45 protein-coding genes (2 of these 45 cut by a window edge) are annotated in these 57,671 nt (G+C 49.7%); 42 read left to right on the top strand and 3 right to left on the bottom strand.

Annotation, left to right across the window (positions count from 1 at the left end; genetic code table 11):
- The 9 genes from K331_RS0116305 to K331_RS0116265 form a co-directional block, all read left to right on the top strand.
- Positions 1-239 carry the 3' portion of a DUF2634 domain-containing protein gene (locus tag K331_RS0116305; protein ID WP_028591117.1) on the top strand. The gene continues 220 nt to the left of window position 1, outside the view, so the window shows 239 of its 459 coding nt (coding positions 221-459); its start codon lies beyond the left edge, outside the window; it ends in the stop codon at positions 237-239.
- Entirely contained in the window at positions 239-1,390 is a 1,152-nt protein-coding gene (locus tag K331_RS0116300; RefSeq protein WP_028591116.1) for a baseplate J/gp47 family protein, read from the top strand. Before K331_RS0116305 ends, K331_RS0116300 begins: the two co-directional genes overlap by 1 nt.
- 56 nt (positions 1,391-1,446) lie before the next feature.
- Positions 1,447-2,028 (top strand): YmfQ family protein, encoded by a 582-nt coding sequence (locus K331_RS0116295; protein WP_028591115.1) that lies wholly within the window; start codon positions 1,447-1,449, stop codon positions 2,026-2,028.
- A complete protein-coding gene (locus K331_RS0116290; protein ID WP_051289867.1) occupies positions 2,021-4,669 on the top strand; it encodes a hypothetical protein in 2,649 nt (882 codons plus the stop codon). The genes K331_RS0116295 and K331_RS0116290 overlap by 8 nt, the downstream gene beginning before the upstream one ends.
- Before the next feature lie 13 nt (positions 4,670-4,682).
- Entirely contained in the window at positions 4,683-5,138 is a 456-nt protein-coding gene (locus K331_RS0116285; RefSeq protein WP_028591113.1) for a hypothetical protein, read from the top strand.
- A gap of 85 nt (positions 5,139-5,223) precedes the next feature.
- Entirely contained in the window at positions 5,224-5,400 is a 177-nt protein-coding gene (locus tag K331_RS31950) for a hypothetical protein (RefSeq protein WP_155988608.1), read from the top strand.
- A 310-nt stretch (positions 5,401-5,710) separates the two neighbouring features.
- Complete coding sequence (locus K331_RS0116275) at positions 5,711-6,085, top strand: hypothetical protein (RefSeq protein WP_025679084.1); 375 nt, start codon at positions 5,711-5,713, stop codon at positions 6,083-6,085.
- A gap of 4 nt (positions 6,086-6,089) precedes the next feature.
- The gene (locus tag K331_RS0116270) at positions 6,090-6,317 is read left to right on the top strand and encodes a hypothetical protein (protein ID WP_028591112.1); all 228 of its coding nucleotides are present in this window, start codon (positions 6,090-6,092) and stop codon (positions 6,315-6,317) included.
- Positions 6,318-6,613: 296 nt separating this feature from the next.
- Positions 6,614-7,573 (top strand): glycoside hydrolase family 25 protein, encoded by a 960-nt coding sequence (locus K331_RS0116265; protein WP_028591111.1) that lies wholly within the window; start codon positions 6,614-6,616, stop codon positions 7,571-7,573.
- A 231-nt stretch (positions 7,574-7,804) separates the two neighbouring features.
- Here K331_RS0116265 and K331_RS0116260 read toward each other — a convergent pair whose 3' ends face one another.
- Positions 7,805-8,830 (bottom strand): LacI family DNA-binding transcriptional regulator, encoded by a 1,026-nt coding sequence (locus K331_RS0116260; RefSeq protein WP_028591110.1) that lies wholly within the window; start codon positions 8,828-8,830, stop codon positions 7,805-7,807.
- A gap of 671 nt (positions 8,831-9,501) precedes the next feature.
- On the opposite strand from K331_RS0116260, the gene K331_RS0116255 reads away from it, so the two are divergent.
- From K331_RS0116255 to K331_RS0116205, 11 genes are all read left to right on the top strand, one after another.
- Entirely contained in the window at positions 9,502-10,848 is a 1,347-nt protein-coding gene (locus K331_RS0116255) for an ABC transporter substrate-binding protein (protein ID WP_028591109.1), read from the top strand.
- Positions 10,849-11,079: 231 nt separating this feature from the next.
- Positions 11,080-11,973 carry a carbohydrate ABC transporter permease gene (locus tag K331_RS0116250; RefSeq protein WP_028591108.1) on the top strand — a complete coding sequence of 298 codons (894 nt, stop codon included), beginning with the start codon at positions 11,080-11,082 and terminating at the stop codon, positions 11,971-11,973.
- The gene (locus K331_RS0116245; protein WP_018885080.1) at positions 11,973-12,791 is read left to right on the top strand and encodes a carbohydrate ABC transporter permease; all 819 of its coding nucleotides are present in this window, start codon (positions 11,973-11,975) and stop codon (positions 12,789-12,791) included. The genes K331_RS0116250 and K331_RS0116245 overlap by 1 nt, the downstream gene beginning before the upstream one ends.
- 54 nt (positions 12,792-12,845) lie before the next feature.
- On the top strand, positions 12,846-14,198 hold the full coding sequence (locus tag K331_RS0116240; protein ID WP_028591107.1) for a GH1 family beta-glucosidase: 1,353 nt from the start codon (positions 12,846-12,848) through the stop codon (positions 14,196-14,198).
- A gap of 8 nt (positions 14,199-14,206) precedes the next feature.
- Positions 14,207-17,506, top strand: coding sequence for a hypothetical protein (locus K331_RS0116235; protein ID WP_028591106.1), 3,300 nt, complete (start codon positions 14,207-14,209; stop codon positions 17,504-17,506).
- Between the two features lie 884 nt (positions 17,507-18,390).
- Complete coding sequence (locus K331_RS0116230; protein WP_028591105.1) at positions 18,391-20,037, top strand: ABC transporter substrate-binding protein; 1,647 nt, start codon at positions 18,391-18,393, stop codon at positions 20,035-20,037.
- A gap of 111 nt (positions 20,038-20,148) precedes the next feature.
- A complete protein-coding gene (locus tag K331_RS0116225) occupies positions 20,149-21,153 on the top strand; it encodes an ABC transporter permease (protein WP_028591104.1) in 1,005 nt (334 codons plus the stop codon).
- Between the two features lie 19 nt (positions 21,154-21,172).
- A complete protein-coding gene (gene nikC / locus K331_RS0116220; protein ID WP_018885075.1) occupies positions 21,173-22,069 on the top strand; it encodes a nickel transporter permease in 897 nt (298 codons plus the stop codon).
- 91 nt (positions 22,070-22,160) lie between these two features.
- Positions 22,161-23,576 (top strand): deoxyguanosinetriphosphate triphosphohydrolase family protein, encoded by a 1,416-nt coding sequence (locus tag K331_RS0116215; RefSeq protein ID WP_028591103.1) that lies wholly within the window; start codon positions 22,161-22,163, stop codon positions 23,574-23,576.
- A 497-nt stretch (positions 23,577-24,073) separates the two neighbouring features.
- Positions 24,074-25,921: a methyl-accepting chemotaxis protein gene (locus K331_RS0116210; protein WP_028591102.1), complete on the top strand. Its 1,848-nt coding sequence runs from the start codon at positions 24,074-24,076 to the stop codon at positions 25,919-25,921.
- A 2-nt stretch (positions 25,922-25,923) separates the two neighbouring features.
- Entirely contained in the window at positions 25,924-26,934 is a 1,011-nt protein-coding gene (locus K331_RS0116205; RefSeq protein WP_028591101.1) for a TRM11 family SAM-dependent methyltransferase, read from the top strand.
- 266 nt (positions 26,935-27,200) lie between these two features.
- On the opposite strand, the gene K331_RS0116200 is transcribed toward K331_RS0116205, so the two are convergent.
- Positions 27,201-28,172, bottom strand: a complete 972-nt coding sequence (locus tag K331_RS0116200) for a D-2-hydroxyacid dehydrogenase (protein ID WP_028591100.1) — start codon at positions 28,170-28,172, stop codon at positions 27,201-27,203.
- Positions 28,173-28,571: 399 nt separating this feature from the next.
- Between K331_RS0116200 and thpR the strand changes: the two genes are divergently transcribed.
- The 3 genes from thpR (at position 28,572) to K331_RS0116185 (ending at position 30,915) form a co-directional block, all read left to right on the top strand.
- Positions 28,572-29,168: an RNA 2',3'-cyclic phosphodiesterase gene (thpR, locus tag K331_RS0116195; RefSeq protein ID WP_028591099.1), complete on the top strand. Its 597-nt coding sequence runs from the start codon at positions 28,572-28,574 to the stop codon at positions 29,166-29,168.
- Positions 29,169-29,266: 98 nt separating this feature from the next.
- On the top strand, positions 29,267-30,106 hold the full coding sequence (locus K331_RS0116190; RefSeq protein WP_028591098.1) for a cell wall hydrolase: 840 nt from the start codon (positions 29,267-29,269) through the stop codon (positions 30,104-30,106).
- Positions 30,107-30,231: 125 nt separating this feature from the next.
- Entirely contained in the window at positions 30,232-30,915 is a 684-nt protein-coding gene (locus tag K331_RS0116185; RefSeq protein WP_028591097.1) for a metal-dependent hydrolase, read from the top strand.
- Positions 30,916-31,141: 226 nt separating this feature from the next.
- On the opposite strand, the gene K331_RS29735 is transcribed toward K331_RS0116185, so the two are convergent.
- Positions 31,142-32,347 carry a UDP-N-acetylglucosamine--LPS N-acetylglucosamine transferase gene (locus K331_RS29735; RefSeq protein ID WP_036635088.1) on the bottom strand — a complete coding sequence of 402 codons (1,206 nt, stop codon included), beginning with the start codon at positions 32,345-32,347 and terminating at the stop codon, positions 31,142-31,144.
- 610 nt (positions 32,348-32,957) lie between these two features.
- Here K331_RS29735 and gltB point away from each other — a divergent pair.
- The 19 genes from gltB to K331_RS0116085 all read left to right on the top strand — a co-directional run.
- Complete coding sequence (gltB, locus tag K331_RS0116175; RefSeq protein WP_028591096.1) at positions 32,958-37,559, top strand: glutamate synthase large subunit; 4,602 nt, start codon at positions 32,958-32,960, stop codon at positions 37,557-37,559.
- A gap of 374 nt (positions 37,560-37,933) precedes the next feature.
- On the top strand, positions 37,934-39,544 hold the full coding sequence (locus K331_RS0116170; RefSeq protein ID WP_226383616.1) for a sensor histidine kinase: 1,611 nt from the start codon (positions 37,934-37,936) through the stop codon (positions 39,542-39,544).
- Between the two features lie 96 nt (positions 39,545-39,640).
- Positions 39,641-40,273 (top strand): response regulator, encoded by a 633-nt coding sequence (locus K331_RS0116165; RefSeq protein WP_018885063.1) that lies wholly within the window; start codon positions 39,641-39,643, stop codon positions 40,271-40,273.
- Between the two features lie 319 nt (positions 40,274-40,592).
- Positions 40,593-41,336, top strand: coding sequence for a YveK family protein (locus tag K331_RS0116160; RefSeq protein ID WP_025680246.1), 744 nt, complete (start codon positions 40,593-40,595; stop codon positions 41,334-41,336).
- Positions 41,320-41,958, top strand: a complete 639-nt coding sequence (locus K331_RS0116155; RefSeq protein WP_028591094.1) for a CpsD/CapB family tyrosine-protein kinase — start codon at positions 41,320-41,322, stop codon at positions 41,956-41,958. Before K331_RS0116160 ends, K331_RS0116155 begins: the two co-directional genes overlap by 17 nt.
- Before the next feature lie 38 nt (positions 41,959-41,996).
- Positions 41,997-42,890 carry a UTP--glucose-1-phosphate uridylyltransferase GalU gene (gene galU / locus K331_RS0116150; protein WP_018886706.1) on the top strand — a complete coding sequence of 298 codons (894 nt, stop codon included), beginning with the start codon at positions 41,997-41,999 and terminating at the stop codon, positions 42,888-42,890.
- A gap of 16 nt (positions 42,891-42,906) precedes the next feature.
- Positions 42,907-43,605 (top strand): sugar transferase, encoded by a 699-nt coding sequence (locus K331_RS0116145; protein ID WP_018886705.1) that lies wholly within the window; start codon positions 42,907-42,909, stop codon positions 43,603-43,605.
- A complete protein-coding gene (locus tag K331_RS0116140; RefSeq protein ID WP_028591093.1) occupies positions 43,605-44,552 on the top strand; it encodes a glycosyltransferase in 948 nt (315 codons plus the stop codon). Before K331_RS0116145 ends, K331_RS0116140 begins: the two co-directional genes overlap by 1 nt.
- Before the next feature lie 11 nt (positions 44,553-44,563).
- On the top strand, positions 44,564-45,901 hold the full coding sequence (locus tag K331_RS0116135) for an O-antigen ligase family protein (protein ID WP_028591092.1): 1,338 nt from the start codon (positions 44,564-44,566) through the stop codon (positions 45,899-45,901).
- A 4-nt stretch (positions 45,902-45,905) separates the two neighbouring features.
- Positions 45,906-46,679 carry a WecB/TagA/CpsF family glycosyltransferase gene (locus tag K331_RS0116130; protein ID WP_028591091.1) on the top strand — a complete coding sequence of 258 codons (774 nt, stop codon included), beginning with the start codon at positions 45,906-45,908 and terminating at the stop codon, positions 46,677-46,679.
- A 34-nt stretch (positions 46,680-46,713) separates the two neighbouring features.
- On the top strand, positions 46,714-48,165 hold the full coding sequence (locus tag K331_RS0116125; protein ID WP_028591090.1) for an O-antigen ligase family protein: 1,452 nt from the start codon (positions 46,714-46,716) through the stop codon (positions 48,163-48,165).
- A gap of 6 nt (positions 48,166-48,171) precedes the next feature.
- Positions 48,172-49,551, top strand: coding sequence for an oligosaccharide flippase family protein (locus tag K331_RS0116120; RefSeq protein WP_028591089.1), 1,380 nt, complete (start codon positions 48,172-48,174; stop codon positions 49,549-49,551).
- A 22-nt stretch (positions 49,552-49,573) separates the two neighbouring features.
- Positions 49,574-50,413 carry a glycosyltransferase family 2 protein gene (locus tag K331_RS0116115; protein WP_028591088.1) on the top strand — a complete coding sequence of 280 codons (840 nt, stop codon included), beginning with the start codon at positions 49,574-49,576 and terminating at the stop codon, positions 50,411-50,413.
- Positions 50,400-51,602: a glycosyltransferase family 4 protein gene (locus tag K331_RS0116110; protein ID WP_028591087.1), complete on the top strand. Its 1,203-nt coding sequence runs from the start codon at positions 50,400-50,402 to the stop codon at positions 51,600-51,602. The genes K331_RS0116115 and K331_RS0116110 overlap by 14 nt, the downstream gene beginning before the upstream one ends.
- The gene (locus K331_RS0116105) at positions 51,596-52,738 is read left to right on the top strand and encodes a glycosyltransferase family 4 protein (RefSeq protein WP_028591086.1); all 1,143 of its coding nucleotides are present in this window, start codon (positions 51,596-51,598) and stop codon (positions 52,736-52,738) included. Before K331_RS0116110 ends, K331_RS0116105 begins: the two co-directional genes overlap by 7 nt.
- A 30-nt stretch (positions 52,739-52,768) precedes the next feature.
- Entirely contained in the window at positions 52,769-53,869 is a 1,101-nt protein-coding gene (locus K331_RS0116100) for a glycosyltransferase (protein WP_028591085.1), read from the top strand.
- A 4-nt stretch (positions 53,870-53,873) separates the two neighbouring features.
- The gene (locus K331_RS0116095; RefSeq protein WP_028591084.1) at positions 53,874-55,214 is read left to right on the top strand and encodes a UDP-glucose dehydrogenase family protein; all 1,341 of its coding nucleotides are present in this window, start codon (positions 53,874-53,876) and stop codon (positions 55,212-55,214) included.
- Between the two features lie 49 nt (positions 55,215-55,263).
- Entirely contained in the window at positions 55,264-56,640 is a 1,377-nt protein-coding gene (locus K331_RS0116090; RefSeq protein WP_018886694.1) for a sugar phosphate nucleotidyltransferase, read from the top strand.
- Between the two features lie 350 nt (positions 56,641-56,990).
- A protein-coding gene (locus K331_RS0116085; RefSeq protein WP_404821500.1) for a glycosyl hydrolase crosses the window boundary here: on the top strand, positions 56,991-57,671 show its beginning. It continues 864 nt past the right edge of the window; 681 of the gene's 1,545 nt are visible here — the first part of the coding sequence; its start codon is at positions 56,991-56,993; its stop codon lies beyond the right edge, outside the window.

Here is a 57,671-nt window from a genome sequence, read left to right as displayed (position 1 = left end):
ATATTATCTATTCTCGCGATTATGGTAGCGAGCTTGAGGATTTACTGGGTAACAGCTACAGCCGAGCTGTAGTGGAAAGTGAAGTCAGACGAATGGTCAGTGAGACGCTGCTCGCAGATGCACGTACAGCTGGCGTGGATCAGTTCGAGTTCAGCTGGGAGCAGGATGCCTGCAGATTCAGCTGTCGCATTCGGAATGTGAGAGACGAGATCGAAACGATAGAAAGTGTGGTGATCTAATGGCAACCTTGCCTGAGTATTTGCAGGATCAGACAGAGGATGAAATTATGCGGCGGATGCTGGAGCGGGTGCCTTCGGATTTGGATAAATCCGAGGGCTCTTTTATTTGGGACGCTCAGGCTCCAGTCGCTTTTATGCTGGCAGAGGCTGCGGTATGGGCGCAACAGGTGCTGGAACGCGGCTTCGCCAGCTCAACCTATGGCGATTATCTGGATCTGCGTACAGCGGAGCATGGAGTGAATCGCCGACAGGCTGTCGCTGCTGCAGGACAGGTGCGTTTTACAGGGACAGCAGGGGCTGTCGTGCCCAAGGGAACGATCGTAGCGACACCAGCCGATGAGATATCCAGTGAACAGTCAGTCGAATACGCGACTACGAATGAAGTGACATTGGGCAGCACGGGGGAAGCAAAGATTAATGTGGTAGCTGTCGTAGCTGGTAAAAATGGCAACGTACCCGCAGGCGTCGTGACCGTCTTGGCAACGGCTGTAAGCGGGGTGAGTGCTGTGATCAATCCCGAAGAGATTACAGGCGGCGCTGATGTGGAATCGGATGAATCGCTGCTGGAGCGTTATCTGCTGCGTGTCCGCAATCCGGGGACGAGTGGTAACAAGGCGCAATATGTGCAGTGGGCAAGTGAGATTCCAGGAGTCGGCGGTGTACAAGTAAAGCCGCTCTGGCAGGGGCCAGGCACGGTAGGGATCTACCTGCTGGACAATGACAAGCGAGCAGCTAACACGGAGATTGTAGAGGCTGTCCAGGAGTACATCGACCCGACGATGGATGGACAGGGTGAAGGGACTGCTCCGGCAGGGCCTGTCATTACGGTTCAGCCTGCCCAAGAGGTCCGCATTAACATTAGCGCCAAGCTGACACTGGCCTCCAGTGCCAATCTGGAGGATGTGAAGCAACAGATTGAGAACGGCGCGCGGGAGTATTTCAAGCGAATTTCCTTTGGCTCGCCTGCAACACAGGATTCTCTTGTTCGCTATACCCGAATTTCGGCGGTGCTAATTGATATTCCGATGATTACAGACTATAAGGAGCTTCAGGTATTCAAGGCTACGGACCCCGGTGGGGAAGCAGACACGAATATCGAGATATTCGAGGGTCAGGTCGCGGTGCTGGGAACTGTGAACGTATTTGAATAACGAAAAGACATTAGCAGGACACGAAGCAGTGTCATGTGAGGAAAGGAGGAGATTGCTTGTCCAGTAATATATATCCGGTCACAAGTCCAGCTGGGCTGGAGATGCTGTCCTTTGTACCTGCCTATTACGAAGCGTCACGAATCGTCAGGGCAGACATGGATGCCAAGGGCAAGGAGCTAGATCAGTTGACCCGGGCGCTGAATGAGACGCTGGATCAATTCTTCGTGCGGACAGCGACGTGGGGACTGGAACGCTGGGAGCAGGAGCTTGGAATCGGTACGGACCATCAGAAGCCGCTGGAGCAGCGGCGGGCTGTCGTGGAATCAAAGCTGCGTGGCTCGGGGACCTTTACCGGGAAATTCGTCAAAAATGTAGCCGAAGCCTATGACAATGGCACGGTAGACGTAACTTTTCAACCAAGCGAATGGTCGTTCACGATCAAGTTCATAGATACGGTCGGCATTCCGCCGAATCTGGATGACCTCAAGGCACTGATCGAAGAGATTAAGCCTGCGCATCTCGATGTTGAATTCGAGTTCCGCTATCTGGTCATTCGAGAGATTCATGAGGTCATCCCACTGAAGGAGATGCAGGAGATTCCTTTACACAAATTTGCAGGAGGTGTAACCATTGTCTGAGAACACGCCAAAGCTTGATTTGCTGATGAAAGACCCCGTCCTTGATGGACATGAGTATTTTAATGTAAAGACGATGTTGAATGATAACTGGGAGAAGATTGATACCTTTGCTGATACCGTGGATGGTGAGGTGAAGGAGCTTCAGCAACGCCTCGACACAGAGCAGCGTAAGGAAATTACGCTCCAGCCGGGGGTTCAGATTATTGAGTCGGACAAGACTGTGCCGTTTCGCCTTACAGGTCTGAAAGGCCGGACGTTGGTGAATTTGCTGGGGCGAGACGGGAATTGCGAGAACACAAACAGATTTACACCCATTCGTGCGGTATTAACAGCTGACACCACTATAAAGACTCAAGGAACGCAGTCCTTAAAAATCACTTCCACAGGATTACCAACTGGTGCTGCAACCGGTCAAAGTTTTTCAGTTAAAGCGGGCAGCTATTATATCCTGGTAGGTGACGTAAAACTGGGGTCAGGAACATACGCAGGTCCTCATGTTGCTGGTATATCAAATACTAAAAATAATGGGAACGCTACGGACACCACAACTTTCTCAACGGTTTGGAGAGCGTATAGTGCATTAAGTAACGCTGCAACAGTCAGCTTAGTGAGTGAGGTTGTAGGACCTGTTGGAAGTGTTGCCTATTTTGATGCTCTTCGTTTCTACGAGATCACTGCTGAAGAATATGCTGCTTTGGACAATATGAGTGCTGAGCAGGTAGGAGCTAAGTATCCTTATGTAGATGGTATAAAGCCTGTCCGCAATCCGTACGTGATTCGTTATGGGGAGAACTTGCTGCCGCCATTTTATGAATGGTCCACAACTCCAAATAGGGTTTTTATTTCAGATGATTACGAAATTACAGGTACACTCGCATCTTCTCCGGGTACAGACGCCTACTTGTATTACAATATACCATTTATTGCGGGCGAGACTTATACATTATCAAATCCATTAGAAAGCAATGGAGTTATCAGAGTTTCTGTATATATTGGGGCAGGCCAATCTAATTCCCACGATCGTGTACAAGGTATTTCCGTAAACCCTGGAGAATCGCGCTCGTTTACTGTAAATCTGGCAGCTGTTCGTGTAGCTGTTAACCTATCAGGTATTACGTCATATGTGGATGAGTTTGACCCATCTTCGTGGATTTATCCTGGTGGTACAATTAGAACGTTCAAAAAACCTATACTTTGTGTCGGTAGCGAAGCTAAAGCATTTAAGGCGCGTGAAGACAGTAGGCTGGCGCTGCAGACTGATCTTTATGCCGATCCACTTACAGGTGTTAATGCGGATCGTGTATTTGAGCGTGATGGACAGTATTTCAAGAGTAAAAAGTGGAATTATATCGAGCTTGGGGGAAACTTGACTTGGCAATATAGTTTTTCAATTCCGGGTGCCAAGCTTGTAAAACTAGTCGGTCTTCCCGAAGCCCTGACTTGGTACGCTTTAAATGTGGTGAAGTTTGATGGGAAGCTACTATCAATCCGATCTAGTTTAGACGTTCATGACGCGGCCCATTTTAATGTGGATTCTGGTCGAAGAGATTTTTATCTTACGATACCTGCATCTGATAGCGGATGGGGAGACAATTTTACAAACATAACTTCCGATGAGATAAAAGCATATTTCATGGGCTGGACAATGTATAATGGAACTGTCGCTGGATCATCTCCTGATAATCCTACCAATAATTTTTATAATGGAACAGGTACAAAGGCATGGGTACGTCGTTCAGATGGAGTGAACCGTTCTTGGGCAGACTGGACTAATGTACTACCAACAACACCAGCACCAAACTGGACACCGTATAAGCTTATTTATCAACTAGCTACACCTACAGTAGAGCCAATTGTTAGCGAAGGACAACTTACTCTTAATAAGGGTAGCAATCAGATTGAGGTAGGTAGTGGAATTGTACTTCAGGAACGTGCTAATCCACTCGGAAATACTACATTCAGTGGATTCTATATCAACAACACGAGTCAATTTCCAGGATCTGTTCTCGCACACCGAGTTCAAAAAATTCTAGATGTCTATAAAAATTCTAGAAAAGATAATTGGCGAATTGTTGCGGACAGTAATTCTAATGGGCGTGAGCAGGCCTTTAAGCCTTATGCAGACTTTGACTCTTCAGCAACCTATAACGTCACATACCTTATGCAAGATAAGTCGCCTTTATCAGGATTTCTTGGTTCTGTGCCTGACAACGAAAAGTCTCTACTTGATGATCTTGTTCAGGATGTACAGCAGGCATCAGCACGTATAAGTGTCGTAGAGAACAAGAAAGAGGATATGGATAAAGCTGCTCCTGTATGGATTACACCGACACTTCTTAACTCTTGGGTTGAGTATGACACGTATCGACAGAGTGTAGGTTATTACAAAGACACTTTTGGTAGGGTGCATGTATACGGGTATTTGAAGGGCGGAATATCTTCGACTGGTTCTACAATTTTTATTCTACCTCCAGGTTTTCGTCCTACTAAGCCTATAGAGGTATTTGCTCCTTCTGTGACCCCAGCAAATGTAACAGTAGCGTCAACGCTTATGATCCACTCGCAGAACGGAAATATTGTTTGTAATGTTGGGGTAGCTAATGGCGCATTGCTTTTAGACTTTAGTTTCATGACCATGTAAAGGAGGGCACAACATGAAAGCCATACCCAAAATTAATACAGATGGCCTCTTTATCGAGGACGATATCGTGGACGATTCCTTTACAGGAGTCGTCCCTTTTTATGAGCTGCCTGACACAGCACAAGAAGATGGCACGGGTGAGCCTTTGCTCGCAGGTTACACGGTTGGCTATCCAGTGACAGCAGGGTTGTACCAGCCACGCTTCGATCTGGAGGCTTGGGAAGCTCACCAAGAGGCTGTTCAACACGCAGAGCAAGCCTTCCAAGAAGCCATCCAGCAATGGAACGGAGAAGGTGAGTTGCCCGAATACCGTGCCCCGCAGCAGCCAGAGTTGTGGCTTGAAGCTTTATCCGAGGCTGAGATTGCCGAGTTAAAGCAACCAGGTCAACTAGTAAGCGAGACAGATCTGCTCAAGGAGCGCTTGTCTGATCTGGAGATTGTACTGTCAGAGATGCTCCTCAAAGGATGACAATGGCCTCGATACGATGACCATTTCGTAAATTGAGAATACGAGAATCAAGAATTTACATCAAAATAAAAGGGAGGTGGTCAGTATGGCTATTATGTCCATGGCAATGATTCGGATCTGTGCCAATGCGTGTATTACGCGTTATGAGCGTGGTGAGGGCAGCATTGAGGAGATTTTAGGCTCGTATACGCTGGATGATCAGAATCGAAGCTTGGTCAAGGCGGAGATCTATGTCCGACGACCGGAGCTGGCTGCATCTTAAGGAAGCCGTAACATTGGGTGCTAAGTCGGGTAAGGGTTGATTTGAAATTTTATGAAATTAATACACTAAATACGAACATCACCCGGAAGAGCTCTTCCGGGTATTTGTTTTTTTTTGCACCACATCAGGGCTATGAGCCATACAGAGGTTCATTGGACAACATATCTTGTACTAAAGCATTTTATATAAATCGCAATCAATTGAAACTCTCTTGAAATGACCACATATAGCAGCGTGCAAGGCTGATATGTGAATCACAATAGATATACACCCAAGTCCATCCATTACAACAGGCAAGGAGGGAGACAGGATGGAGCATAACCGAGGAGGGAAAGCCATACCGGAAGCAGATTTGTTAACGGAAATTCGGGTTCAGCTCGCTCGTATTGAGGAAACGTTGAAGACGTTGTCGACGCTCGCCACTACATTGGAGATCGCAAAGGAGACGGCTAAAGAGGCACTCCAAGTGGCAAATAACGCCAAGCAGCGGATTGATCTGCTGGAGCCAGTCAAGGATACGGCTGATGAGGCGCTGCGTAATGCCAATATTGCACTAGAAATATTGAGCAGGCAGGAAGAAGACCAAAAATGGTTCAGACGGACGTTCTATGGCGCGATTATCACGGCGGTTGGCGGTGGCGTTGTCGTAGCTGTCTGGGCGGCCATTACAGTGACGGGAGGCTGATCCTATGGAGGATCTATCCAACGATATACTGACGCTCGCAGCTCTTGTAGCGGCCTATGTAGGGGTGGCGCGAAGCTTCGCGCTGCCGGACCGCTGGGTCCATATAGCGGCGCTGCTCATTGCAGCTGTCTTCGTGCTCGTGCCGGAATGGATTCGCATGAACTTGGTGCAAATATCAGTGATCGGGCTTAGCGCTACAGGCGCTTATCAATTTGCCAAGAAGAAGGACTGAACATAGGTGAAGGATGTAGCAACAAAGCGAGCACCTAATGTAAGCACCTAGTTAGGGGTGTACATAAGTTGAGGAGCAGTCAACTCTGCTTGTGAAACTGTAGGAGCGGACCGCAGTCGCCTTTGTCTCTGGATATCCATCGCTATAAGTCACTTATATTGGAGATATGTGGGGATAACAGCGGTCGAAAGGTCTCCCCGCTTGCAGCGGCTTTACACTCACATTTGATTGGATCGAATGACATACGTTCACAAGATGATTGCAAGACCACCGTAGCAAGAAAAGGAGGTTACGATATGCAGGATAAAAAAGCCAACGCTGCAGAAGGAATCGACGTATCCCGTTACCAGGGTACCGTCGATTGGCGCAAGGTTAGAGCTGCTGGCAAATCATTCGCTTTCATTAAGGCAACACAGGGCAGCACCTACCGGGACCCGAATTATACCACTAATGTAAAAGGTGCGAGAGCAGCAGGCGTACTGGATGGTGCCTATCATTTTGTGGATGCGACCAGCACCGAAGAAGCCGTAAGGCAGGCACAGAATTTTGCCAAAGCCTTGCAGGATGAAGGGGGAGCTTCCTCTTTTGCCTTTCCGCCCGTCATGGATTACGAGAATAATCCTGCGAATCTGAGCAAGCCACAGATTAATGCTATTGCCAAGAGCTTCCTGAACGAGCTGGAGCGGTTAACTGGACGCAAGCCGATGATTTACACAGGCAATTCCTTTGCGAATCAGTTTGATGCTTCCCTTGGAAGCTATACGCTGTGGATTGCCCGTTACAGCACGACAAGAGTTCCTGCTGATACCCCGGCATGGAAGCAATGGGATTTTTGGCAATATAGTGATAGCGGCCGTGTGAATGGTATTCAGGGGGCCGTAGATCTGAACGTCTATCGTGGGACCGAGCAGGAGCTTCGTCAGGCCTATGGACAGAAGGAGGAGACACCGATGACCGAAGAGGAAAAGAAACAAATGCAAGCGTTGCAGCAGCAAATGGCAGCTCTGGAGCACAGTCGTGACGTGCTGAAGCAATCTGTTCTGGAGCAGGCAGCACATATCAAGCAGTTGGAGACTCGCATCGGCGAGCTTGAGGGCAGACAGCAGCTAGAGACGCCGGCCTGGGCCAAGGAGGCTATGGAAGCTGCTGTTTCCTACACGCCTGCACAGCCCATCGTTGACTCTTCCATGAAAAGCAGCTTTACGTTTTATCGAATCCTAGTCATTCTGCATCGCCTTGGTCTGTTCCGCAAATAGAAAGCGACTTGCTGGGGAAAAAATCCAAGAATATTGCGCATGATTAATGCGTGAGTTTAATGCAGGAATAGTGACATACTCATCCAGCGAACATCATTCTTGTGCAGATAACAAATAAGCTTTACGGGAGATTTGCCCGTAAAGCTATTTATTTTGAACTAGTTAAGCTAGCTCGATTGGCTACAATTCACCTTCGCATAGTTTGCACGTTAATGGAGAGTGTATTCCCCCTTACACACCCGCAATATCCAAAGCCCCGCACGATTCCCGAACAACCAGCTCAGGCTCCACCTTAATGCATTGATTTTCCATCTGCTTATTCATCAAATCGAACAGAACCATCGCAGCCAAGCGCCCGATTTTGTCCGTATCCTGCTTCACAGTGGTAAGTGGTGGGTCCGTGTAACGACAGGCCTCAATATCATCACAGCCCACGATGGCAATATCCTCTGGAACACGCAAGCCCGCTTCCTTGAAGGCCCGCATGGCGCCGAATGCCAGCAAATCTGTGACGGCGAAGACCGCTCGCGGTAGCTGTCCCTGTGCAATCATCTGCTTGGACGCCTCGTAGCCCTCCTCTGCTGCATAACCCTTGCTATATGCCTTCCATTCTGGCCGGCTGTCTATGCTGAATTGCTTGAGCGAGCTATAAAAAGCCTCTTCGCGCTGCTGCATAACCAAGGAAGGACGCTCAATGCCGATGAACCCCATATCCCGGTAGCCATTCATATAGAAGTGCTCCACGACCTTGGAGGAGATCTTCCGATTATCTGACATGATATAGCAGGAGCTAGGCCCGGTCAGTTCAATATCTACCCCGATACACGGAATGGGACTGGCGTCCAGATCAAATACGCTGCGTTCCACTTCATCCCCGGCAATAATAATGCACCCATCGACCTGAAAATACTTGGAGCGAGCAAGATAATCCTCACCACGATCCAGAAATTTCTCATTGGAGAAGAAGAGCAGGTCGTAGCCTAATAGACCAATCTGCTTTTTGAAGGCATTAATGACCTCTACGAAAAAAGGATGGCTGAAATCCACGTTCAGTTTACCTGCGAACACGACACCAACGAGATTTGACTTCTTCGTAGCAAGCGTCTTGGCCGAGGACGACGGACGGTAGCCGGTCTCCTCCATGATCTTGAGCACACGCTGGCGTGTCTCCTCACTGATATCGGGATAATTGTTAATAATCTTCGATACTGTTGCAACAGATACGCCGGCTATACTGGCAATCGTCTTAATATTCATAATGCATCCTCCGGCACCTAAACTGGTTTAGTGGCATGTCTGATTTACGTTTCATTACTCATCTGCCTGTATTTTATGCTACTACACAAGGAGAGTCAACAGTACTTTTATAGGATGTGGGTAGATAATTCAAGGATTTCAGACTGTGGAAAGGCGCTTTTTTAGGGTTCATCCCGAAAAAATTTTCTTCGATTATTCACTAAATCAAACGAATATTCACTAAAATATACGAAAAGGATCTACCAGATAGGGGATATGCATTAGAGGACTTACATGTGAGGAAAAAGTATTTCTTCAAGGTTCTATAACGTTTCTTTCAGCGTATTACCAAAGGATTATTGTAGAAGGTTCATCGTCTACAGGATCAATTTTTGCCAGAGAATATAGCAGGGTCCGTGGCATGGAATTCGGTGTTATCCCTTTATTATCAAGGGGGTTAGCAGGAATACTAGTCAATCATATTAGTGGATGAAGCGGATGTGTAACATGAATTTCTAACGAGAACATCAATGGTGCACTTCACCTTGCAGCAGGTGATTTCAAATGACGGCTTCGTCAAAAAAATTTGAAATAAGCTATTTACAAAATTCCATGTGAGGTACATAATGGGGGTGTAAATAACGAAACTGATTTCGTTAACATCAACTCATACCAAGTTGGGGGATTCAGACATGCTGAAAAAACTTTTGTCATTGTCTATTGTAACCGTTTTAATTTTGGTGCTGGCTGCATGTGGCGGCTCTAGCAGCTCCAGTAGTGATGGAGAGCAGGGGCAGAGTGCGGGCGGCAAGGTTACCCTGAAGATTATTCACTGGCAGCAGGAGAATATCAATAACTACATTAAGGAATTCAACAAGAAGTTCGAGGAGAAATATCCAGAGGTAACGGTGGAGTATACGACGGTTCCGGCAGATGCGACTTATGATCAACTGATGCAGACTCGTATGAATGCTGGTGCAACGGGAGACGCGGATATTATTCCACTGAAATTCAGCTTTGTGGGTGCCCCGCAGGAATGGTCCCCTGGAGCAGCTGACCCGATGTGGAAGCAATGGATCGACGCAGGGCTAATTGCTGATCTGAGTGATCAGCCGTTCATCAAGAACTACAATCCGGTAGACGTTGAGAACGCAATGACGTATGACGGCAAGGTATACGGCGTTAATATGGGGAAGGTTGCGTTCACAGGACTGTACTACAACAAGGAAATATTCGCTAAATACAATCTTGAAGTTCCAACCACATGGGATGAAATGCTGAATGTCATGAAAGTGCTGAAGGACAACGGTGTTGAGCCGATCGGACTGGCAGGCAAGGACGTATGGCCGATCAACCTTGCGGTGCAAGGGTTGCAGGCTTCCATTCATGATGATCAATTAGCCTATATTAAAGGCCTATGGACGGGGGAGAGCAAGCTAACCGATCCAGTGCAGCTGGAGGTGTTGGAGAAAGCCCAAGTGCTGATGAACAATGCAATGCCAGGCTTTATGGGTGTGGACTATGGAACACTGCCAAGTCTGTTCGCAACCGGACGAGTAGCCATGATCGCCGATGGTACGTGGGATGCAACAACGATCCAGACGGCCAATCCAGAGCTCAAATTCGGATATTTCCCGATTCCAGGCAGCAATGACCCTGCGAAGAACAAGGATTTGGCGGGCAAATACGATATGACGTGGATGGTAGTCGAGAATTCTCCGAAGAAGGATTACGCCCTGAAGTGGCTTGAAATGCTGTCTGAAAAGGAAAACTACACGGATTTCGTGAACACAGCAGGCTTCCTGCCGACACAATCCGATGTGGCGCTCACCAGTGAGTTCATTAAGGAAATTCAGCCGAATCTGGATAACTTCAAGCTTTCTTGGGATCAGCTGTTCATTAATCGCCAGAACGTCGGACAGTTCATCTCCGAGTCCAGTGTACATGCTGAATTCCTGACGCCAGCAGGACCACTGGCAAGTCCGAAGGAGCTGGCCGAGAAGTCCCAGGCCGATTGGGATGCCGCTGCTCCGAAGTAAGTAAGCTTGTCAGTTAGACAAACAGCTTGTCAGACAAACAAACAGCTTTTCACATAGAATTCGATATTATAGCTCTCGAACGCGCCGGAAACACGCTCAGGATGTATGCCTGCTATCACATCGTCCCGGGCCGTGTTCCGGCGTGAGCTATGTTTGCAGGAGAATATGTGCCTGAAATACCTATACAAATAACAGATGGTCAGATTCAACGAAATGAAGGGTGTGAGAACGATGTATCCTTTCGGAAAAGGAAAAGCACGGCTTGTCCCGTATCTGTATCTGGGCATTCCACTGCTGCTATATGCTTTGTTTGGCTTCGGTCCTTCACTGGTAACCGTGTTGTTCTCCTTCACGGATGCCACGGGTGTAAGGGGACAAACTTGGAGCTTTGTCGGCCTTGAGAATTATCGGACCTTCTTCAGTTCCTCTAATTCAGGGGATCGGATTGCCGCGATCGGGCGGTCGCTCTATTTTGCGTTCGCCGTAGTAGTGATTCAGAATGCCGTAGGTCTGTTCATGGCGATCCTCATTAACAAAAAGCTCAGAGGAGATACGTTCTACCGGGCAGTATTCTTTCTTCCAGTCGTGCTAGGTGTTACGGTATCTGGCCTGATCTGGCAGCTCGTTGCCAATCCGCTCGGCGGACCTGCGCAGTCGATATTGAACTTTTTTGGAACGAGCTCGAATTTCTTCGGAGACTACAATGTTGCCTTTGAGCTGATTATTTTCGTGCAAATCTGGATGTATATGGGCTATTCCATGACCATCTTCCTGGCCGGGCTGCAATCCATTCCATCGGATCTGTATGAGGCAGGCTATATGGACGGAGCATCAGGCTGGAAGGCGTTCAAGAACATTACGTTCCCGATGATTGCTCCAGCGTTCACGGTGAATATGCTGCTGTCCATCATTGGTGCGCTGCAGACGTTCGATATTATCTACGTCCTGACCGGAGGCAAGTTCAATACGACGACCCTTGCCTTTGATGTCTATGCGACGGCGTTCGGCACGGGTACCTCGGATTATGGTCTGGCATCTGCGGTTGCCATGATTCAATTCCTGTTTGTATTCGTTATTTCGATGGTGGCTCTGTATTATCTGCGTAGAAGAGAGGTGGAAATGTAATGAAGGAGAGCAAGGTCACACGTACTGTCAGTTATGTCATCGTATTGATCATGCTGGCATTGTACATTTTCCCTCTATTCTATCTGTTCAACGTCTCCATGAAGACGCAAAGCGAATACTTGCTTAATCCTGTGGCACTGGCTGAAGGGATGCGCATGGAGAACTTCACTGAAGCGTGGGAACGTGGGAATTTCTCGCAGTATATGTGGAACAGTGTGCTGTACACCGGAGTATCGACTGTGCTCACACTAATGCTGTCCGTCTTTGCGGCATTTCCACTGGCACGCAGATATGTTAGATTCAGCAGTCTGATCTATGTGTTTTTCTTGATCTCGATGTATTTGCCGAATCCTCTGATTCCGCAATTCTCGCTGATTAACAGTCTTGGTCTGTACAATACACAGATCGGCTTTATTTTACTGAAGACAACGGGGACAGGGATTGCCTTCCTCATGTTCACAGGATACATCAAGTCCGTGTCCCGGGAGCTGGATGAGGCGGCTGCCATGGACGGCTGTGGCTATACACGTTATTTGTTCACGATCCTCATACCTCTAATGAAGCCAATTCTGGCTACGGGTGTGATCCTGACGGCTATCGGTGTATGGAATGACATTATCGGACCGACGATCTATCTGTCAGACCCGTCCTATCAGCCTGTCACCAAGGGCTTGTTCACCTTCTATGGACAATACATGAATAACTGGCCGCTGCTGGCATGTGGGATTCTGATTGTGACGTTGCCGCTGGTAGTGCTCTATGTGCTGCTGCAGCGCTTTATTGTGGGTGGAGCAATGGCCGGGGCTGTGAAGTCCTGAGTGTACCAGGAGGAAGTAATTATGCTATAGGCAAGGAAAGGAAGGGTTAGTGCGATGGGTAATCATGCTTTGGTTTTTCCAAATGACTTTATATGGGGGACATCAACCTCTTCATTCCAGATTGAAGGAGCCGCCGCTGAAGGGGGGCGCGTGCCTTCTGTGTGGGATACGTTCTGCCGCATTCCTGGCAAGGTGGTAAATGGGGATCACGGTGACATTGCGTGTGACCACTATCACCGCTATCAGGAGGATATTGCTTTGATGAAGCAACTAGGCTTCCAGTATTATCGTTTCTCGGTTGCCTGGCCGCGCATTATCCCTGCACCTGGCGTTGTCAATGAAGAAGGGATGGCGTTCTATAGCCGGTTGCTGGATGAGGTGGAGCAAGCTGGACTCACCCCTATGCTTACACTGTTCCATTGGGACCTTCCGCAATGGCTACAGGATATGGGTGGCTGGACCCATCGCGGGGTACTGGAGCATTTCCGGCTTTATGCAGCTACGTTGATGGATCGCTTCGGACCGCGTATAAGCTGGTGGAATACTATTAATGAGCCTTATTGCGCGTCGATTCTTGGATATGGGACTGGAGAGCATGCGCCGGGACATCAGAACTGGTATGAGGCGTTCGCAGCTGCTCATCATCTGTTGCTCTGCCATGGTATTGCGATGGATTTGCATCGGCAAAAGGGATTATCGGGTCAGATTGGAATTACGCTCAATATGGAGCATGTAGATGCAGCGTCCGCATCCGATGAGGATGTTGCAGCAGCTGCTCGGCGGGATGGGTTCCTGAATCGTTGGTTCGCTGAGCCAGTCTTTCACGGAAAATATCCAGAGGATATGATCACATGGTATGGAGAGCATGTACGTGGGATGGATTTTGTGCAGGAAGGGGATCTGGAGAAGATTCACCAGCCGGGCGATTTCCTGGGGATCAATTACTATGCGCGTTGTGTGGTCAAGGCAGCCACCAATGACAGTCTGTTACAGCTGGAGCAGATCAAATTTACTGAGCCGGTCACAGATCTGGGGTGGGAGATTCATCCGGAATCCCTATACAAATTGTTAAAGCATGTGGAGCAGAATTATACCAATGGGCTACCGATCTTCATTACCGAAAATGGTGCCGCCATGAAGGATGAGCTTGTAGAAGGCGTAGTTGAGGACATGGGGCGGCAGCAGTATATTCATGATCACCTGGCTGCCTGTCACCGTTTTATACAGGAGGGTGGGCAACTGAAGGGGTACTACGTGTGGTCCTTCCTCGATAACTTTGAGTGGGCGTTCGGTTATAGCAAGCGTTTTGGCATTATCTATGTCGATTACGGCACACAGCAGCGTACTCCAAAGAAAAGTGCGTATTGGATGAGCCGGGTCATTGCCGCCAACGCGCTGGAGCAGTGAGGTGACGTATGACCGTGAAATATTATTTTGATCATGAAGGCCGGTTCGTCATTGACCAATATCAGCAGGCAAAGCCGTTCTCCAGCTTCCTGCCTGGCATTGCGGGTATTCATGGCATCCCGATGTGGACGTATTATGTGAATCGCGGACAGGGGGTTGCGAGCTTCGGGGTTGAGGACAAGAATGGTGCTATTATGGAGTTCTTTCCAGCGGATCGCAGCTACAGCCTCGTGCCTTTGCATGGCTTTCGCACGTTCGTGAAGCATAGACCTGCCTTGCAGCGCATGGATCCTGCACAAGCCACGGCTGATCCAACATCCTCTTCAGAGCAGAGTAATAGGTACGCTTCAGGTGCTTCCTGTGAATGGGGCTACTGTGAGATTTTCTCGACCATGAACATCCAGGAGCAAGAACAGCAGCAGATGCGAATCTCACTTAATCAGCTGGAACTGGTGAGTTCAGATACGGATACAGGACTTCAAGTGCAGGTGCGATACTATACTTTACCTGGCGAGAAGCATGCTGCCCTTGTGCGGCAGGTGGAGCTACGGAATGTCAGTGATGCAGCCTTGGAGCTGGAGGTACTGGACGGAATGCCTGCTGTCCTGCCATTCGGGATTGAGAATGCGGCGTACAAAGAGCTAGGCTACACCCTGAAGAGCTGGATGGATGTCGAGGGACTGGATAACCAGGTTCCGTTCTACAAGCTGCGCGGCAGTACAGCGGATACGAGCGAGGTTCACAGGATTGAAGCAGGTCATTTTATGTATAGCTTTATGGAGCAAAATGGGCACGAACAGCTACTCCAACCATTGGTAGATCCCGGTCTAATATTTGGCAGCAATACGGCTCTGACCATGCCAGAGGGATTTCTTCGTACTTCCATTCGGGAGCTGCTGAACCAGCCACAGATAACCACCAACAAGGTTCCCTGTGCCTTCAGCGGGTATGCCGTTGAACTGGCTGCAGGGGCGACAGTTCGCCACTGTATGGTCATCGGTCATGTTCAGCGCATTGAGGACATTACAGGACGGCTTAATGAATTGGCCACGATGAATTATATCCAGCGGAAGGAGCGGGAAGCGGAGCAGTTGGCCCATGCTTTGACCGACGATATGGGGACCCGTTCTGCGGTGCCGCTCTTTGATGAATATTGCCGCCAGAGCTATCTGGATAATCTGCTGCGAGGTGGTTATCCGCTGTTGCTGGATAATGGCACGGAGAAGCCCCTTGTCTATCATGTGTACTCACGCAAGCATGGGGACCTGGAGCGAGATTATAACTTCTTCAAGCTTCAGGCAAGAACGTATTCACAAGGCAATGGGAACTTTCGGGATGCCAATCAGAACCGCCGTAATGATGTATGGTTCCACCCGGAGATTGAGGATTTCAACATCCGCATGTTCATGAGCTTCATTCAGCCTGATGGCTACAATCCACTTGTAGTAAAAGGCTGCAGCTTCCGGCTTCGTGCCATGGATGAGGAGTTGCTCCAGTTGGTTGGCCCTGAAGCGCATGAGTCCTTTCGTGCACTCCTTTCAGGTCACTATACACCGGGGGAGCTTGTCGATTGGAGTGAGCGGTTCAAGAAAGCTCTGATGGTAGATCCTCCAGAGCTCGTAATAAGGGTGCTGGGCTGCTCGGAACAGAGCTTCGAGGCGGATTTTGGCGAAGGCTACTGGACAGATCACTGGACATATAATCTGGACCTGATCGAAAGCTATCTAGGCGTCTACCCTGATCGCTTGACGACATTGCTCCTGACCAGGGAATACCGTTATTATGACAGTCCTGCTTGGGTACAGCCACGTCAGCATAAATATGTACAGCTCGATGATGGACGAATTCGTCAGTATGGGGCCGTGCTGGAAAGCAAGGAGAAGGAGGCACAGCTCCATGCTCGTGAGCGGGATGCGAGCTGGGTTCGTACACAGCAGGGCAAGGGAGAAATCTATCTATCCAATCTGCTAGAGAAGCTGTTCTCGCTCGCGATGATCAAGCTGGCAACGCTTGACCCCGAGGGTCTAGGCATTGAGATGGAGGCTGGTAAGCCGGGCTGGAATGATTCGATGAATGGGCTGCCAGGGCTTATGGCCTCTGGATTCGGAGAGCTGTGCGAGCTGCAGCGTATGATCCAGTTCCTGCTGAACGCACTTCAGCAATTGCCACAGGATAGCATGGTTCGACTGCCGGTCGAGATGGTTCAGCTCGTGGGTAGAGTGGACTATGCTCTTGGAGCGTACGAACAGTCACAGCATGGACATGAGCGGGATCATACCTTCTGGGCTACGGTGTCGGAGGCTAGAGAGGCTTACCGATGGGCTGTTCGTTGGGGCTTTGATGGGGCGGAGGAGGAGCTGGAGCTGGCTCGTATCCAACGTATTCTGACCAAGGCTGAGGGTAAGCTGCACGAGGGGATGAAGAGAGCGCTGGACATCGGTGAAGGCCTGTATCCTACGTACTTTTACTATGAAGCTAGTCAGTATGAGGTCAGTACAAATAAAGATGGACACAGCCAGATTGAGATCAAGGCGTTCAAGCGACATGATCTTCCACATTTTCTGGAGGGACCTGTTCGGGCATTGAAGGTGAAAGGGACGCCAATCTCGCCGCAGGAGCTGCACCGCAATATCCGTAGCAGTGGACTGTATGATGAAGCGTTAGGGATGTATAAGGTAAATGAAAGTCTGGATGGGCAGCCGTTCGAGCTAGGTCGTTCTCGTGCATTTACACCGGGCTGGCTGGAGAACGAGTCCATATTCATGCATATGGAATTCAAATATCTGTTGGAGTGTCTGCGTAACGGGTTGTATGATGAATTCTTTGCAGATCTGCAGCGCACGTTGCCCCCGTTCATGGATGCAGCAGTCTATGGACGAAGTACGCTGGAGAATAGCTCCTTCATTGCCAGCAGTGCGAATCCGGACGAGGGTCTGCATGGCACAGGATTCATTGCAAGGCTCAGTGGCTCTACTGCAGAATTCCTTCATATGTGGCTGCATATGATGATGGGAGAGAAGCCGTTCCGATATGAGCAGGGTAAGCTGACCTTCCGGCTTGTGCCGAGGCTGCCTGCCTGGCTTTTTGACTCAGAGGGAACGCTGTCATTCCGCCTACTGGGAAGCTGTGAAGTGACGTACATTCGAGCGAATCGGCGGGATACTTTTTCGCAGAACACGCTGGCTACTAGCTACGAGTTAATTTACAAGGACGGCAGCAGTAAAGCAATTCAAGGGGCTGTTCTTGAGGAGCCAGAGGCATACGATGTAAGGGAGCGTCGAATCGCTCGCATGAACGTATATTTGTAGCTGTGTATATAGTGTAAAACTTGCAAATGCACAAATGCACAAATATGATGGCATCATAGCTGTAATAGAGATAACGGATACACTGGAATGTTGCTGAGGGTGTCCTTCTACCGATCGGAAAACCATGAGCTTAAGCAAAGCATGGTGTGAATGAGGGTGGAGGTCATCCTTTTTTTATTTTATAAGGAAATTTTATCTTGTCATTATACTTAACACCATAAATAAGCTAACTTAATTCCAATTACGAATAAATGTAAAAAAGACTTGTCTATTCTTCTGTTCTATTGTAAAGTTACCATTAATCACCTCTTTTCAACTGTTCTGTATGTTATTTTACTTGACGTATAGCAGTGCAATGCTCCATACCACGACAGGATTTACATACACAAGAAACCCCGTACATCAAGAGTGATCTTTCACCGCGTTAACACCATGCCAAGACATCCATGTTCTGTTTTTCTTCCACTAGCTTAGATCTCACCTACAGTAAGTCATCCAGTATGCAAGCCAACTCTACTAGACCTACAGCATATGTCCGCCGAGGAATGCAATTATATATGATCATATTGCAGTGTATGCTATCCAACTTCCAGGTTCAGTAAATCGAATTCTAATCAAATTCTAGTCAACTCTAATAATTCTAATAATTCTAGTTATTCTAGTAAACTCTAGTCCATTCTAGTCCGTTACCTTTTAATCCACTAATCGAATGTGTCTCTACATTTAAGATCCACTGGATGTCTGCGTCATTTTGACGTATGCCGTCTTTTGTTGTCGTATTAACAGTGAATATATGTTATTTAATATATATTATGTAATTTTAGTGACGTTTATTTTGTGTTACATCCATTCATTATATAAATGCTGCTGAAAGGGGTTATTCAATGTTGAAGAGAAGATGGTGGAGTGGTGTACTGATTCTTGTATTGGCGGTTATGGTGGGTATTTCCGGTTGCGGTGGAGGCTCCAATGAGGCAGCACCTGAGCCGGGCAATGAGCCGGCACCTGAACAGGATGCGACAGTACAGGATACATTGATTTTCGGACGGGGTGGAGATTCAGTAGCACTTGATCCCGGTATAGTTACAGACGGAGAATCTTTGAAAATTGCACAGCAGGTATATGATACGTTGCTGTCCTACGAGCCGGGTTCCACAAAAGTCCAGCCTTCTCTTGCCGAGAGCTGGGAAGTGGCTGAAGACGGTCTGACGTACACGTTCAAGCTTCGTCAGGGAGTCAAATTCCATGATGGAACCGACTTCAATGCGGAGGCGGTGGTTTTTAACTTCGAGCGTTGGAGTGACCCAGCCAGTGAATACAAGTTCGAGGGAGATTCCTTTGATTATTATGATTCCATGTTCGGTAGTGAGGATAGCCGGGTGATCAAGGAGGTCAAAGCCGTTGATGAGCATACGGTGCAATTCACGCTGAACCAGCCGCAGGCGCCTTTCTTGCAGAATATTGCCATGTCCAGCTTCGGGATTGCCAGTCCGACGGCTGTGAAGGAGAAGACTACCAATTTCAAGAGCGAGCCGGTAGGGACGGGGCCATTTGTATTCAAGGAGTGGAAGCGCAATGATTCCATTACCCTGGAGAAGAACCCGGATTACTGGCAGGAAGGCTTGCCTAAGCTGAACAAAGTGATTGTGCGTTCCATTCCCGACAATACGGCTCGCTTCAATGCCTTGCAGAATGGTGAGATCGACATCATGGAGGATCTGAATGCGGATGATCTGACTGTACTGGAGAGCAATGCGAACCTGCAGAAGATCGAACGTCCTTCCTTTAATGTAGGATATGTTGGTTTTAATACGAAGAAGAAGCCGTTTGATGATAAAAAAGTACGTCAGGCTCTGAACCACGCTGTCAATAAGCAAGCTATTGTGGATGCCTTCTTTGGTGGCTCCGCTCAGGTGGCGAAGAATCCGTTACCACCAACCCTTTGGGGCTATAACGATGACATTCAGGATTACGCCTACGACCCGGAGAAGGCGAAGGCATTGTTGGCTGAGGCTGGCTACCCTGATGGCATTGCCGAGGAACTTATCTTCTATGCGATGCCGGTATCCCGTCCTTATATGCCAGATGGCCGTAAGGTTGCTGAGGCCATTCAGGCAGATCTGGAGAAGATCGGCGTCAAGGTCAGCATCCAATCCCCAGAGTGGGCTACTTATCTGGATGACTTGAAGGCTGGAGAGAAGGATGATCTGTACATGCTGGGCTGGACAGGGGATAACGGTGACCCGGACAATTTCATTTACACCCTGCTGGATAAAGATACGATTCCAGGCAATAACCGAAGCTTCTATGTAAATGAAGAGTTGCATACCATTCTGGTGGAGGCACAGAAGGAAGTCGATCAGGACAAGCGTGCCGAGCTATACAAGCAGTCACAGGTCATCATCAAGGAAGATGCCCCGTGGATTCCGCTGGTTCATACGACACCACTTATGGCAGCCTCATCCAATCTGAAAGGCTATACCCCATCTCCAACTGGCTCCGAGCCATATGCCAGCATTTACTTTGAGTAAGATATAACCTCAGACAAAGTGAACCTCGGCGGTATGTTCCGCGGCATGTGTATGCCGCATTGGGACAGCCGCCGACATGTTCATGTCTGAGCTAGTGGATGGTGACCTGACATGAATTCTTACGTACTCAAACGAATACTTGTACTGATTCCAGTACTTTTTGGCATGACGATCATTGTATTTTCTATTATACATGCCATTCCGGGGGACCCTGCAGATACGATTCTGGGAGATAAAGCCACAGAGCAATCCAAGCAAGCACTGCGAGATCAGCTTGGGCTCGACAAGCCCTGGATTCAACAATATGGAGCTTATCTTAGCGAGCTAATGCGTGGCGATCTGGGTGACTCTATTCGGACCCGAGAGCCCATTGCCCGGGAAATTCTACCCTATCTTGCAGCAACGCTGGAGTTGACGGCGGCGAGCATGTTTTTTGCTTTATTCGTCGGGGTAAATGCCGGGATTATCAGTGCATGGAGACAGAACTCCTGGTTCGATTACGCCTGTATGGTGATTGCTCTTGTCGGTGTGTCCATGCCAATATTCTGGCTGGGACTGATGGAGCAGTGGATATTTGCGAACAAGCTGCAATGGCTACCGTCGATTGGGCGGATGAATCCGCGTGATCCGGTGGAGTCGGTGACGAATCTGGCAGTTATTGATGCCATGCTGGCAGGTCGCTGGGACCAGCTATGGGTAGTCATCAAGCATCTCATATTGCCAAGTATTGCACTTGGTACGATTCCGATGGCGGTTATTGCCCGAATGACTCGCTCCAGCATGGTCGAGGTGATGAGCTCCGACTATATTCGCACTGCACGTGCCAAGGGGCTCGCTCCATTTTATATCGTATATCGACATGCCTTGAAGAATGCGGCCATACCCGTGCTGACAGTCGTAGGGCTCCAGACGGGCTCCTTATTGGGTGGCGCAGTTCTGACAGAGACCATTTTTGCATGGCCAGGTGTCGGACGCTATATCTATGAAGCCATCAGTGCCCGAGATTATCCAGTTATTCAGAGTGGCATTCTGATTATTGCCTTTATGTTCGTTGTAATTAATCTAGTGGTTGACCTGCTGTATGCTTTCATTGACCGCCGGATTCGCTACCAGTAAAGACAGGCAGGAGGACGTTATGAGTGAAATGATGTTGAATACCCAGGAGCGGCGAGTCGTTGTACCAGCGAGACCACGATCCGGGCCATGGCGCGATGCATGGAGGTCCTTCAAGCGTAACAAGTCAGCGGTAATTGGCCTGCTGGTTATTATTTTCTTCATTATAATAGCGCTTGGAGCTCCATGGATCGCACCAGGAGACTATAAGGAGCAGGAGTTGACCAACCGTCTGCAGGCACCATCAGCCGAGCATTGGTTCGGGACGGATGATCTGGGTCGGGATATTCTGACACGCACAATTTATGGGGCCAGAATTTCTCTGTGGGTAGGCTTCGTGTCTGTGATTGGTTCGATTGTGGTAGGCACGGCACTGGGAATCATGGCAGGCTTTTTTGGAAAATGGGTGGACATGCTCATTTCGCGTTTGTTTGATATCCTGCTAGCTTTCCCGGCCATCCTGCTGGCCATCGCAATTGTCGCGATTTTGGGGCCTTCCTTACAAAATGCCCTATACGCCATTGCCATTGTGAATGTACCGACTTACGGACGACTGGTCCGCTCCAAGGTGCTCAGTCTGAAGAACGAAGAGTACATTACAGCGGCGAAGGCTATGGGGGGGAGCAATGCACGAATCTTGATTAGACACATCCTTCCGAATAGCCTGACACCGATCATTGTTCAGGGTACGCTGGGTATTAGCACAGCTATTATTGAGGCTGCTGCTCTTGGCTTTCTGGGCATGGGGGCTCAGCCGCCTCTCCCAGAATGGGGCAAAATGCTGTCGGATTCCAGGCAGTTCATTCAGACGGCACCTTGGACCGTCTTTTTCCCAGGCCTCGCCATCATGCTGACTGTCCTTGGCTTCAACCTGCTGGGTGACGGGCTGCGTGATGTACTTGACCCTAAAATGAAATAGAAGAGGGAAGTCTGGCCAAGGTAGTGGCTACACGCTTTTCGGAAAGCCTAAAAATGTGTATAATCACTCCAATAGGTTGGGAGTGAAACGTATGACATGGAAATCAAAAAGAGAACATCGCCAGCATCCTGAGGATTTGCGTGTGGATGCTTCGCGAGCTGCATATGAACGAGATTATTCCAGGCTGATCCATTCGCCGACGTTTCGAAGATTGCAAGGAAAGTCGCAGGTGTTTGGCGCTGGAACAGGCGATTATTATCGGACAAGACTTACCCATTCTCTGGAGGTTGCCCAGATTGCGAGAGAGGCTGCACGCAGTCTGATTCGCTCCTACCCGGAGGTGCTGGCGGAGCAGGCCGATAATCCTGGATTGATCATTGACTCTGAGGTCGTCGAATGTGCCTCCATTGCTCATGACTTCGGGCATCCTCCTTTTGGACATAAGGGAGAAGAGGTGCTGGATGGTATTCTGGATCAGCTGGTGCATACCAAAGCCGAGCAGCTGGCGCTGTCACAGGGCTTTCCGCCACAATCCGAACCAGCTCTGCAAGCACGCGTCGCCATGCGACATAAGTATGAGCACTTTGAAGGCAATGCCCATAACTTTCGGCTTATGATGTTTCTGGAGAAGCGTGAGAATATTGATGGCCTGAATCTGACGGATGCAGTCCTGTTGGGTGTCAATAAATATCCGTACCCAGGAACGGTAAATAAGAAGGGGATGTATCTGCACGAGTGGCAATATATTCAGGCTATTCGCAACGACTGGGAAATTCCGAATGGGAAGAAGACGCTGGAGGCTCAGCTCATGGACCTTTGCGATGATATCGCCTATTCGGCTCATGATCTGGAGGATGGCATCAAGGCTGGCAAGATTGAGGTGCATGAACACTTTCTCTATGATCCGTATCTCAAGCGGCTGATTGTAGAGAAGATTACGACGCTGGAGGATGCCTTCTGGCAAGGCTGGACGGAGGAGCAGATTGGTCCGAAGGTGGATCAGGTGTTGTCGGAATTCCTCAAGGTATGGACTAGCAAAATGCCACTCTGCGAGCACGACTATTCCCGGACGAGACGAGAGGTCAAGGCTTACTGGGTAAGCTTGTTCGTAAGCAGTCTTGGTGTCATCGAAGATGGCAACTGGAAGAAGGTTACTTTCGTGAAGGAAGGGAAAGAGGATCTGGATATGCTGCGCACGGTGAGTGTCTTGAAGAGCTTTGCATGGGTGACGATGATTCGTGATCTGCGAGTGCAGCGTCTCCAGAAGCGAAGCGAATGGATGCTGAAGCGCTTATGGCAGGCTTTTCTAGATCCGGAGACCTCGAAGTCGATTATTCCGAGCGACTGGCTTCAGCGCTATGAGCGCGATCAGGCCAAGCCGAATCCGATCTGGACCTGGGAGCATATGGTCATTGACTATATTGCCGGAATGACAGACGCCTTTGCTGAGAAAATTTATAATGAGCTATACGGTCTGAAGGTAGGGTCTATCTACGATCTGGACTGATCTTATCTCATGGGTCCGCCTATTTGGTTGATCAGATATGCTTGATTTGGTCATCTTCATGTAGATTCACTACAAGTAGATTTAGGTCACATTCATCCTCATAATCGTTAAAGCGAAGCAGAGCAGCATTCTCCTGTATTAGGGGGTGCTGCTCTTCGTTTTTAGTTATGAACTATTTGCTATAACTGTTTGCTTTAAAGTATAGATGCTGAGCTGAGTATAACCATGTCTATTTCATGGCTTGGGATAGATGCTAATGTGCATGCGGAATGTCATTGTTCCCTGACACAGAGGTCCTTATAATATAGGCTCTTATACTTGTAGAAGGGTTCAAAATTGGGCATGATGCCTGATTTTATGTAAGGGTTTATTAAACTTTCACCAATTTGTGTTAACTTTTCGCTCATAGCTTGACAGTAGGTAGCAAACTGCCGACACTAGCAATATAGGTCTATATAACTATGAAAGATGACGATTGAAGGAGTGGGCAGAAGGATATGGAAAAGGGAAAAAAATGGAGAGAGAAACGTACTGTAAAAGCTCGATCGCCCCAACAACGAAGCTGGAAGCATAGATTTAGAGAACAGGCTTCCAAGCTACGTACAATCCCGTGGTCCAGCTTGCACAAGGGACTGGATGCCCGTGCCAGCATCAAAAGCTTCGTTCGGCTCATCTTTGGCATGCTTGTAGTCTACCTACTGATCTTTGGAGCGCTGACATTATACCAGACGCTGAAGATGCAGCAGAGCACAGACGGAATTGTGAATCGGATCATGCCGTCTCTTGAGCATATTAACAATGTCCATTTTGCTACAGAACATATCCTAACACTTAGTTTTCGACATTTTGCTACGAGTGCACCAGCAGAGCGGGAGCTTATAGAGGAAGAACGGGCGGTAATGATTCGTACCGTAGCTGACAGCATGAAGGTGTTGAAGGCTACTGCCACAGATTCGACTGAGTTAGAGCATCTGGAGTCCTTGCGGAGCAAATGGGACCAGTATCTCAAGCTGAATACGCAGGCATTGAAGCTGAGTCAGGCTGGGCAAGGGGAGCTGGCCTCGGAGGTTGCCGAGAAGGGTATGGATGCTTTTAATGTTATGCAGAGGGATATGGATCAATTAATCAGTCTGAACAAGGAGCGGGTGAGCGGAGAGGTAAGCCGCGCTGAGAATAGCTTCACCTTGGCACTCTGGATTACCGTCATTTGTCTTCTGATTGCGGTAGCCGCAGCTTATTTTGCCAATCAACAAATGTTCCGCAAAATCGTAAAGCCACTGATGGATGTAACTCATGGTGTGAAGGTAGTCGCAGCGGGAGATTTGAGCGGTCAGGATATTGAGGTCCGCAATCAGGATGAGATCGGCACGCTGGTGCATGCTGTGAATGCGATGAAGCATAATCTGGTTGCAATGGTGACGAATATTCAGGATATTTCAAGTCTGATGAACCAGCGGAGCGGGGAGCTTAATGTATCTGCTGAGGAGGTCAGAGCTGGAAGTCTACAGATCTCGGTGACGATGGAGGAATTGGCGAAGGGGGCGGAAAATCAAGCCCAGACAGCAGCGGATTCGGCCAGAACGGTAACTGAGCTAAGTGAGCACATTGTGAAGCACGCACGTCAAGGACAAGAGCTGCAGCAGACCTCACAGCTTGTCAGGGGCCAAGGAGAGAACGGTCAGCTGGCGATGAAGAATCTGGGACAGCAAATGCACGCGATTGCAGGTCTGGTCAAGGACGCAATGAGTAGGGTCACGGAGCTGGATCATAAGAATCAAAGTATTACCAAGCTTGTGGGTAACATTCGTGAGATTGCCAGCCAGACCAACATGCTTGCATTGAATGCTACAATAGAAGCAGCACGTGCTGGTGAGAGTGGACGAGGATTTGCCGTGGTGGCAAAGGAAGTAAGCCTACTGTCCGCAGCAGTAAGTGACACAGTCGCCGAGATCACGGATATGACGGCTGGGATTCAGCAGGATTCCCGTACAATTGTGAAGCTTCTGGAGGACGGCGTGGAACAGACAGATCAGGGCGATCGGCAGATGGTCGTTACAGGAGACGCGTTCAAGGAGATCATTTTATCGGTAGAGCAGATGGCAGATATCATTACAGAAATTGGCGAGCGACTGCACGCGATGGAGCAGTCCAGTATGATAATGAAGGAACACAGCGAGAATATTTCGGCAGTGTCCGAGCAATCGGCGGCAGGAGCACAAGAAGTTACGGCATCGGTACAGCAACAAAGCGGAACTCTGGACACCGTGGCTGGCAGTATTCTGGAGCTGAAGGAGATGTCAGATAAGCTGCTGCAATCGGTGTCGCGCTTTACCCTAGGAGGATGATGATGGAAATAGACAAAGCGCATCACAACTTTGCATGGACTTACAACGAGCGCGCGTTAGAGAAATCTGAGAAATACCTCTATGTATACACCTGTCATATTACAGAACGAGAGCTGTGCCAATTGGAGCTTGACAGCTTGTTCGGGCAGCCGCCGCAGCACGATCATCTATATATGGCTAACAGAAGGATAGAACCGGGGCAAAGTGCGTTTATCCGTCTGCGGCTGGAAGTGCTAGCATGCTCTTCCGAATGGGAGGATATTTGTGAGTACGCCGGGCAGCTACGACTGCCTGAAGGGGAGACCTTCAAGGTTCATTGTCTGAAGGAAAGCGATATGCCCTTGGATTACTCGGAGCGAAGACATCTGGAGCGCCAGCTCGGCATGCTAATTCAAGGCTCAGCTCGTATGAAGAATCCTGATTGTACATTGGGGCTGACCTATGTCGAAGGAGAATGGGTGCTCGGACTTTGTGAAGAAAGTGATCGTTCGTGGCTGGAGCGCAGGCATAAGCCCTATAACTATTCGACGGGTCTACCGATGGTAGCAGTGAGAGCTTTGATTAATATAGCCTTGCCTGATGCTGAAGGTCGAACTTTGATTGACCCCTGCTGTGGAATGGGCAACGTCCTGATTGAGGCGCTGCATATGGGGATCAGAGCCCAAGGGAGAGATATGAATCCGCTGGCTATTCAGGGGGCACGCGTCAATCTTAAGCATTACGGCTATGGAGAAGAATACGTCACCCTAGGTGATATGAATCATATCACAGCTCGTTATGATGCGGCGGTACTGGATATGCCCTACAATCTGTGCTCGGTTCAGTCAGTGACGGAACGAGAGAATATGCTTGCAAGCCTTAGAAGAATGACGGATCGGGCCATCGTTATCAGCATGGAATCCATCAAGGAATCGCTGGAGCAGGCAGGATGGATGGTTATGAATACAGCGAGATTGCCTAAAGGGGAAAAAAGCTCCATGGTCAGAGAGATCTACGTCTGTGGAGCACACTGACACTTTCCTGAGTGCAGAAGCTAAGCAGAAGGGGCATGCATACCTGACATGGCTTGAATTGGAAAAGTATAGCCACATGAGCTCGTAAAAATATAACAGCGATAGTTCGTAGGCGTGTACGTTTTATTCAATGAAAGATCGTAAAAGACCGTAAAAGACCGTCTCCCAGTCATGGTTGATATGCTCCCTTACTACGACAGGTGGTAGAGAACTTGCAGCTGCAAGGGGAACATATCTTGATGACTTCGGAGACGGTTTTTAGTCATTTAATATTTTTTGCTATAGTCCACAAAGTTTCGCTGAGGGGTCTGACCCTTGATGTAATCCTGTAGATTCTCTAAGAAAATCGGCAGGACTCGTTCGCTATAACGATCTGTGCTTCCGGCAATATGAGGAGTGATCAGGACATTGTTCATGCTCCATAGCGGGTGCTCAGCTGGTAGTGGTTCTTCCTCGAATACATCCAGCCCTGCATAGGCGAGTGTGCCTTGCTCCAGTGCCTGAATGAGGTCATCCGTCTTGACCGTGCTGCCACGGCCTACGTTGATGAAGCTGCTGCCCGGCTTCGCGGCCTGAAATGCACGTTCGTCGAACAAGTGATGAGTCTCTTCTGTGTATGGGAGAATGTTCACAATGACGTCAGCCTGTGCCAAGGCATCGTACAGGCCATCCATCGTATACATGTGATCCACATGCGGTACACTCTTCCCTGAACGGCGAACACCTAGCACTCGCATACCGAAGGCGCTGGCAATCCGGGCTGTCTCTGATCCGATCTCGCCGACGCCGACGATCAGCATGGTCTTCCCGTGAATTTCACCCAACTCGGACGCTGGAGGAGACCACTGACGTTGTGGCTGATGCTGAGCAGAGGGATGGATATACCGGGTATGTGCGAGCAGGAGGCCGAAGATCATCTCAGTAATGGGAATGGCATGGACTCCACTGGCATCCGTCAATACGATATTTCGATTCGCAAGCTTCTCCAAAGGCATCTTATCTATGCCAGCGGACCAGCTCTGGATCCAGCGCAGCTTGCTATCCTCATGAAGTGCAGCAGCCTCCAAGCCTCGTGACCAGCCGATGAGAATTTCCGCTTCCTGAATAATCGCTGGGTCGATCTTCTTGGCTTTCCCCAGAATAAGGCGGAATTCGGGAGCAGCTTCCCGAATCTGTGCTTCCTGCTCGGTCGTCAGATGATGCAGACATACTATAGTTCTCGACATGGTACTTGACATTCTGATTCCTCCCAAGTCATTCGCATGATATTACTTCTCTATTTCTCAGCATAACAGATGAACGCAAGACCTGCCCAAGATATAGATCCATACGCTTCAATTGCTTTATATCAGTAATTTAACCCATTTAGCAGTGTTCACGCACGAGTCTTGATCCGCTAACAGCCATGCTAGGCATGCATAGCATGGCGATGCTCGAGTTATACTGACTCCACAGCAAGTACCTTGACACAGATTAGATGAGAGTAGAGAATGCTATCCGTTAAGCACACACGTTCCATGTCCTTTAATCTGCACATATTCAGTCAAGGAGCTGATGCATGATAAGATGACACACAAGGCAACGTAGAGCTACGTAACAGAAGGTTGCACTAAATGTAGTTAGGAGAGGGATGCTGAATGACCCCGCCGAATAAGGGTGCTGCTTCGCAAGAAAGAATATTTATCGCTGTTCCATTGCCAGACAGCCTCAAGGAGCAATTGCACGAGTGGGCTGAGATTTTGCGATCAGAGGTTTCTTTTCGCAAATGGACAGATTGGCGAGATTACCATATCACACTTCAATTTTTGGGAGATACGGATACGTCCCGGATTGCTGATCTTGTGCTGGCATTGAAGCGATCGACTGATGACCTCGTGCCATTTCAATTGAAGCTGGGAGCTGTAGGAACTTTTGGTACAACTGACCGACCGCGGGTTCTGTGGCAGGATGTTGAAGGGGAGGTGGATCACTTATATCGCTTGCAGGAGCGAATTGTGGATGCTACTGAGCCACTGGGCTTCCAGAGAGAGGCCAGAGCCTACCATCCGCACATCACGATTGCTCGCAATTACACGGGTACAGCCGCATTCCAGCAAGCAGAGGATACGAATCTTCCACTTACAAATTCGACCTGGAAGGTGGAGTCTTTTGTCGTCTATGCGACACAATTAGGGCAACGACCAATGTATAGAGTTGTGGGTGAAATACCAATAAAAGGGTCCGAAACTTGCTAAACTTCTCTACAAGTGATAATATTGTTCAGCGTTATTCAAAAGTCACATTTTCGGTTACATATACGTTTAAGTGTGCCTAATGTAGCGGGAGGAACAATATGGATATCATTAAAGAGAATCGTTGGGTAGCACCGATGTTAAGCGTGCTGCTGGTATGTATAGTGGGGATTAGTCTGTATTCTGAGGTGCAAAATAAACACAAAATTTCGGAGGCTGTAATCTATAATTCTATCTATTGGTCGGGCATTGGCGAACGATCTATGCAACAGGACAGGATCAGCTCTATGCATTTCTTAAAGGAATCTGATACATCCGTCCCAACCGGGAAAGAAATGCATAGATGGAAACAGATTGAATCGGCTCCCATGCTTCTGAATCAAGTGGAGGAAACGAAGCGACGAGCTACGGCGGAAGCCAAGCGAGTTGCTCAGGTTCAAAAGGCGGAGGCTGCCAAGAAGACAGCAGCTGTGGCCGCAACCTCACAGACCCATACCCCCCCTAACAAAATCTTCTTTACGCGTACGCAAACGCTCACGCAGGCAGAACAAGCCAAGTCTACCTGGAGCTACAGCGTCAAGGCGAATGAAGTGCTTTTGCTGCAAAAAATCGTAATGGCAGAAGCTGAAGGCGAACCGTACGAAGGCAAAGTGGCAGTTGCCAACGTTGTCTTGAACCGGCTGCGGTCAGCCAATTTCCCAGATACAATCCAAAATGTCATCTATCAAAAAGCTCAATTTAGTCCGGTAGCGAACGGGCGTCTTCGTCGTGTTCAGCCTAATGAGGATTGTATTCGTGCTGTGAACGAAGCGCTGAACGGTGTGAAGGCTGTGCCTGACAATACGTATTACTTCTTGTCTCTCACGTTGGCTCAGGATCTGACCGTTCATCATAATCGTGAGAAAGTGAAGACGATCGGGAATCATACTTTTTATAAATAATCGTGCGTCGTCATGTGCGGTTCTATTCGGCTTATGTACTGACAAGTGTATTTGTCCTCCGTTATAACTATAGAATTGAGGGTAAATAATAGCATGCGCTTAACATTTGGAGGTGCCGTTGAATCATGAAAATTACGTATTACGGACATTCTGCAATTTTAGTAGAGGAAGCGGGCAAACGATTCATATTTGATCCGTTCTTGACAGGTAATGCACTTGCTACTATTAAACCGGAAGAGATTCAAGTGGATGCCGTTCTATTGACTCATGGTCATGCTGATCATTTCGGAGATGCTGTGACGATCGCAAAGAATAACGATTGCCCAATCATAGCGGTCTATGAATTAGCGGAATATTGTACCTTACTGGGAGCAAAGGCAGAGCATATGAATATCGGGGGGGGCTTTCAGTTCGACGACTTCCACGTAAAATTCACACCAGCCCTGCATAGTTCTTCACTGACTATGGATGGGCAGACCATCTATATGGGCGAGCCAGCAGGCATACTGTTAACGCTAGGGGACAAGGTGTTCTATCATGCCGGAGATACGGCTTTGTTCAGTGAGCTTCGTCTAATTGGAGAAAGACATCAGATTGATGCTGCAGCATTGCCAATTGGAGACAAGCTCACTATGGGGCCCGATGATGCGTTGCTGGCTGCTTCCTGGATTCGAGCCAAACGAATCATCCCTGTGCATTATGATACCTTCCCCGGGATTGAGCAGGACCCTGTAGCCTTCTGTGAACGATTGGCCCAGGAGGGGCTTGAGGGCAGGCCGCTGCGTCCGGGTGAGAGCTTTGAATTCTAGGAGAAGAAGACACGGTACGAATGCCATTTTCACTTACATCTCTAACAACTAGCCTGTGAACTAAGGTAGATATGATGTGGACAGAAAACGATGTGTGTTATAGATGACAGAGGGTCGAGAGTAAGCCTGTACTAATTGTACTGAGCGTCACTCTCGACCCTTTACTTTTTGGCTAAATTTAGCCCATGCTTCAATTTATAATTTGGTTTATCATGTTACTCAGCACTCAGCTTAGCCTGGCAGTCTCCTTGGTGCCAAGTGAATGCGAGGAAGGTGAAGATGGACCACCGACGCTACGGTGTGACGTCCATTTCTCGGCATATTCCGGCGATAGGGTGCGGGAGGATACGAGCTGATGTACGACCCGCGCTCCTAACTGAGGGTGGTATGACTCCGCTCTAAGCCGGGAGTCGCCTATGCGAATGAGCTCCTCGATGGCTAGCTCCAGATCTGTTACATGCTCAAGCGTGAGCCCGTAGCCCTGCTCGACAAAATAATTGCGGTTCTCCTCCTCCTGTCCGGGAAGAGCTGGGAGGAAGAGCATCGGGATGCGTTTGACCATGGCTTCTGTACAAGTCATGCCTCCAGGCTTGGTAATGAGTACATCCGAGGCGTCCATCAATTGGCTAATCTTGTGAGTGTATCCAAGGATACGCACATGGGGATGATGCCATTGCGGATTCGAATGCAGCTGGTGGTAGAGCTTGCGGTTACTGCCTGTACAAATAATTAACTGTATTCGACCAGATAGCTGGATTAATTGTTCCAGCATCTCATGCTGCGCCGTTATGCCCCAGCCACCACCCATCACAAGCGCGGTAGGCAGGTTTCGTAATCCGAGATTTCGGCGGATACGCTCTTTACTACCCTTGCTCCAGAAGTCAGGATGGACAGGGAGACCCGTGACTGAGATACGTGAAGGCTCAGCCCCATGCGAAATGAGCACATCACGAACCTTCATAGCCGGAGCCAGATAGCCATCGACCTCGGCATTGACCCAGGTACCGTGTGCGTCATAATCGGTAATGAGCGTCAATAAAGGTATATTCAGACCTTGCTGCTTCAGATGCGCGATGACGGCCGCCGGAAAGGGATGGGAGCAGACGATAGCGTCCGGGCTCCATGCCGAGATGATGCGTAGGGCCTTGGCGTAGAAGAGCTTATGCAATGCTAGACGTGTGAATCCATTCAAAGGCTTGTGGTATTGCTTGCGATATAGGATGCCGATCAGCTCTGGCTGGACACTCACAGTTCGGCGGTAAGCATCCAGTAGCACCGGAACCAGCTTCGGATTCAGAACTGTTCCAAGCTCCATCACACAGGTGTCAGTTTCCGGGAACAGGTGCTTTAGTCCGTCTGCCAGAGCCTGTGCTGCCTTGGTATGCCCTGTACCAAAGCCTTCGGACAATAGCATGATTCGTTTTGCTGACATGATACACCTACTTTGCTTCAGATCATTTCATAGCATGGTGGCACATGGCTTGAATGGATGATGATAATATGGATGAGAAAAAAGATGAAAGCTAGAGCTACATTAAATAGAAGCCGTTATTCAAATTGTATAAACGAAAAGAAGATACTTCAATCGTTATTTGTAAATTATGAATGTGAATTCGTTTTATGACGATCTGTTTAAATAGAATAGATATGAATGATAGAAAATACACATATTAATGTATAAATATGCATTGAATCCCCCTGGTTTTTGCATCATTACGGTAAAGCTGTACATCAAAAGATTTATTATCGCTATCATAAAAACTTTGAATTGCTTACGCGTTAGGTGAGTGTTACAATGATATAACTTAATCTTTCTAATAAGAGAGTAGCTGTATAATTATCGAGATTGCACTCCGGAAAGGCCGAACCTTTCCACCTCCAACACGCAAATCGACATCGTCGCCCTCGTATCGAGTGGTGATGTTCGTCATACCCTCTTTTCTCAGCCACTGCTGCTGAACATTTCATTTGTCGCTGCCGTCGTTTCCAATCCGTCCTTACTGAAGGATGGCCCTGATTTTATTAGAGAAAGGTTGCGTTCCATGAGACAGACAGGTTTACCTCCAAAACAGGGTCTATATGATCCTCAATTTGAAAAAGATGCTTGTGGTATGGGTTTTGTTGCAAATATTAAAGGCAAGCCATCTCATGATATTGTGACCCAGGCGCTCACGATGCTGGAGAACATGGAACATCGCGGTGGTCAGGGAAGTGAACCGAATTCCGGTGACGGAGCTGGGATCATGATTCAGATACCACATCAGTTTCTTGCTGATGAGATGCAGAAGCTTGGTGTGAACCTGCCTGAACCTGGTCATTACGGCGTTGGTATGCTGTTCATGTCTAATGATGCGGCTGTCCGCGCAGCACACCAGCAGCGCCTGCAGGAGATCATCGCGGAAGAAGGGCAGGAGTGCCTCGGCTTCCGTGAAGTGCCTACTTATGATGAGATGTTGGGCAAGACGGCCAAAGCAGCCAAGCCATATGTATGCCAAGTGTTCATTAAGCGTGCTGAAGGAATCGAGACGGATCTGGGCTTTGAGCGCAGGCTGTATGTCATTCGCAAGCGTGCGGAGCAGGCCATTCGATACAATGCAGAGGATGCACATGGCGAGAGCTTCTATGCTCCGAGTATGTCCTGTCGAAAAGTGGTCTATAAAGGTATGCTGACTACGGCGCAAGTGGGCCAGTTCTATCTCGACCTGCAGGATGAGCGTCTGTCTTCAGCAATCGCGCTGATTCACTCGCGCTTCAGCACCAATACCTTCCCGAGCTGGGATCGTGCGCACCCTTATCGCTTCATGATTCATAACGGTGAGATCAACACGATGCGCGGGAATGTGAACTGGATGCATGCTCGTCAGGCGCAGTTCGAGAGCGAGCTGTTCGGCGAGGATATCAGCAAGGTCAAGCCAGTCATCAATCCGGATGGCTCAGATACCGCAATGTTCGACAATACGCTGGAGTTCCTGTACTTGAGTGGTCGCTCCCTGCCACACGTAGCGATGATGATGGTACCGGAGCCTTGGAGCAACCATGAGGGTATGGATGCCACGAAGCGAGCATTTTATGAATATCACAGCACGATGATGGAACCGTGGGACGGCCCGGCTGCAATGGCGTTCACAGACGGTATCCAGATCGGTGCGATTCTGGACCGGAACGGACTCCGTCCAGCACGCTACTATGTGACGAAGGATGACCTGATCATTCTGTCCTCCGAGGTAGGCGTACTGAACATTGATCCAGCGAACATCCTCTACAAGGATCGTCTGCGCCCAGGTCGTATGCTGCTCGTGGATACAGAAGAAGGACGTATCGTGTCGGATGAGGAGGTTAAGGCAAGAATCGCTTCCGAGGAGCCGTATCAGGAATGGCTTGATGAGCATCTGATTGATCTCGCCGAGCTGCCTGACGCACCGGAGCTTCCTGAGCCGAAGCACGATAATGTGAATCAGCTACAACTATCGTTCGGGTATACCTTTGAGGAGCTGCGCAAGCTGCTGGAGCCTATGGCTTCCACTGGAGCAGAGCCAATCGGTTCCATGGGTTATGACGCTCCATTGGCCGTGCTGTCGGATAAGCCGCAGCGACTGTATAACTATTTCAAGCAGATGTTCGCTCAAGTAACGAATCCACCGATCGACGCGATTCGGGAAGAGATCGTAACAGCTACGGGGACGACGATTGGACCAGAGCGCAATCTTCTGCATCCAGAACCAGAGAGCTGTCGTCAGATTCGTCTGGAGACACCGGTGCTGTCGAATGAAGATTTTGCCAAAATCCGTCATGTTCACCGTCCAGGCTTCAAGTCCATGACGATTCCTATGTTCTTCAATGCGGCTGATGGCGCCGAAGGACTGCGCAGTGCAATGGAGGGAATGTTCGAAGCAGCGGATCGTGTCATTGAGAAGGGGCATAATATCCTGATTCTGTCGGACCGTGGTGTCGATCATGACAATGCAGCCATTCCTGCACTGCTCGCAGTAGCGGGATTGCATCATCACCTGATCAAACGCGGTACGCGTACGAAGGTGAGTATCTTGCTGGAGTCAGGAGAGCCGCGTGATATTCATCATTACGCGCTGCTGCTTGGCTATGGCGTAAGTGCAGTGAATCCGTATCTGGCATTCGAGACGCTCGACGACATGATTCAGCAAGGCATGCTGCGTGGCATTTCCCATGAGAAGGCCGTTAAGAACTACATCAAAGCCGCTACTAAGGGCGTGCTGAAAATTTTGTCCAAGATGGGGATTTCCACAATTCAATCCTATCGTGGAGCGCAAATCTTCGAAGCAGTAGGCTTGAAGCAGGACTTTGTCGATCAATACTTTACCTGGACACCTTCTCGCATCGGCGGAATCGGTCTGGAGGAAGTAGCGGCAGAAGCCCTGTCACATCATTATCGTGCCTTCAATGAGAAGGATGGCAATGACAAGGTATTGGATTCCGGTGGTGAATACCAATGGCGCAATGATGGAGAGGAACATCTGTTCAATCCACAGACCATCCATCTGTTGCAGCAAGCAGTTCGTACTGGAGATTACCAATTATATAGAAAGTATGCCACGCTGGTGCAGGGCGAGAATGAGAAGAAGCTGACCATTCGCTCGATGCTGAAGCTCAAGCCGGTAGGCGAGCCTATTCCGCTGGAGGAAGTGGAATCCGCTGAGTCCATCATGCGCCGCTTCAAGACCGGGGCCATGTCCTTCGGATCGATCAGTAAGGAAGCGCATGAGGATCTTGCGATTGCTATGAACCGAATCGGAGGCAAGAGTAATACAGGTGAGGGTGGCGAAGACCCTTCTCGCTTCGTAAGAGACGAGAACGGAGACCTGCGTCGCAGCTCGATCAAGCAAGTGGCTTCAGGACGCTTTGGCGTAACCTCCAATTATCTGGTGAATGCGGATGAGATTCAGATCAAGATGGCACAGGGAGCGAAGCCGGGCGAAGGCGGACAACTGCCTGGTCGTAAGGTATACCCTTGGGTTGCCGAGGTTCGCGGTTCCACGCCTGGTGTGGGTCTGATTTCACCGCCGCCTCACCATGATATCTACTCCATCGAGGATCTGGCAGAGCTGATCTATGATCTGAAGAATGCCAATCCACGTGCAGATATTAACGTGAAGCTCGTATCCGAGGTGGGTGTCGGCACGATTGCAGCAGGTGTTGCCAAAGGACGTGCGGATATTATCCTGATCAGCGGCTACGACGGAGGGACAGGAGCATCACCACAAGGCTCCATTCGTCATGCAGGTATGCCATGGGAGCTGGGACTTGCTGAAGCTCATCAGACCCTGATGATCAACAATCTGCGTGATCGTATCGTACTGGAGACGGACGGCAAGATGCTGTCTGGACGCGATCTGGCTGTAGCTGCTCTGCTGGGTGCTGAGGAATATGGCTTCTCTACTGCTCCGCTGGTAGCGCTTGGCTGTATTATGATGCGGGTATGCCAAATGGACACTTGTCCAGTAGGTGTGGCTACCCAGAATCCGGAGCTGCGTAAGAACTATATGGGGGACCCACAGCACGTCGTGAACTTCATGCGCTTTGTGGCTGAGGATGTACGTGAGATCATGGCTGAGCTGGGCTTCCGTACTATTCAGGAGATGGTAGGACGTACCGATTGTCTGGATGCGAATCATGCAGCCAATCACTGGAAGAAGAAGGGCGTAGACCTGTCCGTGCTTCTCCATGTGTCTGAGCTGGCTGCAGGCAGTGAGCGAGTTCGTACACAGCGCCAGAATCATGGTCTGGAAGAGACGCTGGATATGCAGCACCTGCTTCCACTCGCTGCACCAGCGCTTGAAGATAGCATTCCTGTAGAAGCAACACTCCCAATCACGAATGTGAACCGTGCCGTTGGTACGATTTTGGGAAGCGAGGTTACCCGTCGCTATGGAGCAGCGGGACTTCCGGAGGATACCATCCGTCTGAACTTCACAGGTTCGGCTGGACAGAGTCTGGGTGCCTTTGTTCCTAAGGGAATCACGATCAAAGTGGAAGGTGATTCCAACGATTATGTCGGAAAGGGACTTTCTGGTGGTAAAATTATCGTCAAAAAGCCAGCTGAAGCGACATTCGAAGCGAATAAGAATATTATTATAGGTAATACGGCCCTATACGGTGCTACTAGCGGTGAGGCCTACATTAATGGTATTGCCGGAGAACGCTTTGCTGTTCGTAATTCCGGGGTCAAGGTCGTCGTAGAAGGTGTAGGCGATCATGGCTGTGAGTATATGACAGGCGGACGTGTAGTCGTGCTCGGGGATACTGGACGGAATTTTGCAGCAGGGATGTCCGGCGGTATTGCGTATGTGTATGATCCGGAAGCTACCTTCCTGGGACGCTGCAATCTGGAGATGGTACTCCTGGAGCGTGTAGAGGATATAGCTGAGGCCGCAGACCTAAGAGGGCTGATCCAACGTCATGCGGAGTACACAGGTAGTGAAGTGGCTGAGCATATTTTGAATGATTGGCAGAATGCCATTGGGCATTTTGTACGGATCATTCCGAAGGACTACAAGCGGATGGTTGAGCATATTGAGAAGGTCGAAGCGACAGGCTTGACTGGAGATGAAGCCCTGCTTGCAGCCTTTGAAGCCAGTATGCGTGAATTAGCACGTGCCGGCGGGAATTAATTTGGGACTCTGGTAGAGACACTTAAGTGCACGATCAAGGCTACCAAATCATAGTTGAATATTGTATATGAAAAAGACCCGTAGAGTCTCTCTCGATCAGAGAGGAACTTTACGGGTCTTTCCATTTGTTGGAGCGAAAAAAACTTGACAGGTCGAAAAAAAGGCTTTCTATACCCCGTTTTTTGTGGAATGAAACAAGATTTTGGCACAAAAAATACCATATTTTTTTCGATGTAAACGTTTACTATTTTTTGGGTGGCTTGTTATTTCGAAATTTATTCGGTATCATTTTTGTAACACATTGATTATGGACTTCCCGATTATCAACAGAATAGGGTGACATGATGAAGGCTAAGAAGTCTGCAGACGCCAGGATGATTTTTGTGTACAGGTATGCTTCCTTGGCGGTTACATCGCTTGCTTATGTATTTGGAGACTCGGGCCACGACGCGAATCACAAATGGCTTTTAATTATTTTGCTATTCATGATCGTCAGTACATTCACGTATATTTATCGCAGGTACCAGAATCATCCCAAGATCATGATGTTCACCATTGCTCTGGAGACCGTTGGAATAATAGCCCTGTTGTTTCCTACGGGGGGAGCGGGAAGCCCCTTCAAATGGTACATCATTAATCCGATGGTGACTGCGGGAATATATTTGTCAACAATTTACAGTTGGATCTTGCTTACATCCTATATCGGAATTCAGCTCACTTTTTGTTATACCTTTTTTAACCAATTGCAGACTCGGTTTTTCCCGGATGTCCTGATTCAGAATATGAATCTCATCCTGGTATTGTCGATTACGATGATGGCGATGCAAATGATCGGCACCATGAAGAGGGAGCTGACACAAGCCAATACCCGGGTACATGAGACGATGGAGCATATCAGATCCATCTATCACATCATGGAGACGGCGAGCCGCAATGAGGCCATGAATATGGGGCAAGTAATCTCGGACTACACGGTGAAGCTGACTGGGCAGCAGAAGGCCTTCTTTTGGCTGGACCATATGGAGGAGGATGCACCTGCGAGCAGTCAGACGGGCTGGAGTGTGGAAGAGGAGGAGGAGCTCTTTGCTGAGATTAATCATCATCGGGAGCAATATCGCTCGGAGCGGGAGCCCTTTTTCAAGACATTGCCAGACTGGGGCGAATTCCTCATGATTACGGTGCCGATGACGACACGCTTCGTGGCCATCATCGGTGTGAAGCTGGAGCCCGAGCAGGAGCTGAGTCGTAGACGCTGGCTGGTGCAGCAGCTGATTTTCCTCGCGGAGCTAAGCGCCGTATTCCTGGAACGTTATGAGTTGGAGCGTATCGAGAGTCAACTGATCATCACGAATGAGCAGAACCGAATTGCCAATGAGATGCATGATAATGTATCCCAGAGTCTGTTCGGCATGGTGTACTCCACACATTCTTTACGTCAGACGTGGCATAAGCTGCCAAGGGCCAAGGTCAACGAGCAGCTGGATCTGTTACAGGAGTCTGCCAATCAGGCAGCACGGGAACTGAAGCTGGCAATACATAGCTTAAGCTCCCGCAAAGGAGGAGCTCCTACCTGGATGGCCTCAGTGAAGAGTCATCTGCATATGCTTTCCCGTCTGAATGAGGTGCAGATTGAGCTGTCTATTACAGGAGATCATCACACGTTGCCTTACCTGTATCAGAAAATGCTGTATCGTGTCATATCCGAGTCAGCAGGTAATGCCATTCGTCATGGATGTGCGAAGCATATTAATGTTAGTCTGGCTATTCATCCACAGCGAGTGAAGCTCGTGATCACGGATGATGGAATTGGATTTGAAGCAGATAAAATTACGGCAGGAGGTGAGGCGCTTCAGCCCGAAGGAGGCCTCGGATTAGGGAATATGGAATATTTAGCAAAATCTATGGGAGGTGAATTTAATGTAACCAGCGGGATCGGGAGCGGGACAGAACTTGTCCTCACGGTTCCGGTACAGCTCAGTTCTTGATGAATGTACAGACACGACAGGGAACGGGATATGCACGGGATGTGTTCACTGGAATGCGGATCATATAACAGATACATAAGATCAGGAGGTCGTTTCATGAAAGTAGTCATTGTAGATGATCATCCTTTGGTGAGAAAAGGGCTCGCTGCTGTAATATCAATGCAGCCTAACGTACACTTTGCGGGAGAGGCCAAGAACCAGCATGAAGCACTCATGGTGCTGGAGGAGACGAACCCTGATCTGGTATTACTGGATTTGAAGCTCGCAGATGAATCCGGTCTGGATATTATTAAGTCCGCCAGAAATCGAGGATTCAACAGCAAATTCATTCTTTTGACGTCCTCAGCAAGTCGGGAGGATTTCCTGAAGGCAGAAGAGGCCTCTGTAGATGGCTATGTGCTGAAGGAGGCTCTGCCAGAGGAGCTAATCTATGCGATTCAACTGGTGAACAAGGGTCGCAAATATTATGATCCGACGATCCTGGAGACGAAGCTTCGTGAGGATGCGGTGAACCTGACAGATGATCTGACGCCGAAGGAAAAGGAAGTTCTCATTGAGCTTGGGATGGGAGCCTGCAATCGTGAAATTGCCCAGCGGCTATTCATCAGTGAGTTCACGGTGAAGAAGCATGTCAGTCAGATCCTCGCCAAGCTCCGATTGTCAGATCGTACACAGGCAGCACTGTATGCGAATGCTATTGGTCTGGCCAAGTATGAGCCAATGAACTAAGCTACACAGCATTCATCGAGTGTGTCTTCTATGCTTTGTTTATTTTTAAATAAAATATAGAATTAAAGTAAAAACACGGAAGCTATTCCGTGTTTTTTTGTTTTGCTAATAAATATGGTACGAAAGTATACCAAAGAGTAGACACAGGTGGCAATCAAATGTCTACCATCGTTACGAATAAAGTGCAGCAAGGGGTCATGTGTGCCCACTGTGGCATTGATAAGATGAGAATATATTAATATGAGCATTTTCATAAATCAGGAGTGCTTCCAAGAGAGACTTATGAATATGCGGATCAGAGCGGAAAGGAGGAGATGTAATGGAGAAAACCATTATGGATTACCTTGTATTGATTCGGAAAAGGTTATGGCTGATTACTGCATTTGTTCTGATCTCATGCCTAACAACGCTGTATGTCAGTCAGAATTTCGTGAAGCCTGTGTATGCTGCTTCCAGCCAGATACTCATTAACAACATCTCGGGCACACCGCAAAGCAACAGCCTGAATGAAGTCAATGCCAGTCTTAACCTGGTGCAGAGCTACAGGGATATTCTTACGTCACCTTCCATTATGAACACTGTAGTCTCTGCTCACCCCGAATTTGGTCTCAATCAGGCGCAGTTGACAGAGAAACTGCAGATCAAATCCTCTGACAAGAGCCAGGTTATCGGGCTTACGGTAGAAGATGAGAGCTATCAGAAGGCAGCAGGTATTGTAAATGCCGTATCGCAGACCTTTGCGCGCTCCGTACCTGAGCTAATGAACCTGAATAATGTGAAGATTCTGAATCTGGCGGATGTTCAGGCTGATCCAGAGCCAGTCAATGGCAGTCCGCTCATGAATATTGCCATTAGCTTTATCGTGTCCTTGATGATTGCACTCGGAACGTTAATTTTCCTGGAGAGCATCAACGGTACGCTCAGATCTGAGAAAGAAGCTGAGGCAGAGCTTGGCATTCCTGTAATTGCAGCCATTCCGGTCATCCGCAAAAAGGATCTGGGCAGCGCCGCTGGCAAATCCAAAGAACGAGTGGGGGAACGAACTTATGCTGCAGTTGAGTGATGCGTTAATTACCGAGACGAACCCGGCTTCGCATGTATCTGAATCCTTTCGTTCACTTAGGACATACATCCGCCAGCAGGTCATCGGCACGAGTGATCTGGGAACAGCTCTTCTGGTAGCCTCGCCTGGTCATGGAGAAGGAAAGACGACATTGCTGGCCAATGTTGCTGTATCCTTCGCCCAGGAAGGACGAAAGGTTGCTATTGTCGATGCAGACCTGCGTCGCCCGGCCATCCATGAAGTGTTCGGTATGGAGAATACCAGTGGATTATCGAGCTATCTACGCAGCTCCACCAGCTCCAAGGACATTATCCGTAAGGTAGACAGCAGCCTGTATGTGATTCTGGCTGAGAACAGCATCTATAATGCGGCAGATATGCTGGGCAGTGCGAAGATGAAGCAACTGATTGATGAGCTACGCGAGGAATATGATCTTATTCTGATTGACTCCCCATCCGCGCTGGATTATACAGATGCTCGCCTGCTGGCGCCGATCACAGACGGGGTGGTGCTGGTCGCCCAGCATTCGCGTACGAAGCGCAGTGATATTCGCAAGACCAAGCAACTCATGGATCAGGCAGGAGCCTCCATTGTAGGCATTGTATTGAACCAAGTGAAATAACTCATGCATAACCAATATCATTCTAGGAGGCCAATGCGATGAAAAAAGTGAAAAAAGCGATTATCCCGGCCGCAGGACTCGGCACACGGTTCTTGCCAGCGACCAAGGCAATGCCTAAGGAAATGCTTCCAATCATCAACAAGCCCACGATTCAGTACATCGTGGAAGAAGCAATTGACTCCGGAATTGAGGACATCATCATTGTCACAGGTAAGGGCAAGCGGGCCATCGAGGACCACTTCGATAACGCCTTTGAACTGGAGTCCAGATTGCTCGAGGACGGCAAGCTGGACATTCTGAAAGAGGTGCAGCGCTCCTCGAAGGTTGAGATTCACTATATTCGCCAGAAAGAACCGAAGGGTCTCGGACATGCTGTATGGTGTGCAAGACGCTTCATTGGCGACGAGCCGTTCGGCGTATTGCTGGGAGATGACATTGTCACAGGCAAGACTCCATGCCTTCGCCAGCTGATGGATCAATATGAAGAGACCCAGAACTCCGTGATCGGGGTGCAAAAGGTGCCTGAGGAATATACACATCGTTATGGAATTATCGAGCCGGATCTTCAGGAAGGACGACTGTACAGAGTGAACAACTTTGTAGAGAAGCCACCGAAGGGTACGGCACCGTCAGACCTTGCGATTATGGGCCGATACGTATTCACACCTAAGATTTTCAAATACCTGGATTTGCAGGAGCGCGGGGCTGGCGGAGAGATTCAGTTGACGGATGCGATCCAAAAGCTTAATCAAAGCGAGCGTGTCTATGCTTATGACTTTGAGGGCACTCGTTATGATGTGGGAGAGCGACTTGGCTATATTCTGACCACCCTGGAATTTGCGATGCAAAGCGGCGATCTCAAATATCCTGTGCTGGATGCCATGGCTGAGTGGCTCGCCAAAGCTGATCATTCCACCACGGTTGGATCATAAGGAGGGAGTCATTGCGATGAGCATGGAAAATCTGCCGGATGACTATGAGGCTGTCGTGCCGGGTAAAACGTTTTACATGCCATATGGAACTAAGAAGGTACAGGATAAGACCTCATATCTGGTGACCAAACGTATTCTGGATATCTTGCTGTCAGGCATAGGACTCATCGTATTGCTACCACTGTTCGTGCTGGTGGGTATTCTCATCAAGCTGGAGGACCCGAAGGGAAGTGTCTTCTTCAAGCAGACGAGGGTAGGCAAGAACGAGAAGCTGTTCAGCATGTTTAAGTTCAGATCGATGGTGTCCAATGCCGAGGAGCTCAAAAAGGATCTGATGGCCATGAATGAGGTCAGTGGGGCCATGTTCAAGATCAAGAATGATCCGCGGATTACACGGATCGGCAGATTCCTTCGCAAGACCAGCATTGATGAAATACCGCAGCTGTGGAACGTATTGCGGGGGGACATGAGCCTGGTGGGGCCCCGTCCGCCTCTACCAAGCGAGGTGGAGGAATACTCCGACTATGACAAGCAGCGCTTGATCGTCACCCCGGGGTGCACGGGCTATTGGCAGGTTAGCGCGCGCAACAGTGTCGGCTTCGAGGAGATGGTGCAGATGGACCTCAAGTACATCCATGTGCGCAACACCTGGCTGGATCTGAAGATCATCTTCAAGACAGGGGTCATCATGCTCTTCTCCAGGGATGCCTACTGATGGACAACAATCAAGGAATTCATAACAGCGTACCTGAGCTGTCCATTATCATATGCACCTATAATCGGGCTGACCTGCTGCAGAAGACGCTGGAGTCATTGCTTGCCCTGAAGGAGCTGGAGCGGGCAGAGGTCATCGTCGTGGACAATCGCTCGACGGACCATACCGCTAGTGTCATCGGGCGGTTCGAGGAGGCACACGGGCATAGGCTGAGCTTTCGCCACCACTATGAATCCGAACAAGGGCTGTCGGCAGCTCGCAATGCAGGTATCCATCTGGCGCAGGCTGACCTTGTAGCCTTTCTGGATGACGATGCCATTCCCTGCGTGGGTTGGATCACAACCATTGTGGACACCTTCCACAGGCACCCGGATATGAGTGCTCTTGGAGGACCGATTGCACCGATCTTCGAGATCGAGCGGCCCTCCTGGCTTAGCGGCCCTCTTGAATTGCCTTACACCATCGTAAATCTGGGCACGGAGGAGCGTGAGTATCCGAAGAACCTGAATCCGTTCGGCGCCAATATGGCTATGCGCACATCGGTATTTGCCACAGGAATGTTCCCGCTCCATCTGGGTCGCAAGGGCAACCTCCTCCTTTCGGGAGAGGAATCGTGGGTATTTGAGAACATTCGCAGGACTGGTGGGCTGGTCCTCTATCATCCCGATATGGCGGTGGATCATTTTGTACCTGCTGAGCGCTTGACGAGAGACTGGATTATGAACAGGTACTATTGCCAAGGTATGTCGTACGCAGCTCAGTGCAGTGGTCCCAAGGATTGGGCCATGCTTATGGCCAAGACGGGAGCTAAGCTGTTGTATATTGCTATGAGCTCCTTGAGAGCACGCAGTGAAGCAGCGAGACTGCTGATTCAATGCAGGATGGAAAGTATATGGGGAACGATGGATACATTTCGGAACCGAAATCGTGAGTCTGCGGCAGGATGAGGTGTTGAACAATGAGTAACTATCCACGGATAGCCAGAATGAATGCCTTTCAACAAGTGACGGTATTCCTGCTGGCTGCGTTGTTTATCGGGGTCGCAGCTACCTATCAGCCCTTCATCAGCATCGCTGCTGTAGTGGTACTGCTGCTGCTGGGAGTCTGCATCACTCACCCTGATCGGATCAGCTATCTCGTATTGCTGAGCACAGCCTTATCTGTGGATTACCTGATTCCCGGCGGCTTGTTCGGATTCGAGGTGCTATCCCTCTACAAGCTGGGCATATTGGCCTTGTTAGCCCCTTGTATGCTGGTCAATGGCATCCGGCTGAAATTCAGCTATCCCATCTGGGCATTGGCAGCCATGCTGGGAATTACTTTCACATTCTCGGTCTGGCTTCCACAGATGAGCGCATCACTGGGAATCAAGGCCTTTATCGGGCTGTCATTGCCCTTCTTTTTTCTCCTAATCAAGTGGAAGAGGGCCGTGGCCGAGAAACACATTCGCATCATCGCGATGCTTCCGGTCATTAGTGTCGGAGTAGGATTGCTGCTGGCTGTGGCTGGTATGCATTCCCTGGCTTCTGTGGAATTCACTGGAGCCATTCGGCTGCAGGGGGCGAACATCCCGCCGCATCTGGCGATGCTGGCTTTTATCGGGATTGGCGTATCCTTGATCGAAATCAAGCGAAGACCGGAGCAAAGCATCTACTTCTACATGACACTGGCTCTTAACTTTATGATTCTGATCGGTACGGGGACTCGTGGACCTATCCTTGCGTTACTGCCGATTCTAGCTGTGTATTTGTACGATATTTCCCGTCAATATTTGCGGGGCAGGCTGAGATATATGTTTCCACTTGGAGGCTCGATCCTAGTTGGGATCGCTGCGGTAGCTCTGCAATGGGACAATTTGATGAAGCGCTCATTCGAGCGACAGACGGATACGGGAATTGATCTGTCGGGCCGCTCAGAGGCGTGGGATTATTTTCTAAGCCGGGTTCAGGACTATCCATGGTCAGGAAGAGGACTTGGCGCGGTGACAATTGCGAACGATGGCACGCTGTTCAATGGCTTCGTCGTACCGCATAACGAATACATCCGCTTTTACTTTGATTCAGGATACATTGGCTGCGGCCTGCTAATGCTCTCGCTGCTGATCGTGTTCGTTCTCATTTATCGATCGCTTGCTAAGCCGATCAAGCCCTATTTCGCAGGTCTGATTACCGGATTTCTGATTTATTCCTTTTCGGACAATACCTTATCAACGGTTCAAATGATTATTCCGTTGTGCTGGTATTTGAATTGCTTGTACCAGACTTCAACGCAAACCGATTTCGCAAAAGAGAAGTGATACGATGAGCAGAGTGAACATGTTCGATGTCAATTTTGATAACTATGACTTTAATGATTTGTTGGATTACATTGATCGGACCATTCAGCAGCAGAACCACTCCTATATTCTGACCTGCAATGTGGACCATGTCATCAAGCTTCGCAAGGACAGGGAGTTCAAGCAGATCTATTCGGAGGCAGGAGCTGTGGTAGCTGATGGAATGCCGATTATCTGGGCCTCCAAGCTGCTGCGCAAGCCGCTGAAGGAGAAGGTATCCGGTTCCGATCTGTTCAGCAAGCTGGGTGAGGCTTTTGAGGAGCGTCAATATCGGCTGTTCTTCATGGGCTCGGCAGATGGAGTGGCTGAGAAGGCCATGCAAAATCTGAAGCAGTCCTATCCACAGATTAATGTAGTGGGCTATTATTCTCCCTCCTATGGCTTTGAGAACAACGAGGAGGAGAACAAGAGGATTATCCACATGCTGAAGGAGAGTCGCCCGGACATTGTCTTCGTCGGTGTCGGCGCTCCGAAGCAAGAGAAATGGATCTATCGGCACTATGAATCCTATCGTGCTCCGGTGTCAATCGGTGTCGGGGCAACCTTCGATTTCCTGTCCGGTTCCATCAAGCGAGCACCTGAGCTGATGCAAAAGACAGGGTTTGAATGGTTTTGGCGCTTATCGCAGGAACCTCGAAGACTATGGAAGAGATATCTGATTGAGGATACTCAATTTCTGCTTCTACTACTCAAAGAAATGCTCAAAACCAATCGGATGAAGAGGGGAAACGCGGAGTAATCCGCCTGTATTCCTGCAGAAAGGAAGCACCTGAATGAGAAATGCCGGACGATTAGCTAACCAGCCGCAGGGATTCAGCCTGTGGAACACACGCGGATTGACCATATTGCTGCTGGGTATGGCGGCCTGTATCCTGCCACTCATGATCGGATATGTCAGCGCCAAGCTGAGTCCTACCATGAGTCAGCAGGCGGCTGCAGTGCTTGCACTGGTCTTTCCGGCATTTGTACTGGCGATGATCCAATCCCGCATGCTCGTTCCCTATACGCTCGTTGTATGGGCCATCGCGCCTGAGATCCGCAGAATCATGGACTGGATGGAGGGCACTTACCATTCGGTATCATTGCTCAGCGTCGCTCCGCTTCTGGCTGGAGCGATGATCATTATTCCAGTACTGCGCAGCATTCATCATGTCGATAAGCCCTTGGCCAGAGCTGTTCTGTATTTCGGGGTAGCTCTCGGCTACGGCAGCCTGATCGGGCTGGCCAAGAACGGGATGGGCTTCGCCTATGATCTGGCGAATTATGTGATCCCATTGCTGCTTCTGCCCTATTTCGCCGTAAGACCATTTTCGCCCAAAGATCTCGACCGATTGCTGTATGCGTATGCGAATATCGCCACACTGGTAGCGGTCTACGGCATAATTCAATACCTAACCGTACCGCCATGGGATGCCTTCTGGATGAATCATGTTGAGATGAATTCGATAGGCATGCCCTATCCGCTCGAAATCCGGGTGTTCTCGACCTTGAACTCTCCGGGACCATGCGCAGCCTTTTTGGCTTTGGCTCTCGTGCCCATGCTGATGGAGAAACGGTGGCGGGGCACGCTGGGATGGATCGGTCTGCTGCTCACGGTAACCGGGTTGCTGATTACGCTGGTGCGCTCTGCCTGGCTGGTCGTATTCGTCATGCTGCTGGTATATATCGTCACATCCGCCTCCAAGGGAAAATGGAAGACGATTCTGCAATTGGTACTTGTCGGCGGAGCCATGTTCTACATTGTGCCGAAGCTGCCTGGAGCAGAGGGGCTCGTGGCCCGGATGGAGACGCTCACGTCGATTCAGGAGGATCACTCCTACAATGAGCGGCTGGACCTCCTGAACACCATGATCCCGGCTGTAATCGGGAACCCGGTTGGTCAGGGCATCGGAAGTGTAGGTACAGGTACGAAGCTGGAGAATGGAGGGGATCTGGGAGAGCACGGGGTTATGGACAACGGCATCATCGCGGTCTTCCTGACCTTCGGCATTGCAGGAGCGCTGTTCTTTTTTGGCGCATTGTTTTTCCTGGCCAAGAAGCTGCTTCAGCGCATTGCCTTGCGCGACAGCTATCAGCCGTATGCCCGTCTAGCATTTGCGGCGTGGGCGGGAGCGGTTGCGAACCTGATATCCGATAACGGCTTCCCGGGAATGCGAGGTTACCTCGTATGGATGCTGATTGGAATAGGGCTGTGGGCCAAAGACGCTTCATCGGAAAGAAGGTAGCAATCGATGCAATATTTACAGGCACTGTCCAGTCCAATTCGAAGCATATTCAGCTTTATTGTCCGCTTTGCCAAAAGCAAGGATAACAGCTCAGCAGCGGTCAAGACGATGTTCTTCAGCATTATGATCCTGATGGTGAACATGCTGACAGGCATACTGACAGCACGTTACCTCGGACCTACGGGGCGTGGAGAACAGACTGCGATGGTGAACTGGTCTCAATTTCTGGCCTTCTGTCTGACCTTCGGTGTGCCTTCAGCACTGATCTATAACGCCAAGAAGAGCCCCAAGGATGCAGGATCACTCTATGGGATCGCACTGCTGCTGGCTATTTTGTTCGGGAGCATAGCCACAACGATCGGAATCTTCGTAGTACCGATCTGGCTGGACGCCTTTGATCCAGGAGTTGTTCTATTCGCACAGATTTCGATGATCTTATGTCCTCTGGTGGCAATCTCGCAGGTCAACAATGCCATGCTTCAGGTGCGGGGTGAATATAAGCAATACAACTTGTTCAGGTACATTACTCCGCTGGCGACCTTGCTCGGCTTAGGCATTCTGATTGTGACGGGCATGATGAACCCCTATACATCGGCGCTTGCTTATTTGCTCCCGGCTGTGCCGGTATATGCGATCGTCACGGTACGGCTGATTCGGACCTATAAGCCGAAGATCAAAAATGGCTGGGCTCATTTCAAGCGTTTGTTCACCTACGGGATGGGTTCCTACGGAAATGATCTGATGGGTCAGGTCTCCCAATACATCGACCAGATTCTGATTGCGGCCCTGCTGAGGCCAGCAGAGCTCGGATTGTATGCAGTAGCTGTGAGCCTAGCGCGAATGGTCAATGTATTTTCGACCTCAATCATTGTCGTTCTCTTCCCGAAGGCATCCAGCCTGGATAAGGATGAGGCGATTGCGATCACCTTCAGAGCTTTTCGGATTACATCCACTGCCACGATTCTGGCGTCTGTGGTACTGATGCTGATTGCTCCATATGTATTCACTTTACTGTACGGACCGGAATTCAAAAGCGCGCTTACCGTATTCCGATTCCTGGTGCTAGAGGTGTCCATCGGCGGGGGAACCATGGTGTTGGCACAGGCATTTATGGCGCTTGGCAAACCAAAACTTGTCACGATACTTCAGGGGGCCGGTCTGGCCATGGTAGTTCCTCTCCTGATTGTGCTGGTTCCAGCTTATGGTCTGACTGGAGCAGGCATAGCGATGCTCATCTCGGTTATCATTCGTTTTTCCATGATTCTGATCAACGTCAAATTTGTACTTAAGACCAAAATTCCAAGACTCATCATTTCCAGACAGGATATTCAGTGGCTCCGGTCTACCCTGTCCACATATATCCGGAGAAAACCGGCTAACGGTTAAGAACAAAAGGAGGCCCCCTGTAATGAACCATATGTCGAGCGTACCTGTAGATAACAGGATATCCGTCGTCATTATCGCGCAGGATGACGAAGTCCGGATTGCCAAAGCGATCCAGTCCTGTGCATCCTTCGCGGACGAGGTAGTCGTGATCGATGGAGGCAGCAAGGATAATACCGCTCAGGTCTCCGAAGCCCTGGGCTGCAGGGTATTCATCAATCCGTGGCCGGGTTATGCCAAGCAGCGTACCTTTGGGATTGAGCGGGCCCAGTACGATTGGATCTTTCTGATCGATACCGATGAGGTTGTGAATCAGGAGCTGGCCCGGGATCTGGTGGAGAAGAAAGCAACCTTGCATGATCCGGCTAAGGCCTACTCCATGTATCGGATCGGAGATTTTCTCGGAAAGTGGATGAACAAAGGCGAGTATCTGGTGCGGCTATTCAATCGCCGAATCTACGGTATTACCAACAGTCTTGTACACGAAATGCCGGATGTAGCAGAGGAACAGACCATTCGGCTGAACGGTGTGCTGTGGCATTACGGATTTCGTAGCATCAGTGATCATGTGATGCGATTCAATAAATACACCGATCTGGAGGCGGAGACAGCCTTCAGCAAGGGCAAGAGCTTCAAGATCATGAATCTGCTGTTCAGACCACCAGCACGCTTTTGTCAGAAGTACTTCGTGCAAGGCTTGTATCGGAAAGGTATTGCAGGGTTCGCTGTAGCGGTGTTCTGGGTCATGTACGAATTTCTGGTCTGCTTCAAGCATTATGAGCTGACCAAGCGCAGCAAGCAGGTCACACTCAAAAATGAGGAGCCGGCGGAGAAGAAGGGAGAGACCACTTATGTCGTTCAATAACCGATTTGGTGACAGCGGGCTGAATATTGTAGCGACTGGACTTAGCTGGCCTTCGCTACAGGCAGGCGGGCTGAATACGTATTTCAAATCCGTATGTGAGCAGCTGTCACTGAGTCATTCCCTGGATGCCTTGATCTGTAATGAGCAAAAGCCCGAGGTTCCCCCGCGAATGAAGATCCATTCGATTGGAAGCAATGGGCAGTCTCTATGGAAGCGGAGAGAGCTGATGCAGAAATATGCAGCAGAGCTGTTCGACAGACAGCCTGTGGACGTACTGTACTCCCACTTTGCTCCCTACAGTGTAGGGCCGGCGGCCGAGGCGCGAAAGAGAGGCATTCCCGTCGTCATGACGTTCCATGGTCCCTGGACCGAGGAGATCAAGCTGGAGGGTCAGGGCTTCAAGCATCTACTTAAGACCACCATGGCTCGCTCCATTGAGATGAAGGCCTATGGACTTGCCGACCGATTTATCGTCCTCAGTGAGACCTTCCGGGATATCCTTCATCGGCAATACAAGGTCCCTTTGCACAAGATTCAGATTATCCCGGGCGGAGCGGATATATCTCGCTTCCATCCAGCTGACGACAAGGCTGAAGTCCGCAAGCGACTTCAGCTTCCACAGGAGGCAACGGTCGTCCTGACCGTGCGCAGACTCGTTAACCGGATGGGGCTTATTCAACTGCTTGAAGCCTGGAGGGCTGTTGCAGAGCGCTACCCGAACCATATTCTCCTGATTGGCGGGCGAGGTCATCTTCAGGCAGAGCTAGAAGCACGAATCGTGGAATATGGGCTGCAGGAGCAGGTAAGGCTGCTTGGTTACATCTCCGATGAGGAGCTGCCCTTGTACCATCAGGCCTCTGATCTGTTCGTGGTGCCGACGCAGGCGCTCGAGGGCTTTGGCTTGATTACGGTAGAAGCGATGGCCTCGGGATTGCCGGTCATGGCAACTCCGGTCGGTGGCAATCGGGAGATTCTGAGCCGCTTCCGGCCCGAGCTGCTATTCGCGGGAACGGATAGTGGAGAGATCCAGGATGGACTACTGAGCAGCCTTGAGCAGCGTGAGACGTGGCCGGATGCCGAGATATGCAGGGCACATGTGCTACAGCATTACACCTGGGAGCGAGTAGCGGAGCAGATCGAGGATGTATTTCGGCAAGTTGTAGATAGAAAGGCGGCGGCAGGATGCTAAGAGTAGCTTACATTGATCATACCGCTCGCTGGAGCGGCGGCGAGGTAGCGTTGTATAACATTTTGACTCACATTGGCAAGGACATTAATCCGCTCGTGATTCTTGCGGAGGAAGGGGACTTGGCCGATCGCCTACGGGAGCGACAGATTGATGTTCGTATTGTGCCGATGGACGAATCTGTGCGCAATCGTGGGCGCAACACGGTGAATCTGGGCGCTCCAGCCGCAGCCTTGAAGCTGCTAGCCTATGGGAATAAGCTGGCACCGCTACTCAAGGATGAGCAGGTGGACTGTGTTCACACCAACTCCCTCAAGTCTGCGCTCTATGGAGCTGTTGCGGCGAAGAAAGCCAAGGTACCCTTGATTTGGCATATTCGGGATCATATCGGTCCACCGTATCTGAAGCCTGTGGTAGCTAAGGCCATTCGGCTGCTGTCGCGTTTTCTACCCAACGGAGTCATCGCCAATTCCAAATCAACCCTGAGTGCACTGGAGCTGCCGGCTGACAAGAAGACCTTGGTCGTCTACTCTGCCTTCGCGAAGGCGATTACGGAACGACAGGGCGCGATCGCAACCAAGAATGAGTTCAACATCGTGTTGGTTGGTCGCCTGGCGCACTGGAAGGGGCAGCACATACTGCTGGAAGCGGCCAGAGCGTTTGCAGAGGATGCACGTGTGAAATTCTGGCTGGCTGGAGATGCCCTGTTCGGTGAGCAGGAGTATAAGCGTGAGCTGGAGCAGACGATTGACCGTTATGGCTTGAAGCAGGTTCAACTGCTAGGTCACGTGGATGACATTCAGGGCCTGATGCAGCGCTGTGATCTGCTGGTGCATACCTCCGTTACACCAGAGCCTTTCGGGCAGGTCATCGTGGAAGGGATGGCCGCCGGTCTGCCAGTCATTGCGTCCAATGAAGGAGGGCCGACAGAGACAGTCGTGCATGGAGAGACAGGGTTGCTGATCCAGCCGGGGGACCCCGCCAAGCTGGAGGAGGCTATTCGCTGGATGCTGGAGCATCCGGAGGAACGGCAGGAGATGGGCCGGAAGGGGATGGAGCGTGTGAAGCGGCATTTTGTAATCGAGAATACCGTCAAAGATATCGTTCATTATTACAAAGGCTTGCTGGCAGGTATATAACAGACTCTCGTGTTTAAAAGGATGGTATTGATGAAAATAGCGATAGCACATGATTATTTGATCCAGATGGGCGGAGCCGAGCGAGTGGTGGAGGTATTCCACAGCATGTACCCGGAGGCTCCCATCTACACGACGGTGTTCAGTGACAGCCGCTTGTCCCATAACTTGAAGGATGCAGATATCAGGGCCTCCTGGCTGCAGAACATTCCGGGAGTGAAGTCCAATTTCAAGAGCGTGCTGCCGCTGTATCCCATTGCCATCCGGGATTTTGACTTCCGAGACTTTGACATTGTATTAAGCTCAAGCAGCGCATTCATGAAGAGCATTCAAGTACCCAAGCATACCTTTCACATTTGCTACTGTCATACTCCTATGCGGTTCGCCTGGGATTACGATACATACATGTCCGGGCAATCCCGATCCAATCTGTTCAAGAGCATGCTCAGGCTGTATATGAACCGTCTCAAGACTTGGGACCAGAAGACTTCGGTGCATGTGGACCAATACGTCGCGAATTCGTCTGTCGTCAAGCATCGAATCCGTTCCTATTATCAGCGGGATGCAGATGTAATCTTTCCCCCGATCAACACTTCGCGCTTCAAGAGCTCGACACGAATCGGGGACTACTATTTGATTGTCTCCAGACTCAATTCCTACAAGCGGATTGATCTGGCGATTGAAGCCTTTAACCGCAACGGAATGAAGCTCTGCATTGTTGGTGAAGGGCCTGACCGCAAGCGTCTGGAGAGCATGGCGAAGCCGAATATTGAATTCCTTGGCAGACTGGAGGATGCCCATGTCACGAAGCTGATGGCAGAATGCAGGGCACTGATTTTTCCAGGGATTGAGGACTTCGGCATTACACCACTTGAGGCAAACGCAGCTGGCAGACCTGTCATTGCGTTTCAGGGAGGCGGTGCACTGGATACCATTGAGCCTTATGTGAATGGCGTATTCTTCCGCAAGCATGAGGTGCAGGATGTCCTGGATGCGGTGCAGGCTGTAGAAAGTCACGACTGGAACATAGATGGCATTATGAAGCATGCGCAAAAGTTCGATGAAAGCACGTTCAAGGAGCAATTCAAGAAGTACGTAGAGCAGGCCTATGTGAACTTTCTAAAAGGAGGATGAGGTTATGAAGCTGGCTGTCATTGGAACGGGTTATGTGGGTCTTGTCTCGGGGGTGTGCTTTGCGCTGAGAGGCAATGAGGTGATCTGTGTCGACTATGATGAGAGCAAGATCGAGAAGCTGAAGCGAGCGGAATCTCCAATCTATGAGCCTGGCATTGAGGAACTGATCGAGCAGAATCTTGCTGAGCAGCGCCTGGAGTTCACGACGGATCTGGAGCGGGCTGTAAGGCGCTCCGATATCGTCATTATTGCGGTAGGTACCCCTTCGCTGCCGAATGGCGAGGCGAATCTGCACTATATTGAACAGGCGGCTGCCGCTGTAGGTCAGGCCATGAATTCACATAAGATCGTGATGACCAAGAGCACCGTACCTGTCGGCACGAATGAGAAGATTCGGGAGGTCATTGCCCGTCACACGGAGCATGCCTTCGATATCGTCTCAGCTCCGGAATTCCTGCGTGAAGGCTCAGCAATCAGTGATACGCTTCAGCCTGACCGCATCATTATCGGGATTGATAATCCATCGCTGCATGAGACCATGGTCAAGCTGCATGAGGTGTTCACGAGCAACATCTATGTAACGGACGTTCGCAGTGCGGAAATGATCAAGTATGCGTCCAATGCCTTTCTGGCGACCAAAATTTCCTTCATTAATGAAATTGCAAACATCTGTGAAAAAGTAGGCGCTGACGTCACCAACGTCGCCGAAGGCATGGGAATGGATAAGCGCATCGGCTCCTCCTTTTTACAGGCAGGGATTGGCTACGGAGGCTCATGCTTTCCGAAGGATACCAATGCATTGATTCAGATTGCGGGCAATGTGGATTATGAGTTCAAGCTATTGAAATCGGTAGTCGAGGTGAACAGCGACCAGCGTTATATGATCATTGCCAAGCTGCGCGAATCCCTCGGGCAGTTACATGGTGTGCCTGTAGGAATCTGGGGACTGTCCTTCAAGCCTAACACGGACGACATCCGTGAATCTCCGGCATTGGAGATTATAGGCACGCTGCTTCAGGAAGGGGCGATTGTGAAGGTGCATGATCCGATTGCCATGGATAAATTCAAGGCGGAGCTGGATCATCCCAGCATTCACTGGTGCGATACACCTGAGGAAGCAGCTACGGGAAGTGATGCCGTCTGCCTGCTGACCGACTGGGAAGTCTACAAGCAGGTGGATCTCCACGGACTGGGAGCGCTGCTGCGCAAGCCAATTCTGATTGACGGTCGCAACGTATTCAGTGAACCTCAGATTGCTGAATCGGGGCTGGAATACTACTCGGTGGGCAGACCCCGCATGGGCGGCTTGAGCGGTCTGTCTCCAAGTGTGGCAGGAGCTGTGTAGAAGGACGAGATAGAGAGAATCCCAATTATCGGAGAAGGAGTGTTGTGCAATGAAATTAGTACTTCTGTCTGGTGGTTCCGGCAAAAGATTATGGCCCCTATCCAATGATTCGCGTTCCAAGCAGTTCCTGAAAGTGCTGCAAAATCCGAATGGTAGCGCTGAATCCATGGTGCAGCGTGTGTGGCGACAGCTGGGTGACATTGGCTTATGCGGCTCGTCCTATATTGCGACAGGACGGGGACAGGTGGAGATGATCCAGAGTCAGATCGGGGAAGAGGTCAAGATTATTGTTGAGCCCGAACGTCGGGATACATTCCCGGCCATTGCTCTGACAGCCACCTATCTGTACTCCATTGCAGGCGTCTCAACAGATACGGTCATCTCGATTCTTCCAGTAGACCCATACGTGGAGGAGAGCTTTTTCCATACAGTGGCCCGACTGGAGGATACATTGACGGAGACGGGAGCTAACCTGGCCCTCATGGGTGTCATTCCAACCTACCCTTCCGAGAAATATGGATACATTATCCCCAAGACGGATACGGAAGCTGGCGAGAGCGGCAGTCTTGCGGTTAGTCACTTTCAAGAGAAGCCGAACCGGGAGCAAGCGGAGCAGCTCATCGAACAGCAAGCCTTGTGGAACTGTGGCGTCTTCGCCTTCCGTCTGGGATATCTGCTCAATATTTTGGAGGACAAAGGGCTTCCGCTGAATTATGAGGAGCTGCAAAAGCAGTATAAGCTGCTCGCGAAGATCAGCTTTGACTATGAGGTCGTGGAGAAGGAGCAGAAGATTGCCGTGCTGCCTTACGACGGGTTCTGGAAGGACCTCGGTACCTGGAATACACTGACGGAGGAAATGACCCAGCAGCAGGTAGGCAGGGGTGTGATAACCGAGGATTCAGTCAATACGAGTCTGATTAATGAGCTGGATATTCCCGTAACTGTAATCGGTGCGAGCGATCTGATCGTAGCCGCCAGTCCAGACGGAATTCTTGTAACGAACAAAGCCGAGAGCCCGCGCATCAAGGAGGTGCTGAAGGCTCATGAGCAGCGTCCGATGTACGAGGAGCGGCGTTGGGGCCATTACCGGGTCGTGGACTATATCAAGTACCCGGAAGGCAATGAGGTGCTCACGAAGCGCATCTTCGTCGAGGCAGGCAAGAATATCAGCTATCAGCTGCATCTGAAGCGCAGTGAGATCTGGACAGTCATCAGCGGTGAAGCCGAGGTCATCCTGAATGAACGTCTGCATCGTGTGAAGGCTGGTGACGTGGTACGTATTCCTGAGGGGACGAAGCACAGTATTCTGGCTGTAACCGATGTGGAGATTATCGAGGTACAGACAGGTTCTGAGCTGGTTGAGGAGGATATTGTGCGCTTCTGCATGGATTGGAATGAAATTTCTTTGCAGCAGTTCATTTCATAAGCAGTTTGTTTCAAAAGCAGTTCATCTCATAGACAGTACTCGAATCACAAAAAGAAAACATTGTCGAATTATTGTCTGTTTCTGAAAAATAATGCCGAAATACGCAAGATAACTGTAATACATGACAAACATCTATAAAAAATTGGCAGGAAAAAGTCGATACAAAGGATGAGAAGGAATTGAAAAACCTTCCAAATTCAAGTGAGCTGCATAGCAGCTCCTTAGCCTGAGGCTACTGCATACACGAAGAGACGGCAGCCAGGCTAGCGAAAGGAAGATTATTCGTGAAAGCTCATCCTTGGGATCGATGGATCAAGAGACTCCTGCCCACAGTTCTCGTAGGTGCTCTAATGACGGTTGGGGTGACGCAGTGGGCCGCTCCGGCTCATGCTGCTGTATCTCTGATTAACCCCGCCGCTTCAGCAGAGGCACGTGAATTATACAGTTATCTACAATCCATTAATGGTCAGAAGATGATAACAGGTCAGCATGATTACCTGGAGACACCCGACGAGTTGAACAACCGACTGAAGAAAATCAGCGGCGAATATGCCGGACTGCACGGCTATGAGCTGGGAGCGATCTCCGGTCAGACGGCCAGTCAAGCCGAAGCGCAGCGCAGCAAGGTGGTGGAGAGCGCCATTCGATGGCACCAAGCTGGTGGAATTGTGGCAATGACCTATCATCAGCCATTGCCTGGCAAGCCCATGACCTGGGCTAACGTACAAGCGAAGCTTAGCCAGAGTCAATTCGATCGCTATGTTACGCCTGGGACCCAGGAATATAGCAAGCTGATTGCAGATCTGGATCAGGTTGCTGTCTCGCTGAAGAAGCTTAGTGACGAGGGGGTTCCCGTCTTGTGGCGGCCCTATCATGAGATGAATGGTAGTTGGTTCTGGTGGGGGAAGAAGAACAATTTTGATGAGCTATGGGACTTGATGTATGACCGTTTTGTCCGTGTGCACAAGCTCGATAATCTAATATGGGTATGGAACCCGAATGCTCCGAATACATGGTCTGACCCGTATGCG

The organism is Paenibacillus massiliensis subsp. panacisoli DSM 21345, from assembly GCF_000426545.1.
GTDB lineage: Bacteria > Bacillota > Bacilli > Paenibacillales > Paenibacillaceae > Paenibacillus > Paenibacillus panacisoli.
The sequence above is the reverse complement of the archived record's forward strand: the minus strand, read 5'-3'. Positions and strand labels throughout refer to the sequence as shown.

Excerpts from the sequence above, each read along its gene's own strand:
- K331_RS0116300 (WP_028591116.1), top strand. The coding sequence starts at position 239 with ATGGCAACCTTGCCTGAGTATTTGCAGGATCAGACAGAGGATGAAATT.
- K331_RS0116285 (WP_028591113.1), top strand. The coding sequence starts at position 4,683 with ATGAAAGCCATACCCAAAATTAATACAGATGGCCTCTTTATCGAGGAC.
- K331_RS31950 (WP_155988608.1), top strand. The coding sequence starts at position 5,224 with ATGGCTATTATGTCCATGGCAATGATTCGGATCTGTGCCAATGCGTGT.
- K331_RS0116275 (WP_025679084.1), top strand. The coding sequence starts at position 5,711 with ATGGAGCATAACCGAGGAGGGAAAGCCATACCGGAAGCAGATTTGTTA.
- K331_RS0116270 (WP_028591112.1), top strand. The coding sequence starts at position 6,090 with ATGGAGGATCTATCCAACGATATACTGACGCTCGCAGCTCTTGTAGCG.
- K331_RS0116265 (WP_028591111.1), top strand. The coding sequence starts at position 6,614 with ATGCAGGATAAAAAAGCCAACGCTGCAGAAGGAATCGACGTATCCCGT.
- K331_RS0116260 (WP_028591110.1), bottom strand. The coding sequence starts at position 8,830 with ATGAATATTAAGACGATTGCCAGTATAGCCGGCGTATCTGTTGCAACA.
- K331_RS0116255 (WP_028591109.1), top strand. The coding sequence starts at position 9,502 with ATGCTGAAAAAACTTTTGTCATTGTCTATTGTAACCGTTTTAATTTTG.
- K331_RS0116250 (WP_028591108.1), top strand. The coding sequence starts at position 11,080 with ATGTATCCTTTCGGAAAAGGAAAAGCACGGCTTGTCCCGTATCTGTAT.
- K331_RS0116245 (WP_018885080.1), top strand. The coding sequence starts at position 11,973 with ATGAAGGAGAGCAAGGTCACACGTACTGTCAGTTATGTCATCGTATTG.
- K331_RS0116240 (WP_028591107.1), top strand. The coding sequence starts at position 12,846 with ATGGGTAATCATGCTTTGGTTTTTCCAAATGACTTTATATGGGGGACA.
- K331_RS0116235 (WP_028591106.1), top strand. The coding sequence starts at position 14,207 with ATGACCGTGAAATATTATTTTGATCATGAAGGCCGGTTCGTCATTGAC.
- K331_RS0116230 (WP_028591105.1), top strand. The coding sequence starts at position 18,391 with ATGTTGAAGAGAAGATGGTGGAGTGGTGTACTGATTCTTGTATTGGCG.
- K331_RS0116225 (WP_028591104.1), top strand. The coding sequence starts at position 20,149 with ATGAATTCTTACGTACTCAAACGAATACTTGTACTGATTCCAGTACTT.
- nikC (WP_018885075.1), top strand. The coding sequence starts at position 21,173 with ATGAGTGAAATGATGTTGAATACCCAGGAGCGGCGAGTCGTTGTACCA.
- K331_RS0116215 (WP_028591103.1), top strand. The coding sequence starts at position 22,161 with ATGACATGGAAATCAAAAAGAGAACATCGCCAGCATCCTGAGGATTTG.
- K331_RS0116210 (WP_028591102.1), top strand. The coding sequence starts at position 24,074 with ATGGAAAAGGGAAAAAAATGGAGAGAGAAACGTACTGTAAAAGCTCGA.
- K331_RS0116205 (WP_028591101.1), top strand. The coding sequence starts at position 25,924 with ATGGAAATAGACAAAGCGCATCACAACTTTGCATGGACTTACAACGAG.
- K331_RS0116200 (WP_028591100.1), bottom strand. The coding sequence starts at position 28,172 with ATGTCAAGTACCATGTCGAGAACTATAGTATGTCTGCATCATCTGACG.
- thpR (WP_028591099.1), top strand. The coding sequence starts at position 28,572 with ATGACCCCGCCGAATAAGGGTGCTGCTTCGCAAGAAAGAATATTTATC.
- K331_RS0116190 (WP_028591098.1), top strand. The coding sequence starts at position 29,267 with ATGGATATCATTAAAGAGAATCGTTGGGTAGCACCGATGTTAAGCGTG.
- K331_RS0116185 (WP_028591097.1), top strand. The coding sequence starts at position 30,232 with ATGAAAATTACGTATTACGGACATTCTGCAATTTTAGTAGAGGAAGCG.
- K331_RS29735 (WP_036635088.1), bottom strand. The coding sequence starts at position 32,347 with ATGTCAGCAAAACGAATCATGCTATTGTCCGAAGGCTTTGGTACAGGG.
- gltB (WP_028591096.1), top strand. The coding sequence starts at position 32,958 with ATGAGACAGACAGGTTTACCTCCAAAACAGGGTCTATATGATCCTCAA.
- K331_RS0116170 (WP_226383616.1), top strand. The coding sequence starts at position 37,934 with ATGATTTTTGTGTACAGGTATGCTTCCTTGGCGGTTACATCGCTTGCT.
- K331_RS0116165 (WP_018885063.1), top strand. The coding sequence starts at position 39,641 with ATGAAAGTAGTCATTGTAGATGATCATCCTTTGGTGAGAAAAGGGCTC.
- K331_RS0116160 (WP_025680246.1), top strand. The coding sequence starts at position 40,593 with ATGGAGAAAACCATTATGGATTACCTTGTATTGATTCGGAAAAGGTTA.
- K331_RS0116155 (WP_028591094.1), top strand. The coding sequence starts at position 41,320 with ATGCTGCAGTTGAGTGATGCGTTAATTACCGAGACGAACCCGGCTTCG.
- galU (WP_018886706.1), top strand. The coding sequence starts at position 41,997 with ATGAAAAAAGTGAAAAAAGCGATTATCCCGGCCGCAGGACTCGGCACA.
- K331_RS0116145 (WP_018886705.1), top strand. The coding sequence starts at position 42,907 with ATGAGCATGGAAAATCTGCCGGATGACTATGAGGCTGTCGTGCCGGGT.
- K331_RS0116140 (WP_028591093.1), top strand. The coding sequence starts at position 43,605 with ATGGACAACAATCAAGGAATTCATAACAGCGTACCTGAGCTGTCCATT.
- K331_RS0116135 (WP_028591092.1), top strand. The coding sequence starts at position 44,564 with ATGAGTAACTATCCACGGATAGCCAGAATGAATGCCTTTCAACAAGTG.
- K331_RS0116130 (WP_028591091.1), top strand. The coding sequence starts at position 45,906 with ATGAGCAGAGTGAACATGTTCGATGTCAATTTTGATAACTATGACTTT.
- K331_RS0116125 (WP_028591090.1), top strand. The coding sequence starts at position 46,714 with ATGAGAAATGCCGGACGATTAGCTAACCAGCCGCAGGGATTCAGCCTG.
- K331_RS0116120 (WP_028591089.1), top strand. The coding sequence starts at position 48,172 with ATGCAATATTTACAGGCACTGTCCAGTCCAATTCGAAGCATATTCAGC.
- K331_RS0116115 (WP_028591088.1), top strand. The coding sequence starts at position 49,574 with ATGAACCATATGTCGAGCGTACCTGTAGATAACAGGATATCCGTCGTC.
- K331_RS0116110 (WP_028591087.1), top strand. The coding sequence starts at position 50,400 with ATGTCGTTCAATAACCGATTTGGTGACAGCGGGCTGAATATTGTAGCG.
- K331_RS0116105 (WP_028591086.1), top strand. The coding sequence starts at position 51,596 with ATGCTAAGAGTAGCTTACATTGATCATACCGCTCGCTGGAGCGGCGGC.
- K331_RS0116100 (WP_028591085.1), top strand. The coding sequence starts at position 52,769 with ATGAAAATAGCGATAGCACATGATTATTTGATCCAGATGGGCGGAGCC.
- K331_RS0116095 (WP_028591084.1), top strand. The coding sequence starts at position 53,874 with ATGAAGCTGGCTGTCATTGGAACGGGTTATGTGGGTCTTGTCTCGGGG.
- K331_RS0116090 (WP_018886694.1), top strand. The coding sequence starts at position 55,264 with ATGAAATTAGTACTTCTGTCTGGTGGTTCCGGCAAAAGATTATGGCCC.